Source organism: Mycobacterium sp. HM-7 (genome assembly GCF_053852335.1).
In genome coordinates, this window is the sequence record NZ_CM132657.1 from 1,695,303 (window position 1) to 1,752,973 (window position 57,671).

Below are 57,671 nucleotides of genomic sequence, written 5' to 3' on the forward strand. Positions count from 1 at the left end.
CGGACCGTGTTGGTGATCGCACACCGGCTGGGGTCGATCGTCGGCGCGGACAACATCGTCGTCCTGGGCGACGGACGGATTGTCGAACAGGGTCGACACGGCGAATTGCTCTCTCGGGAAGGCAATTTCGCGCGCATGTGGCAGACGTACACGGCGTCCGGTGAGTTGGAGGCGGCGCGATGACGATGATCGGGGGATTCCTGCGGATCCTGGGCCCCGAGCGGGGCCGGATGTACAGCTTCCTGGCGTGGGCCGTCGGTTACGGTCTGCTGCACGGTCTTTCGATGACGCTGCTGGTGCCGATCTCGCTTGCGCTGTTCGACGGTGACTTCGGGGCGGCGGGCGGTTGGCTCGTCGGCTTGGCGGTGGTGGTGCTGCTCAGCGCCGTCGCGCACTACGTACAGGCGGCGCAGTCGATGCGGATGGCGCTGACCACCATGCGGCTGCTGCACCACCGGCTCGGCGACCACATGGTCACGCTGCCGCTGGGCTGGTTCACCCGTGAGCGGGTGGGCCAGGTATCTCAGATCGCGGTCAAGGGCACGACTTTCGTCGGGACGAGTAGTGCGCACCTGGTGACGCCGCTGGTGGTCAACACCACCAGTGCGCTGACCGTGGTGGCCGGCCTGTTCGTCTTCGACTGGCGCATCGGCGTCGCCGCAGTGGCCGGTGGGGTGGTGCTGATCCTCGCGACCCGGGCCTCCGCCGCGCTGCTCGCGTCGGCCGAGGCGCGCACCCACGCCGCCGAGATCGAGGTCAACACCCGGGTCATCGAATTCGCACGCTGCCAGCCGGTGCTGCGGGCGTTCGGACGCACCGGGGCCGAGTTCGATCCGCTGACCGGGGCGCTGGCCGAACAGGAGCACGTCGGCAAACGGGCACTGTGGGCGTCGGTGGCGGGCATGATGCTGAGCGGCATCGGTGTGCAGGCGGTGCTGGGCGGACTGATCACGGTGGGCGTCTGGCTGGCCGTCGGCGGCGAGATCAACCCGGTGACCCTGGTGGCGATCCTCGGACTGGCCGCGCGATTCACCTCGCCGCTGTCGGAACTGGCCGAGTACGGCTCCGCGATGCGGATGGCCGGCGCTGAACTGGACCGCATCACGTCGGTGCTGGACACCCCGGCGCTGCCGGAACCTGTTGCGCCGCAAGCAGTGTCGAAGCCCGGACAGGTCGAGCTGGACCATGTCGGGTTCAGCTATCCGGGGCGTCCGGTACTGGCGGACGTCAGCTTCGTCGCCGCGCCGGGCACCATGACGGCGCTGGTCGGCCCGTCGGGCTCGGGCAAGACCACCATCACCCGCCTACTGGCGCGCTTCTACGACGTGGACGCGGGCGTGGTCCGGGTCGGCGGCGTGGACGTCCGCGATCAGGGCGCGGCGGAGCTGATGGCCCAGTTGTCCCTGGTGTTCCAGGATGTGTACCTGTTCGACGACACCCTGTGGGAGAACGTGCGGATCGGTGCGCCGACCGCGTCCGACGACGACATCCGGGAGGCGGCCCGCACCGCGGGTCTGCAGTCCGTCGTGGACCGGCTGCCGGGCGGCTGGGAGACGCGGGTCGGTGAAGGTGGTTCAGCGCTGTCCGGCGGTGAACGGCAACGCGTTTCGATCGCACGCGCGTTGCTGAAAAACGCTCCGGTCGTGCTGTTCGACGAGGCCACCAGCGCGCTGGACCCCGAGAACGAACGGCACGTCGCCGCCTCCATCCGAGCGCTGGCGGACCGCAGCACCGTCATCGTGATCGCACACAAGCTCTCCACGGTCACCGCGGCCGACAACATCGTCGTGCTGTCCGACTGCGGCACGGTCGACGACAGCGGCAGCCATGACCAGCTGATGGCGCGCGGTGGCCGCTATGCCGATTTCTGGGCGCAACGGACGTCCGCCAGTGGGTGGACCGTCGCGAAACGCGAGGCGCAAACCGGCGCTGGGGTCTGAATCACAGGGGCGGGCAGTGTTTTTTGGGTGAGGTTAGGCTAAATTAACTTTCGTGACTGCTGAAGCTATAGACGCGGCGTCGGTGACGCGCATTTCTTTGCCCGCCGACGTCGCCCCGGCCGATCTGATCGCGCAACTGGCAGCTGAACTACCGGAGCGCTCCGGCGCCGACTACGTCGGCTACGAGCATTCGGGCGAGTGGGTGCTGGCCATCGGAGTGCGCACCGCCATCGAGTTCGACAGCGACGAATTGCGGATCGTCGACGCCGGCGGCGCGATCGCCCGCCGGCCGTGGAGCGGCCGGCCCGGAGAGGTGCTCGGCGACGCGGTCGACCGGCTGCTCCTGGAGACGGACCGGCTGTTCGGTTGGGTCGCTTTCGAATTCGGCGCCTACCGGTTCGGGCTGCAGCAGCGCCTGCCGGCGGGGACCCCGCTGGCGCGGGTCTTCAGCGCGCAAACGCAGGTGGTCGTCACCGACGGCGAGGTGCGGGTTTCGGGGGACGGGGACGCGGTCTCCGAGACGCTGAATCGTCTGCTGCAGTCGGGTATCCCGGCGGCCGGCGCCCCCCGCGCCGTCGACGTGAGTGTCGACGGCAGCGACTATCCGGCGCGGGTGGCCGCCGCCGTCGCCGAGATCGTTGCCGGCGATTATCAGAAGGTGATCCTGTCGCGCCGGTTCGAGGTGCCGTTCGCGGTCGACTTCCCGGCGACGTACCGCGTGGGCCGGGCGAACAACACCCCGGTGCGGTCATTCGTGTTGCGGCTGGGCGGGATTCGCGCCCTGGGCTTCAGTCCGGAGTTGGTCGCCGCGGTGCGCGCCGACGGCACCGTGATCACCGAGCCGCTGGCCGGCACCCGCGCGTTCGGCCGCGGCGCGGATCACGACCGGGCCGCCCGTGAGGACCTCGAGTCGAACTCGAAAGAGATCGTCGAGCATGCGATTTCGGTGCGCAGCTCGCAGGAGGAGATCGCCGAGGTGGCCAAGCCGGGCACCACGGTCGTCAGCGATTTCATGACGGTGCGGGAGCGCGGCAGCGTCCAGCACCTGGGTTCGACGGTGTCCGGGGAGCTGTCGGACCAGATGGACCGGATGCATGCGCTGGAGGCATTGTTCCCCGCGGTGACGGCCTCCGGTATTCCCAAGGCCGAGAGCGTGGACGCCATCATGCGGCTCGACGAGTCGCCGCGCGGGCTGTATTCCGGCGCGGTCGTGATGTTCAGCGCCGACGGCGGCATGGACGCCGCATTGACGCTGCGATCGGCCTACGAGGCCGACGGCCAGACCTGGCTGCGGGCCGGCGCCGGGATCATCGCCGAGTCGACGCCGGAGCGCGAGTTCGAGGAGACCTGCGAGAAGCTGACGACGCTCGCGCCGTACCTGGTGCCCCGCAGCTGAACTAGAAGTCGAGACCGGCCGGGGCGTCGGCAGGCGGCTCGCCACCGGCCGCGGCGAAGGTGTGCAGTACGCGGACCATGCCCCTGCGCTCGCGCACCGGCATGAGCTCGACGATCCGGGTGATCTCGGCGCGGCGCCGAGCGGCCACGGTGTCCACGACGGCGCGTCCGCGGCGGGTCAGCTCGATCACGATCTCGCGGCCGGAATCCGGGTGTTTGTGCCGGTCTACCAGCCCGGCGGTGGCCAGGCGCTCGGCCATCCGGCCGATGGTCGACGGCTGTACATCGAGTTGGCCGGCCAGTGTGGTCAGGTTGGTCGCGCCGCGTGCGGACAGGATCGCCAGAACCCGCAGCTGGGGGACCGTCAGCGTGTCGTCGACGACGGCGATCGAACGCGCCGTGATGTCCAGGAGCAGGCGCGATGCGGTGACGAGAGCATCGGCGATGGCATCGACCGACGGCTCGGTGGCGGTTCTCGGACTGGCTGTCACCTCGGCACCTCCCTCGGCCGAGTATAAATTTACTCGTTTGTCAATTTAGAAGCCGTTACCAAACGGTGACCTGCGGGGTATGGTGCACCGGTGGACAGGCCCGAATTAGCTACCGGCACGCGCGCCCGGCGCCGCTGGTCGGTGGCTCTGGCTGCGCTGGTGATGCCGGCCGCAGCGTTCGTGTCCGCGGGCACCGCGACCCACCCGGTCACCACCGCCACTGAGGTGGATATCTGCTGCGCGCAGGTGGTCTTGGCCGAGCCGCCAGCGCCGCACCCGAGTTCGCTGATCGTGGCCGAGGCGGCCGAGAGTTCGCGCGCCATGGCGCGCACGATCGCTTTGCCGGTGGGGGTCGCCGCCGAGCGTGGGTTGCAGGTCGACACCATCCTCGCCGAGCGGGCCGTCAGCGCGACGTTCCCGGAGATTCACACGATGACCGGGGTCCGCCCGGACTCCCTGCGCTGGCATCCTGAGGGCCTGGCGCTGGACGTGATGGTGCCCGACTACGGGTCGTCCGCCGGCAAGGCGCTCGGGGACCGCATCCTGGCGTACGTGCTGGCCAACGCTGGGAAGTTCGATCTGAACCACGTGATCTGGCGACAGGCGATCTATTTCCCGGACGGCACCGCGCACCGGATGCCGGACTACGGCGGCCCCGACGCCAATCACTACACGCACGTGCACATCTCGACCAACGGCGGCGGCTACCCGAGGGGCAACGAGGCCTACGTCTTGTCCGCTTCGGGGCCGACGCTGGTCACGGACTCACCGACGCCGACCGTGACGTTCGTCAGCGCACACTGAGTTCGTCCCGCGCTGAGCCGGGCCCCGGCGAGCGCACCGATGAAGAGCGCCGACAGTATCCACCCGGCGCCCGTGCCCAGCCCGTTCTTGGCCATCAGCAGTAGCGCCACCCCGGCCGCGCAGACCAGCACACCTGCCACGGTCGAGGCGGGTCCCGTCGCCCGCACGCGTGCGTCCCACCACCGCAGCGGGTTGTGCTCGAGCGGGGACAGCAGCAGGAACATGACCGCCATCACCACCGCGAAGACGAGCGCCCGGATCGCGATGTTGCGCCAGAAGTACGGGGCTGCAGGGTTGTAGGCATCCAGGCCCACCGCGTGCAGACCGAACGTCGCGATGGCGATGGCGGCAATGTGCCACAGGTACAACGTCATCGCCCCGCTGTTGCCCACCACGATCAGGTACCAGATGCGGGGGCGCTGGGCCCACCGGCGGACCGCGCCGGCGCCCGCGACGAACAGACTGGACATCCAGACGCACTGCAGGGCAAGCAGAAGCGTCGGCGGGGTGACGTTCGACATCCGTTCCGTGCCGGTGACCACCAGTGATACGTCGTACGGCCCGAATTTGGCCAGGACCACCTGGACGGCCAGGGTGCCGGCGGCCACGGCCAGCGCCGTGCCCGGCGTGATGAACCGGTGCGCATAGGCGGCGCCGATGACCATCGGGATCAGCCAGACCACAACCAGATTCGCGGCGCCCGCCTCCATCGTGTGGGTGCTGATCCGGGCCCAGTCGCCGAGCGTCGCAGCCGCCATGAGCGCCATGACCACCAGCGCGGCCGAGCGGCCCGATCGCAACCGGGCCAGTGCGGGGACGAACGCCAGCACGATCAGATAGGTGCCGAGGAACCAGAGCAGCGCGACCGCCTCGTTGCCCAGGGCCGCGGCCGACTCGGCGCCCATGGTGAACCGCACCCCGATCAGGGCGGCCGTCCAGGCGCCCAAGTACCACAACGCCGGCCTGCACAAGCGTTGGGCCCGGGTGAAAAGCCAAGTCCCCCAGGGGGTCCCGTCCCGCCAGCTATGGATGCCCGCCGCGGCTCCGGCGAAGAAGAACAACGGCATGACCTGGAGTACCCAGGTGGCCGGCTGCAGGCTGGGGACGGCACCCAACGTGTTGCCGATGTGGACGCCGTCGGGCTTGATGGTGGCCAGCAGCAGCGCGCAGTGGCCGAACATCACCACCAGCAACGCACCCAGGCGCGCCACATCGATGCTGCGGTCGCGGTCGGGCGCGGTGCCGTCGATCACGCTGTGAAAGTCGGGCAGGAGTCTCGGCATGCGCTCATGATGCCCGAGCACCGGGCGCGGCGGGATGAGTGTGACTACTCAGAATCGGCGGGTTTCTCCGACCCTGTCCGGCGGGGTTTCGGTGTAACCGGCCGCGCGGAAAAGGTCCTGGACCCAGGGACTCCTCGTCGATTCACGCCGAGGCGGACGCGAGATCGTGCTGCCCCACGAACCGGCGAATCCGGGCCACCGCGAACACGATGCAGAGCACCACGAGGGTGGGGCCGGTCGCGACGATGACGAACTGCGAGATGTCGACGGGGTACTTGAAGATCATGTACAGGGCGAAGACGGGATAGAAACCGCACAGGAGCCCGAGCCCGACGCACAGTTGGGTGTGCAACCGGTGCCAGTCCTGCAGGCTCTGCTCGGTCCAGCCTCGATCGGGCAGAGCCTCTTCGGCGAGGGCGGGGGAGATGACACCGGCCATCTTCTTCGAATTCGGCTTGCGCAGCAGCCCGCTGATCGCGAACGACCAGACCAGCAATGACATCGGGACGAGTTCCAGGGCCTGGACTATGCGCGGGTTCCTGGTGGTGACTGCGATGATCAGCGAGCACGCCGCGCCGACGATCACCACGACGTTCGCGGGCTCGACCTTGCGCTTGCGCACCATGGTCAGCGCGCCCTGCACGGCCGCGGTGATGATCGCCCCGACCAGCGCCAGATACGGCTCGAAGTCGAACACGCGCAGCACGTAGTACGCGACCAGCGGCGGAATGGTGTTGATCGCGGTATTGACGATGTACTCGCGCAGGGTCTTTGGTGTCTCAGACATGGGGGCTTGGCTCCTTGTTGGGGAAGTCTTGTTCCGCGAGCAGACGTAAAACTGTCGATATCAATCGAAAATCGACAGTTTTACGTCTGCTCGCGAGAGTTGGTGATGGCTCGGGTGATGGCTTTTTTGTCGACCTTGCCGACCGCCGTCACCGGCAGCGACGTCTGGGCGATCAGGGTGTCGGGCCGGCTGTGCACCGCGACACCGCGGCCGTCGAGATAACGGTTGAGATCGCTGAGGCCGATAGCCGGTCCACTGAAAACGACCACCGCACAGATCTTTTCGCCGAGGTACGGGTCGGGCACCGGGACGGCGGCCGCGGCCCGGATCGACGGGTGCGTGAGCAGATGCTCCTCGAGATCGAGCGCCGAGATGGTCTCCCCACCGCGGTGGATGACGTCCTTGATGCGGCCGGTGACCTCGAGGTAGCCGTCGGCCCGGCGACGCACCCGGTCACCGCTTCGATAGAAGCCATCGGGGCTGAACGACCGCTCGTTGTCGGACGGGGCCCGGTAGTAGCCGCTCAGGGTGTACGGCCCGCGCACCAGGAGTTCGCCTTCGGTGCCGACCGGTACCTCGGCACCCTCGTCGTCGACGACGCGCACTTCGTCGTCAGGGCACAGGGGTGCTCCCTGGGTGTGGTCCAGCAGTTCGGGATCGTCGCCCGGGCGGGTGTAGTTGATCAGCCCTTCGGCCATGCCGAAAACCTGTTGGAGACCGGGGGTCAGCGCGGCGCGGGCGGCTGCGGCATCGGGGGCGGACAGCTTGGCGCCGCCGACCTGCAGTAGTCGTAACGTGTTGGGGCGCTGCGGTTCCCAATCGCAGGCCTGGGTCCACAGGGTGGCCAGCGCGGGCACCAGTGCGCAGACGGTGACGCGGTGCCGTGCGATGGTGGCGAACGCGGACTCGGGGCTGGGATCGGTGGTGAAGACGGTGGTGGCGCCCACCGACATCGCACCGAGCAGTCCCGGGCAGGACAGCGGGAAGTTGTGTGCCGCAGGCAAGACCGTCAGATACACGTCGTCACCGGTCATTTCGCACAGCGCGGCGCTGGCGGTGGCGTTGTAGTAGTAGTCGTCATGGGTGCGGGGGATGAGTTTCGGTGCGCCGGTGGTGCCGCCGGAGACCAGGAGCAGCGCGGGTTCGGCTGTGTTGATGGTCGGTGCTGACCTCGGATCCTGCCCGAAAAGGGAAGTCCAGCTGGTGAATTCGGCGGCCTCGCCGTCGACGATCACGTGCCGGAGGCCCGGGTGCTCGGCTACCAGCTCACGAGCCAGGTCCCGGTAGTCGAAACCGCCGAACCGGTCGGCGATGACGAGGGCGACAGCGCCGCTGACAGTCGCGAAGTGACTGAGCTCGGCGCGGCGATGGGCGGGCAGGCACATGACGGGCACCGCGCCAGCGCGCAGCAGCCCGAACAGGGCGACGGCGAAGTTGGCGGTGTTGGGTACCTGCAGCAGAACGCGATCACCGATTCCGATGCCAAGGGCGGCGAACCCGGCGGCCGCCTCTGACGCCAGTTGGTCGAGTGTGGCAAACGTATATGACGTGGACGGATCGACGACGGCGACGCGGCTCGGCCACTGTTGCGCGGCGTCAGTCAGGAGGCTGTCCAGCGATTTACCGACCCAGTAGCCCGCCCGTCGGTATCGCTCGGCACGATCGTGCGGAATTGGAACGAATCCGTTCAGCAAATGCTGGTCGGCCTCGGCGGCGGCAGTGGTGCGCGTCACGGCAGATCCCTCGGGGTAGGCATGGGGGTGGCAGCAATATAGGGTAGCCTAATCAAAATTAGGACAGCCTGTCTTTAACGTGTTCGGGAGGGTTTTGTGGGCGTCGTGGCAGTGAATTCGCAGGCCATCCGCGAGGAGGTTGCCGAACTGCTGGGTGCCCGTGCTGACACCCTCGACCCAGGCGCCGACCTGATCGGTCAGGGGCTGGACTCGATCCGCATGATGTCGCTCGCCGGTCGCTGGCGGAAGCAGGGCATCGATATCGACTTCGCCGCACTGGCTGCGGAGCCGACCATCACGGCCTGGTCGGAACTGCTGGCCGCGGCAGGTGGCGTGCAACGCGCGGAAGCATCAGTGCCGCAGGACGATTCGGAAGGCGACCAGCCGTTCGGGCTGGCGCCGATGCAGCATGCCATGTGGATCGGCCGGGAAGACGACCAGCAGCTGGGTGGCGTCGCCGGACACCTCTATGTCGAATTCGACGGCCATGGGGTCGACGCGGAGCGATTGACCGCTGCGGCAACGGCATTGGCGGTGCGGCACCCCATGCTGCGCGTGCAGTTCCTGGCCGACGGCACGCAGCGCATCAACGAACTCGACGGCGACTTCCCGGTGGCGGTCATCGATCTGCGGGCCCTGCCGGCCGAGCAGATCGCCGAGCAGTTGGCGGCCATTCAACGCCGCAAGGCGCATCAGCAGTTGACCGGCCAGGTCTTCGAGCTGAGCCTGACGCTGCTCCCGGACGGTGCCACCCGCCTGCACGTCGACCTGGACATGCAGGCCGCCGATGCCATGAGCTACCGCACCCTGATGGCCGATCTCGCGGCCCTGTACCGCGGTGTCGAGCTGGCTCCGTTGGCCTACACCTACCGCGAGTACCGCATGGCCACAATGCGATCAGCGCAAGAGCCCGATCCCCGGGCCGATGCCGATCGGCAGTGGTGGAGCGACCGGCTCCCGGAACTGCCCGATCCGCCTCGCCTGCCACTGGTCCCGGTCGCTGAGCAGAACGACCCACGGCACACCACCCGCCGCTGGCACTGGCTGGCCCCCGACGTGCGGGACGCGCTGTACGCCGCCGCGCGGCGGCGCGGCATCACGCCCGCGATGGCCCTGGCCGCGTCGTTCTCGGACGCCCTGGCGTGCTGGTCGGCCGGGCAGCGCTTCCTGTTGAACGTGCCGCTGTTCGGGCGCGAACAGCGCCACGCCGATGTCGACCGCCTGGTGGGTGACTTCACGTCGTCGCTGCTGCTCGACGTCGACCTCACCGGCGCGGCCACGGCGACGGCGCGCTGCGGTGTCCTGCAGGACGCATTCCGCAGCGCCGCAGCGCATTCCGGCTACTCCGGCCTCGAGGTGCTGCGGGACCTGAGCCGGCACCGCGGAACCCAGGTGCTCGCGCCCGTGGTGTTCACCAGCGCCCTCGGCCTCGGCGAACTGTTCGGCTCGGCGGTGATCGAGACGTTCGGCACGCCGGGATGGATCAATTCGCAAGGGCCGCAGGTGATGCTGGACGCCCAGGTGACCGAATTCAATGGTGGCGTGCTGGTGAACTGGGATGTGCGCGAGGAGGCGTTTCCGGAGGGCGTCATCGACGCCATGTTCGCCCGCCACATCGCCGAATTGGAGCGGCTGGCCGTCGAGGACACCGCATGGGAGGCACCCACGCCGGAGCCGATGTCGGCGGCACAGCGCGCGGTCCGCGACGAAGTCAACAGCCGCACCGCGGCGCCCGGCGGCGCGGCACTGCACACCGGTTTCTTCGCCTCGGCGGCCGCCCGGCCGACCGCCACGGCGATGATCGGCGAGAGCCGGCAATGGACGTATGCCGAACTGGCCGAAGAAGTTTCGGCTGTCGCTTCGGCGTTGCGGGTCGCCGGCATCACGCCGGGGGACACCGTTGCCGTCCTCGGACCCAAAGGCGCGGAACAGATCATCGCGCTGCTGGCCATCCTGGCCGCCGGCGGGGTCTACCTGCCGATCGGGGTGGATCAGCCGGCCGACCGCACCGAGAAGATCTTGGCGACCGGCGGGGTCCGGATGGCCTTGTATTGCAGCGGGGGCGAGCGCAGCGACGGGTATTGCAGCGGGGGCGAGCGCAGCGACGGGAAGACGGATGACCTCGCGCCGTCCTGGAAACCGTCGCTCACTGTGACCGAGGCGATGCGGATCGGGCGCCGCGCCGAAGGACCGTTCGTCCCCGCCGCCACCGATCCGCATGAGCTGGCGTACGTGCTGTTCACGTCCGGTTCGACCGGCGAGCCCAAGGGTGTCGAGGTCACCCACGACGCGGCCATGAACACCGCGGAATTCCTCTACGGACACTTCGACATCGGGCCGGCTGATCGCTGCCTCGCGCTGGCCACACTCGAATGTGACCTGTCGGTGCTCGACATGTTCGCCACCCTCGACACCGGCGGCAGCATCGTGGTGGTCGAGGAGCGGTACCGGCGCGACCCGGACCGCTGGGCCGCGCTCATCGCCGAGCACGGCGTGACGGTGCTCAATTTCCTACCGGGCTGGCTGGAGATGCTGGTGGAGGTCGGTGCCGGGCGTCTGGACACCGTGCGGGTGGTGCTCACCGGCGGCGACTGGGTCCGGACCGCCATGGTCCGCCACCTGCAGGCGCAGGCGCCGGGTGTTCGCGTCGCGGGGCTCGGCGGCGCCACCGAAACCGCCATCCACGCCACCATTTTCGAGGCCGGTGAGCTGCCGGGCACGTGGTCGGCGGTGCCCTATGGTGTGCCGTTCAGCAACAACGCGTGCCGCGTGGTCAACGAGGCCGGCCAGGACTGCCCCGACTGGGTGGCCGGCGAACTGTGGTTCACCGGACGCGGTATCGCCTCGGGTTACCGTGGCCGACCGGACCTGACCGCCGACCGCTTCGTGCGCTACGCGGGCCGAACCTGGTACCGCTCAGGGGATTTGGCGCGTTACCGGCCGGACGGCATCCTCGAGTTCGTCGGGCGTGCCGACCACCGCGTGAAGATCAGCGGCTACCGCATCGAGCTGGGTGACGTCGAAGCCGCGCTGCAGCGGGTACCCGGCGTGCGTGCCGCGGTGGCCGGTGTGGTCTCCGGCGGGGAGCGCGGGCACGACGTGTTGGCGGCCCTCGTCTCGGTTGACGATCCGGATCTGACCGCCGAGCGAATCTCCGCGGCGGTGGCCGAACTCGTACCGCCACACATGATCCCGCGGCAGCTGCAGGTGGTTGCCTCGATTCCGTTCACCGTCGGCGGCAAGACCGACCGCCGGGCCGCGGCCGGTCAACTCGCGGCGCTGGTTCAGGCGGCCGACGGCACCGGGCGCGCGCTGCCGGACACCACGCTGGAGCGGGCGTTGGTCGCGATCGTCTCAGAGCTGCTCTCGGTCGATGCCGGTGTGGAGGACGACTTCTTCGAGCTCGGTGGTGACTCCGTCCTGGCGACCGCCACGGTGGCGCGGGTCCGGAAATGGCTCGACACCCCGACGGTCGGCGTGCCGGACATCTTCGCCGCCCGGACCGTACGGGCCCTGGCTCAGCGGCTCGCCGCCCGCGAGGACGGCAGCGACAGACTGGAACTGGTCGCCGAGCTCTACCTGGAGATTGCCGAGATGAACCACGACGACGTTCTCACCGCACTGGACACGGCGGCTGCTTCGTGACCGAGCCGAATGCCGCCTTCGCGACCGAGCGCCACGGCGCTTTTGCGCCGTGGATCAAGCACTACCCGGGCTCCGGTGACGGTGGGGCGGTCGTGATCTTCCCGCACGCCGGTGGCGCCGCGGTGGCCTACCGGGATCTCGCGACCGCGCTGTCGGGCAAGGGGATCGACGCGTACGTCGTGCAGTACCCGCGCCGCGCCGACCGGCTGGCGCATCCGGCGCATCCGACGGTGGAGCAGCTGGCTGCCGACCTGTTCGCCGCGGGTGACTGGGCGGCTGCCGGTCCGCTGCGGCTCGTCGGGCACTGCATGGGTGCGGTGGTGGCATTCGAGTTCGCGCGGGTCGCCGAACAGAGCGGGGCCGCCGTGCACAGCCTGTGGGCATCCGCCGGCCAGGCGCCGTGCGACGTGGTCGATGCGCCGCCGCTGCCCACCGGACCGCGCGAAATGCTCGCCGAGATGGTCGATCTCGGCGGCACCGACCCCCGGCTGCTCGCCGACGTGGATTTCGTGGAGATGCTGTTGATGGCGGTTGGTGCGGACTACGAAGCCCTCAACCGCTACCTGGGTGGCGGCCGCATCGCCGCGGACATCCATGCTCTCGGCGGCCGCGCCGACCATCGCATCGACCAGGACATGCTGCGTCGCTGGGAGAACCACACGTCGGGTGCCTTCACCCTGACCGAGTTCGACGGTGGTCACTTCTACCTCAACGACCAGCTGGACACGATCGCGGACGTGATCAGTGCGCGCTGAATCGATGGGCGCGGACTCGAGAACCGACGATCCTGTCGTCATCGTCGGGATGGCGGTCGAAGCTCCCGGCGACGTCGACGACACGGAAAGTTATTGGCAGTTGCTGTCTTCCGGACGCGAGGCACTCGGCGTGTTCCCGGAGGACCGGGGCTGGGCCGTGCGCGACCTGCTGGCGGGCTCACGCCGCGACGGGTTCAAGCGCATCCACAACCGCGGCGGATTCCTCACCGGCGCGGCGCTTTTCGACCCCACGTTCTTCGGAATCTCGCCGCGCGAGGCGGTGGCGATGGACCCGCAGCAGCGGGTTGCGCTGCGGGTGACGTGGCGGGCACTGGAGAACGCCGGGATCAACCCGGACGATCTGGCCGGACACGACGTCGGCTGCTACATCGGTGCCTCGGGCACCGGATATGGGCCCGATCTGGCCGAGTACTCCGACCTCAGTGGACATCTGATCACCGGGACGTCGCTGGGTGTGATCTCCGGACGGATCGGCTACCTGCTGGGCCTCGATGGTCCGGCGCTCACGGTCGACACGTCGTGCTCATCGGCGCTGACCGCGTTCCACACCGCGGTGCAGGCACTGCGCGCGGGCGACTGCAGCATGGCGCTCGCCGGTGGAGTATGCGTGATGGGTTCACCGGGCTACTTCGTCGAATTCGCCAAGCAGCACGCGCTTTCGGACGACGGGCACTGCCGGCCGTACAGCGCGCAGGCCAGCGGCACGGTGTGGGCCGAAGGCGCCGGCATGTTCGTGCTGGAACGAAAGTCGGTGGCGCAGCGCAACGGCCACCGCGTGCTCGCGGAGGTGCGGGCCAGCTGCCTCAACCAGGACGGCCGCAGCACCGGCCTGACCGCGCCGAGTGGGCCGGCCCAGGCGCGGCTGTTCGGCCGCGCGCTCGACCTTGCCGGCGCCCGGCCCGACCAGATCGGCATGATCGAAGGGCATGGCACCGGAACCAAACTCGGTGACCGCACCGAACTGAACTCGCTGGCCCAGACCTACGGTGCCACCGCGCCCGGCCGGGGAGCGGTCCTGGGTTCGGTGAAATCCAATGTCGGACACAGCCAGGCCGCCGCCGGCGCGCTCGGACTGGCGAAGGTGCTGGTCTCGGCCGAGTACGCCACCATCCCGGCGAGCCTGCACACCGCGCAGGCGAGCATCGAAATCGACTGGAGCGCCCAGGGCCTGAGGCTTGCCACCGATCGGATGCCGTGGCCTGCCGCGAACGGTGAGCGCCTCGCCGCGGTTTCGGCTTTCGGCATGAGCGGCACCAACGCGCACGTCGTCGTCGCGATGCCCGAGGTGACAGATGGATTGGCCGCGTGATGAGCCTTTCGCACTTTCCCGACGGCCGGGTGCCGGTCCTGCTCAGCGCCCACACCGAAGAGCTGCTGGCGGCCGAGGCGACCGGTGTCGCCGACTACCTGGACCGGCGTGGTGCCGTGGGGATCGGCGCGGTGGCCGCGATGCTGTTGCGGCTGCGCCGTCGTCGGCGCTTCCGGGCCGTGGTCAGGGCGCACGACGCCGCGGAGCTCGCCGTTGCCCTGCGCGCGCTGGCGGCGGGGGAGGAGCACCCGCTGGTGGCGGTCTCCGCGCGGACCGCGGCGCCCCGGACGGCCTTCGTGTTCCCGGGTAACGGCGGCCAGTGGCCGTCGATGGGCACCGACGCGTACCGGCAGCTGCCGGTGTACCGCGCGGCGGTCGACCGCTGCGCGGCCGCGTTCGTCGCCGCGGGAATCGATTCTCCGCTGGCCTTCCTGGTCGACCCCGTCGATCGGGAATGGACCCAAATCCACAGTCAGAGCGCACAGTTCACGCACGCCGTGGGGTTCACGGCGGTCTGGCAGGCACTGGGCATCGAACCCGGCGTCACGCTGGGGCACAGCCTCGGTGAGATCGCCGCGGCGTATGTCGCAGGGGCCATGACGTTGGCCGAGGCGGTCGCCGTGGTCATCGCCCGGGCGGGCGCATTGGACAGCCTGGCGGGCGACTTCGGCGCCGCGAGCCTGGGTGTGAGTGCCGACGAAGCGCGGCAGGCGGTTTCGGATGCGTCCGGGTGGATGGAACTGTCCGTGGTCAACTCGTCGGCCTCGGTCGTGGTGTCCGGAGACCGGTCCGCCGTCGCCGACCTGGTGTCCAGCATGCAGTCCCGCGGCCGCTTCGCCCGCGTCATCGCCATGAGTTTCCCGGCCCACACCAGCGCGCTGGAACCGCTGCGGGCGCAACTGCTTGCCGGTGTGCCGAACGCACGGTTCGCCGAGCCGACGGTGCCGTTCATCGGATCGGTGACCGGCGAGGTCGTCGGCGCGGGTACCGAATTCGGCGAGTACTGGTACCGAAACCTGCGGAATACCGTGCGGTTCGACCGGGCGGCCGTCGCGGCGCGGGACAACGGCGTCGAGGCGTTCGTCGAGATGTCGGCACACCCCGCGTTGTTGCACGCACTCGCCGATACCGCTGCGAGCGGTGCGAGTGATCGGGTCGGCGAGCCGCTCATCGTCGGGTCGGGCCGCCGCGACGAAACCCTCGTCGACGTACTGTCCGACAACATCGCGACAGTGGCCGTGTCCGACCCCGATTACGACTGGGCCGGGCATATTGAGACGAATCAGCCTATGCTGCAAGCATTTCCGCATGCGCCGATGGCGGCGATGCACCTCTGGGCCACGCCCGAACCACTGCCCCCGGTGCCCGGCCTGACGGTCAGCGCCGAGCAGTGGCTGCCGCAGCAGGACGAGACCGTCCCGTTGATCATCCGGCGTGCCGCGGTGCTCGATCTCGGCCAGCCCGGCGAACTCGCCGACCGGCTCCGCGACGGTGTGCGGGCCAACCTCGGCACGGTGCCGGTTGAGCCGGCAGAGGCAGACCTCCTCATCGTCGTGGCGCCGATGCTCGACCACCCCGATACCGAAGCGGCGATCACGGACCTCGCTGAGCTGATCCGCGGCGGGTTGTGTGACTACCCGAATGCGATCGGGCCACAATGCACCGATGTCTGGCTGGTGACCGTCGGCGGTGAGCACGTGCGCGACGACGAGCCGGTGGCGCTGCCGGCGCAAGCGGCCCTCGCTGCCATGCACCGAAGCATCGGCTTCGACCATCCGGATCAGTCGTTCCGCCACCTCGACCTGGCGTCCTGGGAACTTGAGGTACCGGCGGCGACCACCGTCATCGAAACCATGCTGGGCACGGGCACCGAAGCGGCGCTACGTGATTCACAGCAATACCGGCGCGGACTCCACACCCTGCCGGACGCCGACGCACCGGCACCGGGGCTGCTGGACAACGTGGTGATCACCGGCGGCAACGGTGCGGTCGGCCGGCATTTCGCACGCACCCTCGCCGCCGCGGGCGCCCGGCGCATCGTGTTGCTGAGCCGCAGCGGCGCCGGCGCGGAGCAGCTGGCCGAGTTCGACGGTGTCGACGTGCTGTCGGTCCGATGCGACATCACCTCGCCCGAACAGGTTTCGGCCGCCGCGGCTGCCCATGCCGGCGACGGCGCGACGCTCGTGGTCCACGCCGCCGGTGCCGCAGCGTTCGGCACCACAGTCGGTGCGGACGATTTTATCGCCACCGCGGCCGCCAAGGTGACCGGGCTGGCCCGGCTGGCCGAGTACTGGCCGCTGCGTCCCACCGCCCGAATCCTGGTGTGTTCGTCGGTGTCCGGACTGTGGGGCGGGCTCGGTCATGTCGCCTACGCTGCCGTGAACCGTATGCAGGACGTGCTGGCCGGCCAGTTCCGCGCCAAAGGGCTGGACTGCGTGGCCGTGCGGTGGGGACTGTGGCCGGGCGCCGGCATCGTCGGTGCCGACGAGGTGGCCCGGATCGAGCGTGCCGGGCTGCGCGAAATGGATCCCGATGTCGCCATCGAGGCGGCCCTGGGCACCGGTGCGCCCGCGCCGCTGATCTTCAGCGCCGACACCGAGCGGCTGGCGACGCTGCTCGGTGCTGCCCCGCCGGCCTCGGAACCGGCTGTCCCGCAGCAGGTTCCGGTATCTGTCAGTGACGGTGCCGACACCGAGGACGTCGTCCGTCATGAACTGTCGGCGGTGCTCAAACTGGGCGACCCCGCCGCCATCGACCTGACCGCGGCCCTGTTCGACCTGGGCCTGGATTCGCTGCTGGCACTGGACCTGCGCAAGCGACTGCGCCGGGGCACCGGCCGGGCCGTTTCGCTGGCCGGACTGCTCAGCGGCATCACCGGTATCGAACTGGTGGATTTGCTAACCGATAGATCAGAAAAGGTGGAGAGCTAGCGTGACAGAGACCGACATCCGGGCCCCGCGCACGCAAGGAGCAAATGCGGACGAAGCGCGCCTGGAACTGTTGCGGCGCAAGCTGGCCGAGCGCGGCCTGCAGTCCCAGAACCAACCGCAGTCGAACGAAGGTGCGCCGGTGGTGCCGGCGCTGTCCGACGGCCAGCGCCGGATGTGGTTCGTGCAGACCGCCGAACCTGCGGGTGCACTACTCAATGTCTGCGTGTCCTTTGCGATCACCGGCGAGCTGGACCCCCAGCGCCTGCACGCTGCCGTGAACGCGGTGGCCGGCCGCCACGCGATTCTGCGCACCACCTACCGGGCGGACGCGACGGGCGAACCCGGCTCGACGGTGCACGAGCAGTTGTCGCCGGGCTGGAGCACCCACGACCTCAGCGAGCTCTCCGAAGCCTCCCGCGCCTTGCGACTCGAGGTGTTGGCGCAGCGGGAATTCGGTACCCCGTTTCAGCTCGACAGCGAATCACCCTTGCGGATCAGCCTGATTCGTACCACGGCGGACGAGCACATCATGCTGCTCACCGCGCACCATATCGCCTGGGACGACGCGTCCTGGCAGGTGTTCTTCGCCGATCTCACGCGGGCCTACGAGGGCGAATTGGCCGGCGAGCCATTGGCCGAGGTGATTCCGGCGGCCGTGCCCGCCGAGGATCACACCGAGGCGCTGGAGTACTGGCGCTCCGTGCTCGCGGATCCGCCTGAGCCGCTGGAGCTTCCGGGTCCGCACGGCTCTCTCGTGCCCACCGGCCACCGCTCGCAGCGCGTCACCCGGCGCATCGATGCCGGCACTGTGGCCCGGATCGCCGAGCTGGCGCGCCAAACCGGTGCCACCCCATACACCGTGCTGCTGGCGGCTTTCGGCACCTTGTTGCACCGTTACACCCACGCCGACGACATCCTGGTCGCGACCCCGGTCCTCAACCGCAGCGGCGGCACCGAGGAAGCGCTCGGCTACTACGGCAACACCGTGGCACTGCGACTGCGCCCCGAAGCACGACAGAGTTTCGGCGACTTCGTCACGCAGGCCAAGGACACCACCCACGGCGCCTTTGCGCATCAGCAGATCAACCTGGACCGCGTGGTGCGCGAGCTCAACCCGGACCGCCGCCACGGCGTGGAGCGGCTGGCGCGGGTCTCGTTCGGCGCGCGCGAGGCCGATGGCCGGGGCTTCTGCCCGTCGGGAATCACCTGCCGCCGGGCCGAGTACCGCGGCCACCAGACGCAGCTGCCGTTGGGCTTCATGGTCGAATTCGACGACGACGGGGCAATCGTCGAGGCGGAGTACCTGACCGAAATCCTCGACGCCGCACTGGCCGACCAACTGCTGCGCCACTATGTCGTGCTGCTGGAGTCCGCGCTGGCCGACCCGAGCCGGGCGCTGGCCGAGCTGGCCTTGATGGACGATGCCGACGCCGACTGGCTACGCCGCATGGCCACCGGTGAGCAGTTCAGCACCCCGGACACCACGCTGGCCGCGTTGATCGAAGCGCAGGCCGAGCGCACCCCGGATTCGGTCGCCGTCGCGTATGAGGGCCGGTACTTCACTTACCGCGAACTCAACGCCGAGGCGAACCGGTTGGCACACTGGCTGATCGGCCAGGGCATCGGTACCGAGGATCGCGTCGCGGTCCTGCTGGAGAAGTCGCCCCAATTGGTGATCACCGCGCTGGCGATCGTGAAGGCCGGCGGCGTGTACCTGCCGGTCGACCCGACCTATCCCGAGGACCGGCTGTCCTTCATCCTGGGTGACTGCGACCCGAAACTCGTGATTCGCGAACCGATCACGGATGTGTCGGGGCAGCGGGACGACAACCCCACCGACGCCGATCGGCTGCGTCCGCTCACCGCGGGCAACACCGCCTACCTGATCTACACCTCGGGCTCGACCGGGTTGCCCAAGGGCGTTCCGGTACCGCACCGTCCGGTCGCCGAGTACTTCGTGTGGTTCGTCGACGAGTACCAGATCGACGCCGACGAGCGACTGCTGCAAGTGGCCTCGCCGAGCTTCGACGTGTCCATCGCCGAGGTGTTCGGCATGCTGGCCTGCGGTGCCCGCCTGGTCATTCCGCGCCCGGGCGGCCTCAACGACATCGGGTACCTCACCGAGCTGCTGCGCAGTGAGGGCATCACGTCCATGCACTTCGTGCCTTCTCTGCTTGGGCTGTTCCTGTCCCTGCCGGGCGTCAACGAATGGCGCAGCCTCAAGCGCGTGCCGATCGGTGGTGAAGCGCTCCCGGGCGAGGTGGCGGACAAGTTCCACGCCACGTTCGACGCACTGCTGCACAACTTCTACGGGCCGACCGAGACCGTCATCAACGCCAGTCGGTACCGCGTCGAGGGCAAGCAGGGTACGCGCATCGTGCCGATCGGCAACCCGAAGATCAACACGCAGATGCATCTGCTGGACGACGCCTTGCAGCCGGTACCGGCCGGCGTCATCGGCGAGATCTACATCGGTGGAACACATGTCGCGCACGGTTACCACCGGCGACCCGGCCTGACCGCCGAGCGTTTCGTCGCCGACCCGTTCACCGCGGGCGGCCGGCTGTACCGCTCCGGCGACCTGGCCCGGCTCAACGTGGACGGTGACATCGAATTCGTCGGCCGCGCCGACGAGCAGGTCAAGATCCGCGGCTTCCGCATCGAACTCGGCGAGATCGCGGCGGCCATCGCGGTGGACCCCAGCGTCGGGCAGGCCGTCGTCGTGGCCAGCGACCTCCCCGGGCTGGGCAAGAGCCTGGTCGGCTACCTCACCCCGGCCGCGCGTGGCGACCTGGAATCGGTTGACGTGCAACGGATCAAGGCCCGGGTGGCGGCAGCGCTGCCCGAATACATGGTGCCGGCCGGTTACGTCGTGCTCGACGAAATCCCGATCACCGCACACGGCAAGATCGACCGTCGCGCGCTGCCCGATCCGGACATCCAGTCCCGCACCGCATTCCGTGAACTGACCACCGATACCGAGCGTGCGGTCGCCGAGCTGTTCGCCGACCTGCTCGGGGTGGACCAGGTCGGCGCCGACGACTCCTTCTTCGAACTCGGCGGCCACTCGCTGCTGGCCACCAAACTGGTCGCCGCGATCCGGGCGCGGTGCAACGCCGACATCGGCGTGCGTGAGGTTTTCGAGCTGGGCACCGTCGCCGAGATTGCCGCCCGCGTCGACACCGGCGCGCCGCACAACCGGCCGCCGCTGTTGGCGATCGAGCACACCGGGCCGCGGCAGATGTCGGCGTCGCAGTTTCGGCAATGGTTCCAGTACCGCATCGACGGTCCCGGCCCGGTCAACAACATCCCGTTCGCGGCCCGGATCACCGGCCCGTGCGACGTCGACGCCTTCGTGGCCGCGCTCGGCGATCTGGTCGAGCGGCACGAGGTGCTGCGCACCACGTACACCGAAATCGACGGGGTGCCATACCAGGTCGTGAACGACCCGGCGCCGCTGCCGGTGCGCCGCGCCCGCGGCGCCGACGAAGACTGGTTGCAGGCCGAACTCGACCAGGAACGCCGATACGTCTTCGATCTGGAAGCACAGTGGCCGATCCGGGCCGCGGTGCTGTCGATTCCGGGGCAGCATGTGCTGTCGATCATGGTGCACCACATCGCCGCCGACCACTGGTCTGCCGGTGTGCTGTTCACCGACCTGGTCACCGCCTACCGGGCCCGCCTCGAGCAGCGCGCACCTGAATTCGCGCCGCTTCCGGTGCAGTACTCGGACTACGCCGCCTGGCAGGCCACCCTGCTGTCCGACGAGTCGGGAATGCTTGCCGCGCAACGTGACTACTGGCGTAGCCAACTGGCCGCGCCGGCCGCGGACCCAGGGCTGCGCCCAGACTTCGCCCGGCCGCCGGTGCTCTCGGGCGAAGGCGCGTCGGTGCCGTTCGTGGTCGACCCAGAGGTTCGGACCAAGCTGACCGCGCTGACCCGCGAGCTCGGCATCACCGATTTCATGCTGCTGCAGTCCGCGGTGGCGGTGGCGCTCGCGAAATCGGGGGAGGGCCTGGACATTCCGCTCGGTACCCCGGTGGCCGGGCGCACCGAAGCCGAACTCGATGCGCTGGTGGGCTTCTTCATCAACATCCTGGTCCTGCGCAACGACCTGAGCGGGGATCCGACGCTGCGCGAGATTCTGGTCCGGTCGCGGGATACCGCACTGGCCGCCTACGCACATCAGGACCTGCCGTTCGATCATGTCGTCGATGCGGTCAGCCCGGCCCGGTCGCTGTCGCGCAACCCGCTGTTCGGCGTCGTCGTGCACGTGCGCGAGGACCTGCCCACCGACCATGTCATCGACTCCCGGGCCGACGGCGACACGACGTTCACCGCGCTGGAGCCGACGTTCGACGTGGCGCATGCCGACCTGTCGGTGAATTTCTTTGCCACCCAGGACGGTTACCGCGGGCACCTGATCTTCCGCACCGATCTGTACACGCCGCAGACCGCTCAGCGTCTCGCCGATCGGCTGGTTCGGGTGATCACTGGTCTCGCCGAGAACGCCGATCAGCGGCTGCGGGATCTGCGCGTCGATGAAGCCGTCGAAAGCATCGATGGGGTGCTGGTGCTCGACGAATGGCGGCAGCCGGTGGGCGTCGGTGTGGTGGGTGACATCTACCACGCCACGCAGGATGCGGAGCCGATGCCGACCGGCGAACGCGGCAGGTGGCTGGCCACCGGACAGCTCGAGCGCATCAAGGCCGTCCAGTTGCGTGCCGCCGGAACCGGGTCGACGGTGGTGGAACCCGCCCGCACCGACTCCGAACGCGCTCTCATTGCATTGCTCGCCGAGGTGCTCGACGCAGAAGCCGAAATCGGCCGGGGCGACGACTACTTCAGCCTGGGCGGCGACAGCATCAAGGCGGTGCAGCTGGCGGCCCGCGGCCGGGACGCGGGCATGAAACTGACCGCCCGGATGGTCTTCGAGTATCCGACGGTGCACGAATTGGCCGCCGCGATCGACGCCCGATCCGCGGCGGAAACCCAAGGGGCGCAGGGGCAGGATCGCGAGCACGCGCCGATGACAGTGTCAGGATTGTCGGCCGAAGAGCTGGCCGAGTTGACCGCCTCGTGGACCACCTCGCAGGGGCCGCAGTGACCGCACTGCAACCCGCGCCGGTCATCGAGGACGTCCTGGCCCTCAGCCCGCTGCAGCAGGGGCTGTACTCGATGGCCCAACTCGATCAAGCGGATGACCCGTATCTGATCGCGATGTCGGCCGACATCGACGGCGCCGTGGATGCGGCCCTGCTGCGGGACTGCGCGGCGGCACTCCTGGTGCGGCACCCGAACCTGCGGGCCAGCTTCGTGCAGGCCGGAACCCGTACGGTGCAGTTGATTCCGAGCGCCGTCGACCTGCCGTGGCGGCAGGTCACCGCCGAGTCGTCCGACGATGCCGACGACCTCGAAGCGCGCGAGCGGCGTCGGGCGTTCAGCCTGGAGCGCGGCCCGGCCATCCGATTCCTGCTCATCGAAATGCCCGAACAGCGTTGGCGGTTCGCGGTCGTCGCGCACCACATCGTGATCGACGGATGGTCATTGCCGTTGTTCGTCGGCGAACTGCTCGCGCTGTATGCCGCGGGCGGTGAACTCTCCGTGCTGCCTGCCGCGCCGCGCCCGTACCGCGATTACATCGGGTGGCTCGCGGCCCGCGACCCGGAGGCCGGCCGGCGGCTGTGGCAGCGGCACCTGGCCGGGCTCGACGGTCCGACGATGCTGGCTCCGGCGCTCGGCTCCGGTGAACTCGGCGACGAGTTGCCCAGGTGCACCGAGATCAAGGCATCCGCGGGCGAGACGCATCGGCTGGTCGAGGCCGCGCGGGCCCGCGGGGTCACCCTCAACACCCTCACCCAAATGGCCTGGGCGGCAATCCTGTCGGTGCTCACCGACCGGCGTGACGTCGTCTTCGGCGTGACGGTCTCCGGCCGTCCGGGGGAACTGGCCGGCGTCGAATCGATGGTCGGTCTCTTCATCAACACCGTGCCGTTGCGGGTGCAACTGGACCCGCTGCGCCGCGTCGGTGAGCAGTGCGTGGCCCTGCAGCGCGATGCCGTCGAGTTGCGGGAGCACAGCTACCTGTCGCACACCGAGCTGCGCTCGCTCGGCGGCGTGGGGGAATTGTTCGACAGTCTCCTGGTCTACGAGAACTTCCCGCCGGGCGGCCTGGTCGGCAGCGGCGAATTCGACGTCCGCGGAGCCACTTTCCGGCCCCGGGCACTGCAGAGCCTGGCCCACTTCCCGGTCACCGTCGCGGCGCACCTGACCGATGGTGAACTGACCATCCTGGTCGAGACAAAGGACGGTGCGACCGGGTTGCTCTCACCGGAGAGTCTCGGGCGGCAGGTGCTCGCGGTGATGCAGCGCCTCGTCGATGGCTGGGACCATCCGCTGCGCGACGTCGGTATCCACCTGACGGCACCCGACGTGGCGGATACGCCGGACACCACCGAAACCGGTGGTATCCATGAGAAATTCACCGCCACCGCGCGTAGCAAGCCGGGCTCGGTGGCGCTGAGCTATGACGGCGGCGCACTGACGTTCCGTGGCCTCGACGAGGCATCCGACCGCGTCGCGGCCGAACTGCGGCGCCGCGGCATCGAGACGGAGACACCGGTGCCGGTGCTGTTGCGTCGCGGCCCCGACTATGTGGTCGCGATGCTCGGTGTGCTCAAGGCCGGCGGCCTGATCGTGCCGCTGGACCCGTCGATGCCCGCCGACCGGATCGCGGAGATCCTGGGCCAGACCGACGCGTCGATCGTCGTGGACGACGCGCTGCTGGCCGCGGCGGGCAACAGCCCGGCCGCCGAATTCGAGCCGGCACCGACACATCCCGGCCAGGGCGCCTACATCGTGTTCACCTCCGGTACCACCGGCAAGCCCAAGGGCGTGGTCGGTACCCATGCCGCGGTGCTGGCGTACGCCGCCGACCACGCCGCTCGCGTGCTGCATCCTGCGGTGGCGAGAGCCGGTCGGCCACTTCGGGTTGCGCACGCCTGGTCGTTCACCTTCGACGCGGCCTGGCAGCCACTCGCCGCACTGCTCGACGGCCACGGTCTGCACATCGTCGGTGACGACGTACAGCGCGATGCCGAGGCGCTGGTGGCGACCATCGGGCAGTACGGCGTCGACCTGATCGACACGACCCCGTCGATGTTCACCCAGCTGCAAGCCGAAGGACTCCTGACGACGGTGCCGCTGACTGCGCTGGCGCTGGGCGGCGAAGCCGTCGACCCGAACGCGTGGGCGGCCATCCGTGACGAATGCGACCGCACCGGTATGTCGGCGTACAACTGTTACGGCCCGACCGAAACCACGGTGGAAGCCGTCGTCGCCGCGTTCACCGAGCACGAGACGCCGTCCATCGGGCACCCGACCACCTCGACCCGCGCCTATGTGCTGGACGCGTGGCTACGGCCCGTGCCGGATGGTGTCACCGGTGAGCTGTACCTGTCCGGTGGCCAACTCACGCGCGGCTATCTGGGTCGCGCCGGCGAGACCGCCGCGCGATTCGTCGCCGACCCGTTCGTGCCCGGCGCCCGGATGTACCGCACCGGCGACGTGGTGCGCCGCGATCCCGCCACCGGCGGTCTGCAATTCCAGGGGCGTTCCGACGATCAGGTGAAGATCCGGGGATTCCGCGTCGAGCCCGGCGAGGTCGCCGCGGTGTTGCACGCCCACCCCGGCGTGCGGCACGCGCACGTCACCGTCCGCCGGCACGGCAGCGGGCCACGGCTGGTCGCGTACGTCGCTGGAGCGGCATCTGCCACCGAGTTGCGGCGCATGCTCGCGTCCCGGCTGCCGAGATACCTGGTGCCACACCACATCATCGCGGTGGACGAGATTCCGCTGACCGTCAACGGCAAAGTGGACGACGCCGCGTTGGCCGCGATCGACGCTGCCGCCGGCACCGAGCGGGCGGCCGCTCCGGCCACGGTCACCGAACAGGCGGTGGCGGAGCTCTTTGCCGAGGTCCTCGGAGCGGCCGATCCGTCCGGACTCGACGTCACCGCCGATTTCCTCGATCTCGGGCTCGACAGCATCGTCGCGCTGTCGGTGGTACAGGCCGCGCGCCGTCGCGGGTTGGCGTTGCGTGCGCGAATGATGCTGGACTGCATGAGCATTCGGGAACTGGCCGACGAACTCGACGCGGAGAACGAATTGGCCGCGACGGCCGCCGAGGAGTCGGGCCCGGTACCGGTGTTGCCCAACGTGCATTGGCTGTATCAATACGGCGACGGCCGGCGGCTGGCCCAGACCCAGGCGGTGCGTCTGCCGGACACCATCACCGCCGAGCAGCTGACCACGTTGCTGCACAACGTCATCGCCGCGCACCCCGCGCTGCGCAGCCGCTTGGATCGGGCGACCATGACCCTGGTCGACCATCCGGTGGGAACCGTCTTATCCGAGGTCACCGTCGACGGCGACCTCGTGGCCGCGGTCGCCGAGCAGACCGATCTCGCGGTCGAACGGTTGGATCCGGAGCAGGGCCGCCTCCTGCAGGCGGTGCTGCTGCACGCACCAGGCAGCGCCGGGGAGCCCGGTGGCAAGGTGCTGGTCCTCAGCGCTCACGTGCTGGCCGTCGACCCGGCGTCCTGGCGAATTGTGCTCGGCGAACTGGAAAACGGCTGGCACGCACTGAACTCCGGTGCCGAACCGGCAAGCATCCGCGAACACACGAGCTATCGGGCGTGGTCCCGCCTGCTCGCCGAGCGCGCGCAGCACCTCGACACGGGGGACTTCTGGGAGGCGCAGGTCTCCGGGCCCGATCCACTGCTCGGCAGCCGCCGGGTGCGGCCCGAAACCGATTGCGCCGCAGACGTCGTGGTGGCCATGGCGGTCATCGACCCGGACCTGACGGCGACTCTGCTCGGGGCAGGCCAACCGGTCACCGATCTGTTGGCTGCCGCGACCGCGCGCACCGTCACCCGCTGGCGGCAGAGTCGCGGACAGGACACCCCGGCGCCGCTGGTGGCGCTGGAGACCCACGGTCGTGCAGACGCCGTGGTGTCGGATCAGGCCGACACCGGAGACACCGTCGGACTGTTCAGCGCCATCTACCCGCTGCGACTCAATTCCGAAGCGCCGCACCAGGTCGTTGCCGAAATTGCCGCGGTCCCCGGCCACGGCATCGACTTCGGGCTGCTGCGGTACCTGCGTGCGGACACCGCCGAGCGGTTGTCGGCCTACCCGGAACCTCAGGTGCTGCTGAATTATCTGGGCCGGGTACACCTCGGGGCGAGCGGTGCCGCTTTGCAGCTCGACGGTGCGCTGCTGGCCGGCGCATCGCCGGTACCCGAACCGAACTACGCGGTGCACCACGAGCTGACCCTCATGGCGGGGATCATCGACCACGACGGCACCACGCTGCTCGGTGTCCAATGGCGCACGGTGCCAGACATTCTCAGCGCAGACGACATTGCCGAATTGCAACAGCTGTGGGAATCGCAGCTCAGGGAAGTGGTGAAATGAGCGAGACCCGAAATACCTTGGCCGTCATCGGCGCCGGCGCCAAAGCGGTCGCCGTGGCCGCCAAGGCCGCGGAACTGCGGGCCATGGGCGTGGACGCGCCCGAGGTCATCGCGGTGGAACGCCTCGGCGTCGGCGCCAACTGGCAGGCCGCCGGTGGCTGGACGGACGGCCGGCACCGGCTGGGCACCGGCCCGGAGAAGGACGTCGGGTTCCCGTACCGGTCCGCGCTGGTGCCGCGCCGCAACGTCGAACTCGACGAACGGATGATGCGGCACAGCTGGCAGTCGTACCTCATCTCGACGGGACAGTTCGCCGAATGGATCGACCGCGGGCGGCCCGCACCCACCCATCGACGCTGGAGCCAGTACCTGAGATGGGTAGCGGAAAGCGTTGCCATGCAGGTGATTACGGGCGAGGTCGCGAAGCTGTCGGTGGACGGCGACCAGTGGGTGTTGCACACGCACGAGCAGCAGGTCCGCGCCGATGGCGTGATGATCACCGGGCCCGGACAGGCCCAGCGATCCATCCTGCCGGGGCACCCGCGCGTGCTGTCGATCGCCCAGTTCTGGCATCGCGTCGCCCAGGACGAGCGCATCAACGCCGAGCGGGTCGCCGTCATCGGCGGTGGTGAGACCGCCGCCACCATGCTCGATGAGCTGTTCTCGCACCGGGTTTCGACCATCACGGTGATCTCGCCGGGGGTCACCCTGTTCACCCGGGGCGAGGGCTACTTCGAGAACACCCTGTTCTCCGACCCGACGGGCTGGGCCGGGCTCAGCGTCTCCGAGCGCCGAGATGCCATGGCCCGCACCGACCGGGGCGTGTTCTCCGCCCGCGTGCAGGACTCGCTCCTGGCCGACGACCGGATCCGGCACCTGCGCGGCCGGGTCGCCCATGCCGTGCCTCAGCAGGACCGAATCCGGTTGACCCTGCAGACCGAACGCGACTCCGGCTGCCTGGAGACGGTGCACGGATTCGACCTGGTGATCGACGGTTCCGGCGCCGATTCCATGTGGTTCGCGCCGCTGCTGAGCCAGGATGCGTTGGACGTGTTGGAGCTCGGTATCGGTGCTCCGTTGTCCGCCGACTCGCTGCAGCGGTCCATCGGCTACGACCTCGCCGTCAGCGGCGTCACGCCGAAGTTGTTCCTGCCCAGCCTGTCCTGGCTCACCCAAGGCCCGGGATTCCCCAACCTCAGCTGCCTCGGTCTGCTCAGCGACCGCGTGCTGGGTGCCGAATATTCCACACCATCCGCGAGGAGAAGCGATGAGCAGCAATCCGTTCGATGACGACAACGGTGCGTTCTACGTCCTGATCAACGACGAAGAGCAGCACAGCCTGTGGCCGGTGTTCGCCGACGTGCCCGCCGGTTGGCGGGTCGTGTTCGGCGAGGGCACGCGCGCCGACTGCCTGGCCTACGTCGAGGAGACCTGGACCGACATCCGGCCGAAGACGTTGCGCGATTCTCTGGTCGGCTGAGGCAGTCCGTCGAGTCATGCCACTTGATCCTGCGCTCACGGTCTCGCCCACTCGGGCTTCTGCGCTGTAGCCGCGGAATCAGTGTCGGCCTCACGTTGATCCTGCGCCCAGGGTCTTCGCTACTCGGGCGATTTCAAGGGATCGATGCAACACCCCGTCTGATCGAGGAGTGTTGTGGGTTCCAATCGTGTGTTGCGGTCGCGGATGCCGGCGTTTTGGACGTTCATCCGGCAGGGCATGACTGCCGGTGATGCGGGGCTCGCGGTGGGTGTGTCGGTCGGATGCGGGCAGAGGTGGTTCCGTGATGCTGGTGGCGTGAAACCCCGTGCACACCAGCCGAAGTCGACAGGCCCCCGGCCCCGCCTGACACTCGAGGAACGCATCGAGATTCAGGCCGGGGTGCATGCCGGTGAGTCGATCCGGTCGATCGCCGGTCGGTTGGGGCGAGCGCCCTCGACGATCAAACGCGAGATCGACAACAACAGTGAGCTGCGTAACCGCTACACCGGATGCAAATCGGGGTATCGGCGCAAGCACGCGTTCGGGGCCCGCCAAAGCGGTATCAGCTCCACCGTGCACTACCGGGCTATGAGCGCTCATGACCGCAGCGCCGAGTCCGCCCGCCGACCCAAGCCCCGCCGGTTGGCCCTCAATGACAGGCTGCACAACGAGGTGCAGACTCGGTTGCAGCTGCGGCACAGCCCGCGGCAGATCGCGCGGCGGCTGCGCGAGGATTTCCCCGACGACCTGGAGATGCGGGTGTCACACAAGGCCATCTACCAGTCCATCTACGTGCAAGGACGGGGTTCGTTGCGTCGGGAACTGCACCAGTGCCTGCGCACCGGACGGGCAGTGCGCCGCCCGCAGCGCGACGGCGAGGAACGACGCGGCCGCATCCCGGACAAAGTCATGATCAGCGACCGTCCCGCCGAGTTCTCCGACCGTGCGATACCGGGCAGCTGGGAAGGGGACCTGATCATCGGGACCGTCGCCTCGGGGTCGGCGATCGGCACCCTGGTCGAGCGCACCACCCGGTTCGTGATGCTGCTGCACCTGCCCGATGGTCACGGCGCGTTGGCGGTGCAGGAAGCCATCATCGCCAAAATGACTGAATTGCCGGAGCATTTGTGTCGTGCACTGACCTGGGATCAGGGCATGGAGATGGCCAACCACGCCAACATCGCCAAGGCCACGGGACTCAAGATCTTCTTCTGTGATCCGCACTCGCCCTGGCAGCGCGGCACCAACGAGAACACCAATGGGCTGCTGCGCCAGTACTTCCCCAAAGGCACCGACCTGTCGTTGCACGGCCCGGGCATCCTGGACAACGTCGCCGCCGAACTCAACGGCCGGCCCCGCGAAACCTTGAACTGGCGAACACCAGCCGAAGCACTCAACGAACTACTGTCGAATCCGCCAGCTGTTGCATCGATCCCTTGAAATCGCCTCGAACTTTCTGGACCTCAGCGCAGGGTCACCACCAGAAGGTATTTGCTAGTCAAGTGCCCAGCGCGTGCACGCGCGCGAATGTGCAGCCAGAGCGTCTCCGCCGCGGATCCGGCGATCTGTCCGCACCCTCGACACAAGAGATTTCCGCGTGATGCCCTGGGTGGCCCGAGTAGAGTCGCGAGAGCCAACGCTGGCCAGGGGGAGTGCAGCAATGACGTATCCGGATCCGCGGTATCCGCAACAACAGCCACCGCAATGGCCGTATCCGCCGGGCGGGTATCCGAATCCGCAGCAGCAGTACCCCTACGCACAGCCGGGCTACCCACAGCCCTACCCACAGCAGGCCCAATCCGAGCAGCAGAGGAACTCCCCGCGCTGGCGGGCGGCGAGCATCGCGATGTCGGTGTTGTTCCGCGGCACCTACCGGCTGGGCGGCAGCGCCCGTAGCCGCGTCATCACGGCACTGATGTGTCTGGGTATCGGACTCGTCGCACTCGTCATCGTCGTGCTGGTCGGCACGTACCTGCGCTAGCGCGTTACTCGCCGGCAGGCGAAATCTGCTGCGACAGCGGCACATCCATGTCGTACACCCGGGCATGCAGCACCACCCGGTTCCGCAGTGCCGACCGCACCGCGCGATGCAGGCCGTCTTCCAGATAGATGGTGCCCTGCCAGCGCACGGCATGCGGAAACAGATCGCCGTAGAACGTCGAATCCTCGGACAGCAGCCGGTCCAGGGCCAGCACGGTGGTGGTCGTGACGATCTCGTCGAGACGCAGCTGACGCGGCGGAATCTGGGCCCATTCGCGGTAGCTCAGCCCGTGTTCCGGGTAGGGCTTCCCGTCGCGTACCCCTCTGAAAATCATGAATAGATCACGTCCTGCGCTCCCCGTGAGCCGAGCGGGTCCGCGGTGACAGCGTCGGCATACACCTGACCCTAGCCGGTCGGCTCGGCGTTTGCCGAGACATCCAACCACCCAGCTGGCCCCGAATGGCGTCTGTCGCCCGTCCGAATCCATCGTCACCGTAAAATGGCGGTGAAACCGGAGGTGACGCATGGGTAGTGCCGACGACCGTCGATTCGAGGTGCTGCGCGCCATCGTTGCCGACTTCGTCTCCACCAAGGAGCCCATCGGCTCCAAGACGCTCGTGGAGCGTCACAACCTCGGTGTTTCGAGTGCGACGGTGCGCAACGACATGGCCGTGCTGGAGGCCGAGGGCTACATCACCCAGCCGCACACCAGCTCGGGCCGGGTGCCCACGGAGAAGGGCTACCGCGAGTTCGTCGACCGGATCGATGACGTCAAGCCGCTGTCGTCCGGCGAGCGCCGCGCCATCCTGACTTTCCTGGAGTCCGGGGTCGACCTGGACGACGTGCTGCGCCGCGCGGTGCGGCTGCTGGCGCAGCTGACCCGGCAGGTCGCCATCGTGCAGTACCCGACCTTGTCGCGGTCCACGGTGCGTCACCTCGAGGTCGTCGCACTCACCCCGGCGCGCCTGTTGCTCGTCGTCATCACCGACACCGGCCGGGTTGACCAGCGGGTTGTCGAGCTCGGCGACTCCATCGGCGAGCATGAGCTGGCGCAGTTGCGTGAGCGGCTCGGCGCGGCACTGGAGGGCAAGCTGCTGTCGGCCGCATCGATCGCGGTGGCCGACCTGGCGTCACAGCTGGACGGTCACGGCGGTCTTGGCGACGCCGTGGGCCGCGCGGCGACGGTACTGGTCGAGACCCTGGTCGAGCACCAGGAGGAGCGGTTGTTGCTCGGCGGCACGGCCAACCTGACGCGCAACACGGCCGATTTCGGCGGGTCCCTGCGGTCGGTGCTGGAGGCACTGGAGGAGCAGGTCGTGGTGCTGCGGTTGCTGGCCGCCCAACAGGAGGCAGGTAAAGTCACGGTACGCATCGGCCACGAAACCGAGGCCGAGCAGATGGCAGGGACGTCCGTCGTGAGCACCGCCTATGGCAGCTTGGGCAAGGTTTACGGCGGCATGGGCGTGGTGGGCCCAACTCGGATGGACTATCCGGGCACCATCGCGAACGTCGCAGCCGTCGCCCGGTACATAGGCGAGGTACTGGGCACCCGATGAGGGTGCCCAGCAGTTCGAGAGATTAGGCAAGGTTCTTAGGCGTGGCACGCGATTACTACGACCTGCTCGGCGTGAGCAAGGGCGCCAGCGACTCGGAGATCAAGAAGGCCTACCGCAGGCTGGCCCGTGAGCTGCACCCCGACGTCAATCCCGACGAGGGCGCACAGCAGCGGTTCGCCGAGATCAGCACCGCCTACGAGGTCCTCAGCGACCCGGAGAAGCGGCGCATCGTCGACCTCGGTGGTGATCCGATGGGGAGCGGGGGAGGCGGCCCGAGCGGCGCCGGCTTCTCAGGTTTCGGCGGCCTCGGCGATGTGTTCGAGGCGTTCTTCGGTGGCGGCGCGTCGTCGCGCGGTCCGATCGGCCGGGTGCGGCCGGGCTCGGACTCTCTGCTGCGTCTGCGGCTGAACCTCGAGGAGTGCGCGACGGGCGTCACCAAGCAGGTCACCGTCGACACCGCGGTGCTGTGCGACGTGTGCCAGGGGAAGGGCACGCACGGCAATTCCCAGCCTGCCCGCTGTGATACCTGCCACGGTCAGGGCGAGGTGCAGACGGTCCAGCGTTCGCTGCTCGGCAACGTCATGACGTCACGTCCGTGCCCGGTGTGCGGCGGTGTCGGTGAGGTCATTCCCGACCCGTGTCACCGCTGCGGTGGCGATGGCCGGGTGCGCGCGCGGCGCGACGTCAGCGTGAAGATTCCGGCCGGTGTCGGCGAGGGCATGCGAGTGCGTCTGGCCGCGCAGGGCGAGGTCGGCCCGGGCGGTGGACCCGCCGGCGACCTGTACGTCGAGGTGCACGAGCAGGTGCACGAGCTCTTCCTCCGCGACGGCGACGACCTGCATTGCACTGTCTCGGTGCCGATGGTCGACGCCGCACTCGGCACCACGGTCACCGTCGACGCCATTCTCGACGGGCCCACCGAGATCACCATCGCCCCGGGTACCCAGCCCGGCTCGATCACCACACTTCGCGGCCACGGCATGCCGCACCTGCGGTCCGGGGTCCGCGGCAATCTGCACGCGCACATCGACGTGGTGGTGCCGTCGCGGCTCGACAACCGGGATCTTGACCTGCTGCGCAAGTTCAAGGAGCAGCGGACGCGCGACGTCACGGAGGTGCGGTCCACCCAGGCGGTGGCCGGTGGCGGTGGCGGCCTGTTCAGCCGCCTGCGTGAAACCTTCAGCGGCCGTTAGCCTTCGGGGCTGCTGGTGAGCCGGGCGCTGTTCTATGTCGACGCCGTGCCGGAGGTCGGCGGGCTCGCCGTCGTCGACGGCGACGAGGGATTCCACGCGGCGACGGTGCGACGTATCCGTCCGGGCGAGGAACTCGACCTGTCAGACGGGGCAGGGATGCTGGCGCACTGCGTGATCGAGGACGCGGTGAAGGGCCGGTTGACGGCGCGCGTCCTGTCGGTCACCGAGGTTCCGGCCGCGGTGCCGACAGTGACGGTGGTCCAGGCCCTGCCCAAATCCGACCGCTCCGAGCTGGCCATCGAATTGGCCACCGAGGCGGGCGCCGACGCATTCGTGGCATGGCAGTCCGAGCGCTGCGTCGCGCGCTGGGATGGTGCGGCCAAGGTGGAGAAGGGCTTACGACGCTGGAGCGCGGTCGCCCGGTCGGCGGCGAGGCAGTCCCGGCGGCCGTACGTGCCGTCGGTCAGTGGCCCGGTCTCGACCGCCGAGGTGGTCGCGTCGATCGGGAACGGTGTCACCCTGGTGTTGCACGAATCAGCGGAAGTGGCGCTGCGCGATGTGATTTCGCCGTCGACGGAGGCCGTGACGCTGATCGTCGGACCGGAAGGCGGTATCACCGACGGTGAGGTCGCGGCACTGGTGGCCGCCGGCGCGATCGCGGTTCGGCTGGGACCGTCGGTGCTGCGGACGTCGACCGCGGCCGCGGTCGCGTTGGGCGCCGTGGGTGTGCTGACGCCGCGCTGGCAGGTCTAGCACCACCGCGACCGGCATCGGTGGGTCCGCCGAACAGCCAAGTCCCAGGCATGTTCGGGCGTGGCCCGCATCTCGGCTAGCGGTGCTCACCGCGGAGGTATGCCGCCTCTGCCTCGGCTACCGCGTCGTCGGCCTGTCGCGGTGTCGGCAGGTCGGGTGCGTTCATCTCGATGATGGCTTCGACCCGCTCGTCGTCCAGGCCTTCGGCCGCGAGGACGCCCTCGATGAGCGCCCGTTGCACCGCGCGCCCCTTCATGTTCGCGAGCTTCGCGGTCGCCAGGATGCTACGCGAGAGATCGGCCTCGGTCATCGAGGTGGCCTTGGGTGCCAGCTTGATCCGCTGGATGGATCCGGCGATCGACGCCTCGGCAGTGACGTTCCCGGCGGGATCGGACACCGCGAACACCACCACGCGCGGCGCTTCGTCGTCCTGCGTCTCGCCGTCGTCGAATGAGGTGTCGGCTTCCGGCGCGATCGCGTCCGCGTAGGAGCCCGCCGTATCGACGTCGGATGTCTCGCTATCCGATGTCACCAGCAGGTCGAGATCCGAGTCCTCGGGGTCTGCGTCAGAGCTGCTGTTCGTGGCGAAGTAGTCGAGTGCGCCCTCGGGTTCGGCGAGATGGTCGTCGTCGTGGTCGTCCCAGGAATGGTCTGACATCGATCAGATCTGCATCTGCTTGCTGAGGCTGGCGCCTTCCTGCGCGTCCGTCTGATCGTATTGCGATGCGGCCTTGGTCAGGTTGTCGGCCAGGTTGCGCGACTTGTTCATCATCTGCTCGCAGGCAGCCTTGCGCGCGTTGTTCGCGGCACTCAGCGCGGATTGCGTCGACATGCACAGCGGCCCGTGGGTCGCGAGCACCTTGACCTCGACGTAAGACGTCGTGTCGCCGGCAGCGCTGAAGGTGGCGGCGGCATCGTCTTGTTTGGTGGAGAGCGATTGCAACTCCGAGGTCTCGACGGTGAGTCTGCTGCTCATGTGTTGCTCCTTTCGGAAAAGCTAGATGTCGGTCGTGATGCGCGGGGGTGCAGTGGGATTCGACGGGTCGAGGCTCACGTGCACCGGGCCTTTGGCGGTGTCGGGGTCGACGGCCACCTCGACGTGGTGGGCGCCGTCGTCGAACGACACCTGGATGGGCGCGCGGCCCGCAGGGGACTCGGCCCCGGGCGCCGCGCCCGATGGATTCTCCGGTGCGGGTTGGGCATTGGGATCGGCGGCCGGGTCGTCCGGCTTGCCGTCACCGTCTTTGTCCGCGCCGAGCGCGTCGGGATCCTGCGCGTTCGGATCCTGCTTGCCCTGCTGGGCGGCCTGAGCCGCCTGCGTCGCGGTTTGTGCCGCCTGACCGGCCAGGCCGGCGAGGGTGCCGAGCAGGCCGCCGCCCCCGCTGCCGGAGCCACCGCCGCCCATCTGTGGCAGCGACGGCATACCGCCCATGCCGGCGCCTGCGCCGGTGCCCGCACCCGATGCCGCCGGCGTGGAGGGCATTTCGGGCACCTTCGGCATGCTGGGTGCGCTCGGTGTACCGCCGCCACCCGAACCTGAACCGCCACCCGAGCCCGAACCGCCACCGGAACCACTGCCGCCACCTCCGGTGCCCGTGGGCGAGCCCGTCGGGCTGCCGGTGCCGGGCGGGTTGCTCGTGGGCGGACCGTACGGCGTGCCCGGTCCCGGCGTCCCGGGCTGGTTGGGGTTGCCCGGCGCGTTGGGGTCGGCGTTGCCGAAATCTGGTCCGTCGCCCGGCTTTTTCGCGGGCGGCGGCATGGTGCTCAGCGGCGGCGCGTGCGACGCGCTCTGGTACATGCTCGTCGCCTGGCTCAATTGCGCGGCGTTGCTCGATGATTGGGCCATCATGTTGTTCATCGCCACGGCGGACGCCGCGGCGGCGACGGCGACTGATGCGGCCTGCAGCGCGAGCGACTCGGGGGCGCCGATGACCGTCGCCTCGAGTGCGAGGCAGACGGGGATCATCGCGCCGAGGCAGGTGGCGATGTTGTCCATCTGCTGGCGTCCGGCGTCCACCTGCTGGGCCTCGGCGCTCAGGATTTGCACGACGAGATTGTCGGCCTGCAGCAGTTGTTCGGCGCTGCCGATCTGCTCGGCGTTGCGGTTGGAGTAGGCCGTGGAGGCGGTGCCTTTCCACACGGCCGGATAGGCATTGCTGAGCCCGTCGCCGGCGGCCTGAAAGAGTCCGGCGCCCTCGGAGAACGATTCGCCGGTGTCCGGATCGCCAATGCCGAAGCCGAGCCCCGCGAGGTCCAGGGCCCACAAACCGCCCTCGATGATGGGTGTGCCCGCGGCCGCGGGCATCAGCATCTTGGCGATGTCGCCGGCATCGCTGAGCAATCCGACGGCGCCCATCGGGTCGCCCTCCATCAGCTTCTTGACGTTGTCCGCGATGTCCGAGGCGGTGTCCAGGACGTCGTTGGCCTTGTCGAGGATGTCGTTGATCTTCTCGCCGAGGCTCGGGCTGTCACCGCCGTCGTGATCGCGCCGGTGTGAGTTGCCGTCGTGATCGTCGCCGCGGCGGTGCCGGGGGTCGTCGCGGTGCGGGCGGGGGATGACCTGGGTTGGTTCGTCGTCGCCGTGCCGGTTGCGACGGGAGCTCGGCGATGGATGGCTGGTGCCGCCGTGGTGACTGCCGCCATGACTATGACGCGGACCCATGCAGAACCCTCCCCGATTCCTCATCGCACCGGCGGACCCTCGCCGGTGAATTCGAGCCTAACAGCGGCCGATGCCCCTGCATTGCGCTAATTCGGAACTCTCAGCGGCGGCCGGGAGGGCCGACCCTGTGGCCTGGGTTACAGCAATTCCTGCCAGTAAACATCAATTTCCTGCCAGCGGAATTAATCCCTTGACCTGCCTGTTTACATGAATGTCACAGCGGCTCGGGCCGCCAGGGGACAAAGACGGACAGAAGACGTGAAGGGGAACTCACCATGAAGAATTTCGGAATTGCAGCAGTTATCGCCGGTGGATTGGCCGCCGGTGCCATGGGGTTCGCCGTTCCCGCCGTGGCCGCCACCGGCCCGGCTCCGACAGGGGTGCAGGCCACAGTGGTGCCCACGGGGGTTGATCACCTGAACTGGCTGGACGACGTCCACCAGGGCGCCAAGTCGCCCAAGGTCGACACCAACGTCCACCAGAGTCGGTAATCGGCGACAACAACTACGTAACCCGCGGGCGGTACCGGATCGGTACCGCCCGCGGCTTGCGTGACCAGCCAACTCATTGGGCGTGACATCGGCCCGGCGGTAGAATGTGCTCCTCAGCTCGACCCAAGAAAGCAGGCATCGAAAACCACGTGACGCCCCGCGATACGAACGCCGCCGCGTCGCGCTCCTCGGAGCTCGACCCGTCGGTTCGAAGCAGCATCACTGTTCCGCCTGATCTTGTGGTGGGCCTGCTCGGCTCGGCCGACGAGAATCTGCGTGCCCTCGAGAATCTGCTGGCGGCCGACATCCACGTCCGCGGTAACTCGCTGTCGATATCCGGCCGGCCGGCTGATGTGGCGATGGCCGAGCGTGTGGTCAGTGAGCTGATCGCTATCGCCGCCGGCGGCCAGTCGCTGACCCCCGACATCGTCCGCCGCAGCGTCGGCATGCTCGACGGCGCCGACACCGAGTCGCCGGCGCAGGTGCTGACGCTCGACATCTTGTCGCGGCGCGGCAAGACGATTCGGCCCAAGACGCTCAATCAGAAGCGCTACGTCGATGCGATCGACACCCACACCATCGTCTTCGGCATCGGCCCCGCCGGTACCGGCAAGACCTACCTGGCAATGGCCAAGGCCGTCAGCGCATTACAGACCAAGCAGGTCAGCCGGATCATCCTGACGCGTCCCGCTGTCGAAGCGGGAGAGCGCCTCGGCTTCCTGCCGGGCACCCTGAACGAGAAGATCGACCCGTATCTGCGGCCGCTGTACGACGCGCTGCACGACATGATGGACGCCGAGATGATTCCGAAGCTGATGGCAGCCGGGGTCATCGAGGTTGCGCCGCTGGCCTACATGCGCGGCCGGACGTTGAACGACGCCTTCATCATCCTCGACGAGGCGCAGAACACCACCGCCGAGCAGATGAAGATGTTCCTGACCCGCTTGGGTTTTGGTTCTAAGATCGTCGTCACCGGTGACGTCACCCAGGTCGACCTGCCGGGCGGATCGAAGTCGGGTTTGCGGTCGGCTGTCGAGGTGCTCGACGGTATCGACGACATCCACATCGCCGAACTCACCAGTGCGGATGTGGTGCGCCACAAGCTGGTTTCGGAAATCGTCGACGCGTATGAAGCAGCGGAAGCCAAAGTGAGCGAGCACGGGCTGGCCAACCGTTCGCAGCGCCGAGCAACCGGCCGGACGAGGCGGTGACGGTGTGACGGTCGAGGTTTCCAACGAGTCGGGGATCGACGTATCCGAAGACGAGCTGATCAGCGTGGCGCGGTTCGTCATCTCCAAGATGGACGTGAACCCCGCCGCTGAACTCTCGATGGTGCTGGTGGACCAGTCGGCGATGGCCGACCTGCACATGCGCTGGATGGACCTGCCCGGCCCCACTGATGTGATGAGCTTTCCGATGGACGAGCTCGAGCCCGGCGGCCGCCCCGATGCGCCCGAGCCCGGCCCCTCGATGCTCGGCGACATCGTGCTGTGTCCCGAGTTCGCCGCGAATCAGGCTGAGACCGCGGGACATTCGCTGGGGCACGAGTTGGCGCTGCTGACCGTCCACGGCGTGCTGCACCTGCTCGGCTACGACCACGCCGAGCCCGACGAAGAAAAAGAGATGTTCGACCTGCAGCGTCAGCTGCTCGAAGAGTGGGTCGCCGACCAGGTGCACACCTACCACAAGGATCGGCAGACCGAGAAAGACCGCAGGCTGCTCGACAAGTCGCGGTACTTCGACGAACCGTGACCGGGCTGACGCCGTTGATCGGCGCCATCGTGCTCGTCGTGTTCGGCGGGCTGTTCGCGGCGATCGATGCCGCCATCAACACCGTCTCCATCGCCCGCGTCGATGAGCTGATCCGTGATGAGCGGCCCGGTGCGGTGCGGCTGGCGAAGATCATCCGGAATCGGCCGCAGTACGTCAATCTCGTTGTGCTGCTTCGTGTCGTCTGCGAAGCGTCGGCGACGGTCCTGCTGGTCGACTACCTCGACGAGTTGATGACACGGGGCTGGGCACTGGTGTCCGCCGCCGCCATCATGGTGGTCGTCAGCTTCGTGGCCATCGGGGTCGGCCCACGCACCGTGGGACGGCAGAACGCCTACTCGATCTCGCTGCTGTCGGCGCTTCCGCTGCAGGTGATCGCGGTGCTGCTGACCCCGATCAGCCGGCTGCTGGTGCTGATCGGTAACGCCCTGACCCCGGGCCGGGGCTTCCGCAACGGACCGTTCGCTTCGGAAATCGAGTTGCTCGAGGTCGTCGATCTCGCGCAGCAGCGCGGTGTCGTGGCCGCCGAAGAGCGACGAATGATCAAGTCCGTCTTCGAACTCGGCGACACCCCCGCGCGCGAGGTCATGGTGCCCCGCACCGAGATGGTGTGGATCGAGAGCGACAAGTCGGCCGGCCAGGCCACCTCGCTGGCGGTGCGCAGCGGGCACTCCCGCATCCCGGTGATCGGGGAGAACGTCGACGACGTCGTCGGCGTCGTCTATCTCAAAGATCTGGTGGAGCAGACATACAACTCCACCAACGGCGGCCGCGAGACCAAGGTGGCTGACGTGATGCGCCCGGCGGTGTTCGTGCCGGACTCGAAGCCACTCGACGCCCTGCTCAGCGAGATGCAGCGCACCCGCAACCACATGGCGTTGCTGGTCGACGAATATGGCGCGATCGCCGGCCTGGTGTCCATCGAGGACGTGCTCGAAGAGATCGTCGGCGAGATCGCCGACGAGTACGACACCGACGAAGTGCTGCCGGTAGAAGAACTGGGCGACAACCGGTTTCGGGTGTCGGCCCGGCTGCCGCTGGAGGACCTGGCCGAGCTGTGCGGCTTCGATGTCGACGACGACCTGGACGTGGACACCGTCGGCGGGCTCCTGGCGCATGAGCTGGGACGTGTGCCGCTGCCGGGCGCCGAGGTCCGGATGTCCTTCCCGTCACATCGATCGCAGCATCCGGCGACCCTGCAGTTGCGGGCCGAAGGCGGTCGGGACCATCGCGGCCGGGTCCGGATCGGCACCGTGCTGGTGATCCCGGTCGAGCCGCAACGTACTGAGGCTGCCGATGCGGCAGCAGAAGGAGAACCCGATGAGTGACGAATTCCATTCCGGCTTCGTCTGTTTGGTCGGCCGGCCGAACACCGGCAAGTCGACGCTGACCAACGCGCTCGTCGGCACCAAGGTCGCGATCACGTCGAATCGGCCGCAGACCACCCGGCACACCATTCGCGGCATCGTGCACCGCGAGGCCTTCCAGATCATCCTGGTGGACACGCCGGGTCTGCACCGGCCGCGGACGCTGCTCGGCCAGCGGCTCAACGAACTGGTCAAGGACACCTATTCCGAGGTCGACATCATCTGCCTGTGCATCCCGGCGGACGAGGCCATCGGGCCCGGCGACCGCTGGATCTATCAGCAGATCCGTACTGTCGCACCGAGAACCACGCTGCTGGTCGTCGTCACGAAGACCGACAAGGTGCCGCGTGACAAGGTGGCGGCGCAGCTGATGGCAGTCAGTGAGCTCACCGAGGGGTCAGCCGAGATCGTGCCGGTCTCCGCGGTGGCCGGAGAGCAGGTCGACGTGCTGATCGACGTGCTGGCGAGCAAGCTGCCGCCCGGTCCGGCCTTCTACCCGGACGGCGAGCTCACCGACGAGCCCGAGGAAGTGCTCATCGCCGAGCTCATCCGCGAAGCCGCGCTGGAAGGCGTCCGCGACGAGCTGCCGCACTCGCTGGCGGTCGTCATCGACGAGTTCACCGAGCGTGACGGCCGCACCCCGGAACAGGGCGAGATGTGCGACATCCACGCCATCATCTACGTCGAGCGCGACAGTCAGAAGGGCATCGTGATCGGCAAGGGCGGCTCGCGGCTGCGCGAGGTCGGTACCGCGGCGCGCACGCAGATCGAGAAGCTGCTCGGCACCAAGGTGTATCTCAACCTGCGGGTGAAGATCGCCAAGAACTGGCAGCGCGACCCGAAACAGCTTGGCAAGCTTGGTTTTTAGCTTCTTACCCATCCCGCGAGCGGCCGTGTTTGTGCAGCGACACACCGGTTTAGGCGTACACAATGCGCACGCTCACCGTCCGCGAGCGGCCGCAGATTGCACAGCGGGACCCGCGTGTCGGCGTACAAACACGGCCGCTCGCTGGAGATGTGGCTGAGCCGCGGGAGATGCGGCTAAGTAGCCCACCAGTTGTCGGGCTGCTTGCTGGCCCAGCCGCTGATGGCCTCGAGGCTGGCGGCCAGCGAGATCAGTAGTGGCTCGCTGCCCTCCGGGCCCATCAGCTGCACGCCGATGGGCAGCCCGTCGGCGGTGAAGCCGGCCGGAATGCTGATCGACGGCCAGCCGAGCGCGTTCCACGGCCAGCACACCGGGCAGGCCGCGATGATGGCGCGGTCGGTGGCGGTGCTGCCGAGCCGGTCGAAGGCATCGATCAGGGGTGGCGGCTGCGCGGTGGTCGGGGCCAGCACCACGTCGTACAGGTTGAAAATCCAGCCGATCCGGCGCTGAAGGGACTTTTCCCGCTGCCGTGCCTGCCGGAGTGCGTACTCCGACAACAGCCATCCGGTTCGGATGTTGCCGCGGGTACGACGGTCCAATGTCACGTCGGGACCGACGCGGTCGCGCCATTCGGCGAGCCCGGACGTGGAGCGCGCCAGGAAGTCCACGGACAGTTGCAGCCCGTACTCGGGATCGTCCGGCCGCACGGTGTGCCCGAGCTCTTCCAATTGTCCCGCAACGGTGTTCAGTGCTGACCGGATCTCCGGGTGCAACCGGGCCGGGAACAGCGTGAACGGGAACTTGGTCGACAACGCGACACGCAGGGGCCCCGGCGCCCGTCCCACCGACTCGGCCGCCGCGATGGGCTCCGGCTTGTGGAGATCACCCTCGACGTTGCCGGACGCCGCGTCGAGCACCAGTGCGGCGTCGGCCACGGTGCGGGCCAGTACCCCGTTGACGGTGATGCCGTTGAAGGCTTCGGGCAGCGGCCAGGTGGAGATGCGTCCGCGCTGCGGTTTGATGCCGACCAGATGGGTCCATGCGGCGGGGATGCGGACGCTGCCCGCGCCGTCGGATCCGATTGCGGCGGTGACCAATCCGGCCGCGACGGCCGCGGCGCTACCGCCCGACGACCCACCTGGGGTGTGCCCGCGCGACCAGGGGTTGCGGGTGTGCCCGAAACCGGGGCCGCTGGTGAACGGCCACTGCCCGAGTTCGCAGGTGTTGGTCTTGCCGACGATCACCGCGCCGGCCGCTTTCAGTCGTCGCACCACCTCGGCGTCCTCGGTGGCCGGACGCACTTCGCCGTCGGTGCCGAACCGGGTGGGCACCCCCGCGACGTCGACGTCGTCCTTGATGGCGATGGGCACCCCGAGCAGTGGAAGCTGTTGTCCGGCAGCGCGTTTGCGGTCCGCTTCGGCGGCGTCGGCCAGCGCCTGTGCGGTGAAGACCACCCGGAAGGCGTTCAGCTCGAGCTGGCTGGCCGCGATGGCGTCCAGTGACTGCCGCACGATCTCCTGCGACGTCACCGCGCCGCTCGCGAGCCGATACAACTGCTGGGTCAGAGTCGGGAATCGGGGCTGCGCGGATGGTTTTGGAAAGCTGGCCATGTCGATTCCGAGAATAGATTGGGCGTTCGCCCGGCGCTGCCTAACGGAAGTTGTCGGTCCGCGATGGGACAATCGCCCGATGCGGTTGTACCGGGATCGAGCGGTCGTGCTGCGCCAGCACAAGCTCGGCGAGGCCGACCGGATCGTCACGCTGCTCACCCGCGACCACGGGCTGGTCCGCGCGGTGGCCAAAGGTGTGCGGCGGACCCGCAGCAAGTTCGGCTCGCGGCTGGAGCCGTTCGCCCACATCGACGTGCAGTTGCATCCCGGCCGCAACCTCGACATCGTCACCCAGGTGGTGTCGCTCGACGCGTTCGCCGCCGACATCGTCAACGACTACGGCCGGTACACCTGCGGCTGCGCCATTCTGGAGACCGCCGAGCGGCTGGCCGGTGAGGAACGCAACCCGCTGCCGGCGCTGCAACGGCTCACCGTCGGCGCGCTGCGGGCCGTCGCGGACGGCAGCCGGCCCCGGGAACTCGTGCTCGACGCTTATCTGCTGCGGGCCATGGGGATCGCCGGCTGGGCGCCGGCCATCACCGAGTGCGCCCGCTGCGCCGCACCCGGTCCGCACCGGGCGTTCCATGTCGCGGCCGGCGGCAGCGTGTGCGTGCATTGCCGCCCGTCGGGGTCGGTCACCCCGCCGCAGGGTGTGCTGGAACTGATGGCCGCGCTGCACGACGGCGACTGGGAGTTTGCGCAGGGCTCACCGGCGGGGCATCGCAGCCAGGCCAGCGGCCTGGTGGCCGCGCACCTGCAGTGGCATCTGGAGCGCCAGCTGCGGACATTGCCTCTGGTCGAGCGCGTTTACCGCCCAGATACCACGGTCATTGAACAGCGCGTAACCCTACTCAGGCAGGATATTGCCCATGGCACTCAACCGGGCGCGCAAGACCAGCTATCCGCAGCTGCCTCAGGCGCCTGACGACTATCCGGTTTTCCCGGACGTTTCGACCTGGCCAGTGGTCTTTCCGGAGCTCCCCCCGAACTCCAACGGCCGCTTCGCCCGGCCGCCGCAGCACCCGTCCAAGGCCGTGGCCCCGCAGATTCCGGCCAACCAGGTGCCAAACCACGTCGCTGTCGTCATGGACGGCAACGGCCGGTGGGCGACCCAGCGTGGGCTCGGGCGCACCGAGGGGCACAAGATGGGCGAGGCGGTGCTGATCGACATCACCTGCGGAGCCATTGAACTGGGCATCAAGCACCTGTCGGTGTACGCGTTCTCCACCGAGAACTGGAAGCGCAGCACCGAAGAGGTGCGGTTCCTGATGGGCTTCAACCGCGAGGTGGTGCGCCGCCGCCGGGAGAATCTCAACGCGATGGGCGTCAACATGCGCTGGGTCGGGTCCCGGCCGCGCATGTGGAGCAGCGTCATCAAGGAATTCGACATCGCTGAGCAGATGACGGTCGGCAACGACGTCATCACCGTCAACTACTGCGTGAATTACGGCGGCCGCACCGAGATCGTCGAAGCGGCACGCGAACTCGCCGAGGAGGCCGCCGCGGGCAAGATCAACCCGAGCCGGATCTCCGAGGCGTCGATTGCCAAGCACCTGCACCGCCCCGACATTCCTGACGTCGACCTGTTCATCCGTACCTCGGGGGAGCAGCGCGCCAGCAACTTCATGCTGTGGCAGGCGGCCTACGCGGAGTACGTCTTCCAGGACAAGCTCTGGCCCGACTATGACCGCCGCGACCTGTGGGCCGCGTGCGAGGAATACGTCAATCGCAATCGTCGGTTCGGGAGGGCCTGATGTCGAACTTGTTGCAGCGGTTGGCATCTGTGCTCGCCGATTCGGTGACCATCGTCGAAGAGACCGACGGCGCACTGACCGTCGCGCATGACGGCACGGTGGCGTCGCTGCGGGTGGTGAACATCGGCGAGGGGCTGGAACTCGTCTCGCTGACCCAACCGCTGGCGTGGGACATCAAGCTGGACAACAACGTTCGTGACCGCGTGTCCGATCACGCGGGGCGCACGATGCTCGGCTCGGTGGTGCTGGTGGAGCGTGCCGGTGATCCGCGGTCCAACGGCGCGAAGAAGTTCGGCGACGTGATGCTGCGGTACAACTTCCCGGCCGCCGGACTCACTGACGACGCGTTGTCCACGCTGGTCATGCTGGTGCTGTCCACCGGCGTCGACGTGCGGGCCGACCTGACCAAGTGAGGCCGAAGTGACCGTCATCCGGATCGTCGCCGCGGTGGTCGTCGACGAGCGCGGGCGGCTGCTGCTGGTCCGTAAACGTGGGACGACGGCGTTCATGCAGCCCGGCGGCAAGCTCGAGCCGGGGGAGTCACCGGTCGACGCGCTGGTTCGCGAGGTCCGTGAGGAGCTCGGGGTCGGGGTGACCGACGTGCGGGAATTGGGTCACCACACCGCGATTGCGGCCAACGAGCCCGGGCACAGTGTCGCGGCTGACCTGTTCTTCGTTCGGCTCGACGGCGTCCCGCAGATTGCCGCCGAGATCGAGGAGATGGCCTGGATCGATCCGCATGCGCCTGGCGATATCGAGTTGGCGCCGCTGACCCGGGACACCGTGCTGCAGTTGGCGCGGGTCAGCTGACCGGCCCGGACCCGGTGCAGGCCGCGCACACCCCGAAAATCTCGATGGTGTGACTGACGTCGGAAAAGCCATGGGCTGCAGCGGTTTCGGTGGCCCAGGCCTCGACCTCGGTGCCGGCCACCTCGACCGTCGCACCGCATTGCCGGCACACCAGGTGGTGGTGATGGTGGGCCTGCGAGCAGCGCCGGTAGAGCGCCTCGCCACTGTCGTTGCGCAGGCTGTCGACCTGCCCGGCCGCCGCCATGGACTGCAGGGTGCGGTAGACGGTCGTCAGGCCGATGCCTTCACCGCGGCGGCGCAGTTCGTCGTGCAGCTCCTGCGCGGACCGGAACTCTTCGACGTTGGTGAGCAGCGCGGCGATCGCGGTGCGCTGTTTGGTCGACCGGGTGGGAGCGCTCACGATCGGTCCTCTTCGACGTGGGCGATGGCGTCGACGACGATGTGTGCGAGGTGATGGTCCACCAGGCGGTACATCACCTCGCGGCCGGCGCGTTCACCGGCGACGACCCCGGCCGACTTGAGGATGCGCAGGTGCTGGCTGACCAGTGGCTGCGGCACACCCAGGGCGTCGACGAGTTCGTGCACGCAGCGTTGCGACTCCTGCAGCTGCATCACGATGGCGATCCGGATGGGGGCGGCGAGGGCGCGCAGCAGGTCGCCTGCGGCGTCGAGCGTCTCCCGCGGCAGGGACGACGGAAACGGCGCACCACTGTGCTGGTGGTCGAGCTCGTCATGCGTGGTGGTGGGTGGCACCCGGCAACTCCCGGCTATTGGAAATAGTTTTCATTTAGCTTTCCATGCGCGCATACGCATGTCAAAGATCCGGCGGCGCCGACGGATACCGTCGTGGCATGACAGCACTGGAACTCGTGGTCCGCGGGCAGGCCCGACGCAGGTATGCCGCCGAGCGCGCGACCGTCACGGTGGCGGCGAGCTTGAACGACGCCGAGCGTGCCGACGTGTACCGCCGCGCGGTCGTGCTCCAGGATCGACTGCTCACCGATCTGCGCCGATTGACGGACTCCGGCGCGGTGAACAAATGGACCAGCGACCAGATCCGGGTGTTCAGCTACCGGCCCTACTCGCAGGACGGGACGGCCGAGCCGCGGTACCGCGTCGACATCCGGGTCGAAGCGGAATTCGCTGATTTCGAACAGCTTTCGACCTTCCTGGACCGGTGGGCCGTCGAGGACGGTGCCGAGATCGGCTCGATCGACTGGGACGTCACCGAAGAGAACCGGGAGGCCTACGAGGCCGAACTGCGCCAGGAAGCCGTGCGCAACGCGGCGGCGAAGGCGCGGGCGTTCGCCGAGGCCGCGGGCCGTGGTGAGGTGACGGCGGTGCAACTGGCTGACCCGGGCATGCTCCAGGCGCAGCCCGACTACGGCAGTCCGCGAGCGGCGGCCATGGCGGCCCCGGCCGGGATGCCCGGTGGCGGCCCCACCCTCGACCTGAGTCCCGATGACATCACGATCTGGGCCCGGGTGGACGCGAAGTTCGTCGCCGACTAGCCCGCCACTAGTCTGAACAGGTTGCATCCCACCTGACACAGGAGTGCTCGAACATCGTGGCGTCCATCATCGACACCGTTGCCAACCTGGCCAAACGTCGCGGACTGGTCTTCCAGTCCGGCGAAATCTACGGCGGCACAAAGTCTGCGTGGGATTACGGGCCACTGGGTGTCGAGCTCAAGGAGAACATCAAGCGCCAGTGGTGGAAGTCCGTCGTCACCTCCCGCGACGACGTCGTCGGTCTGGACAGCGCGATCATCCTGCCGCGGCAGGTGTGGGTGGCCTCGGGCCACGTCGCGGTGTTCAACGACCCGCTGGTCGAGTGCCTGAACTGCCACAAGCGGCACCGTCAGGACCACATGCAGGAGGCCTACGCCCTGAAGAAGGGGCTCGACGATCCGGACGCCGTGTCGATGGACGAGATCGTCTGCCCGGACTGTGGCACCAAGGGCCAGTGGACCGAGCCGCGTGACTTCAACATGATGCTCAAGACCTACCTCGGCCCGATCGAGTCCGAAGAAGGCATGCACTACCTGCGCCCCGAGACCGCGCAGGGCATCTTCGTGAACTTCGCCAACGTGGTGACCACCGCGCGCAAGAAGCCGCCGTTCGGCATCGGCCAGATCGGCAAGAGCTTCCGCAACGAGATCACCCCGGGCAACTTCATCTTCCGCACCCGCGAGTTCGAGCAGATGGAGATGGAGTTCTTCGTCGAGCCCTCGACCGCGCCGGAGTGGCACAAGTACTGGATCGAAACCCGCTTCCAGTGGTACACCGACCTCGGCATCAACCCGGAGAATCTGCGGCTGTACGAACACCCGCTGGAGAAGCTGTCCCACTACAGCGCCGGCACCACCGACATCGAGTACAAGTTCGGCTTCGCCGGCAACCCGTGGGGTGAACTCGAAGGCATCGCCAACCGCACCAACTTCGACCTGAGCACGCACGGCGAGCACTCGGGCGTCGACCTGTCGTTCTACGACCAGGGCACCGACACCCGCTTCGTGCCGTACGTCATCGAGCCCGCAGCCGGCCTGACCCGCTCGCTGATGGCGTTCCTGGTCGACTCGTACCACGAGGACGAGGCCCCCAACGCCAAGGGCGGCGTCGACAAGCGCACCGTGCTCAAGCTCGACCCGCGCCTCGCGCCCGTCAAGGCCGCGGTGCTGCCGTTGTCGCGCAATGCCGACCTGTCGCCGAAGGCCCGCGACCTGGCGGCCGAGCTGCGCAAGAGCTGGAACGTCGAGTTCGACGACGCCGGCGCCATCGGCCGCCGCTACCGTCGCCAGGACGAGATCGGTACGCCGTACTGCATCACGGTCGACTTCGATTCGCTCGAAGACCACGCCGTGACCATCCGTGAGCGCGACGCCATGACACAGGAGCGTGTCGCCATCGACGCCGTCAGCGACTACCTCGCGGTGCGCCTCAAGGGCTGCTGAGTTCCCTGCCGAGCCAAAAATTGGCGCCGAAGACCCGCCCCGGGCGTGAATAGGATGTAAGCCAAGGGGATTGGAGGAGCCGCGGTGGGGGTTCTCGGCGCATTTCTTTCGACTTGGGACGACGCGCGCGCGGCGTTCGGGTCCGGCACGCCGGTCGGCGGTGCCGACTTCGACATGAGTGGCCAGTTCCAGGAACTGCGCCGAACCGTTCTGTCGGTGGCCCCAGGCGGGGAGTGGACGGGCACCGCCGCCGAGAAGTACGACGGTCGCAATCGCGAGCACGCCGGGATGATCGGCAAGCTCGCCGAACTCGACCGGCGCCTCGGTGCCGAGGTCGATCGGTCCGCGGCCGTGGTGACGGCAGGTCGACGGGACCTCGACGTCGTCAGGCAATGGGTGGTCGACGCGGCCGCCAGCGCGCCGACCACCGCTGCGGGTGAGCGTGCGTTGCTTCCGGTGGTGGCCAAGGGGACCGCCGACATCACCGAGATTCTCAGTCGGTCGAATGCCGATCTGGACACCATCGCGGTGCGGATTCGCGAGATCGGCGCGGGCTATGACGAACTCAGTGGGCAAGGTGCGCCGCGATGAGGCGGTACCTCGGCGCGCTGACCGGAATCCTCATCTTGTGCACCCTGTCGGCGTGCTCCACCGAGGTGACCAGGGAGCAGAAGGCGCCGGTTTCCGCGGAGGCGGCGGCGGCGTTCGGCGACGTGACGTTGCCGCAGGGTGCGCAGGTTCTCGCCACCGTCACCGACTCGGGCCGCGACACCCGGTATCGCGTGGCATTGCGGCTGACCGACGGTCAACTGCGGGACTTCCTGGGCCAGTTCCCGACAGAGCCGCGGCCGTCTGACATTCCGAAAACCATGACGGGGCTCGCCGGCCCGTCGTTGTCCGGTGCTCCCAGACCGCTGTTCCTGCAGGAAAAGGTCACCACCAAGGACCACAAGCTGGTCAACCGCGAGGTCGTCGTCGACGAGCGCGGACCCGACGAGGTGTACGTCCACCTGTCGCTGTTCACCACCTGAGCGCGGTTGCTGAGCAGTTTGTCAGCACCCTGCCGCCGATCCCGTTGGGCTTTCGGTATAGCGTGCCGGTATGACGCGAGTTTCGGTGATCACCGGCGGCGCCGGTGGAATGGGTGTGGCGACGGCGAAGATCGTCGGGCGGGACCATACGGTCGTGCTGGCCGACGTGCGTCACGACCGCCTCGATGCGGCCGCGGCCGAACTGGCCAACCTCGGTATCGCCGCGACCGTCGTCGACGCCGACGTCACCGACCGCGCCGCAGTGGACCAGTTGTTCACCACCGCAACGAGTCTCGGCTCGATCGCGTCGGTGATCCATGCCGCCGGGGTGAGCCCGAGCATGGGGGCGGCGGACTACGTGGCGCGCACCAACGCGGTCGGCACCGTGAACGTCAACGAGGCCTTCTACGGTGTCGCGGAGGCGGGCGCGGCGATCGTCAACGTCGCCTCGATGGCGGCCCATCTGCTGCCCGAAGAGATCATCCCGACGACGAAGTTCCCGCTGGCGCTCACCGACGAAGACGCGTTCCTGGCCGAGATGACGGCGGCCTGTGCCTTCGCGCCCGAGGAACTGCGCTCGGGTATGGCCTACGGCGTGAGCAAGAACTTCGTCAAGTGGTACAGCAGTTCACAGGCCGAGCGCTTCAACGCCAAGGGGTTGCGCATCGTCTCGGTGTCCCCGGGTTCGGTCGACACCGAGATGGGGCTGCTCGAGGCCGACGCCGGTGCCGGCGCGATGGTCATGAACGCGGCGGTGCCGCGCTGGGGCAAGGCCGAAGAGATGGCCGCGCTGTTCGCGTTCTGCGCCAGCGACAAGGCCGGGTACCTCACCGGCACCGACATCCTCAACGACGGTGGGGTGGTCGCCTCGATGCGGGAACGGGCGCGTCTGGCGGCCGCCCCGCACTAGAACCGCCCGCCGCCACCGGAGAAGCCGCCGCCGGAGCCGCCGAAACTCGTTGAGCTCCAACCGCCGCTGTGGCTGCCACCGCCGCTGCCGCCGCCGCGGATCATCCCCGACAGGATGCCGCCGATGATGATGCCGCCGATGTCCCCGGCAGTGCTCGACCCGGTCCCGGCGTAGGACTGCCGCGCGGCGGCGACGTCGTTCGCAGCCAGCGTCTGGGATTGCTTGAGCAGATCGGCCGCCGAGTTGGCCTGCTCGATGCCGGCGGGAAGGTCGGTGCGCGACGTCGATCGGGCGGACTCGATCCGGCGCTGAGCCTCGGCCAGCCGGGTCCGGGCTTCGGGGCCGACACTCCCGCGGTGAGTGTCGATGAAATCCGACACGCCACGCACCTGGGAGGTGGCGGCGAGCAGTGCCTGGTCGAACGACTGTTGCAGCCGTTGCCGAGCGGCAGCCTCGTCGGCGATGATCGCCAACAGCTTGTCCAACTGGGCATCGGCAGCCGTCAGTTGGGTGAACGCGCTGAACGGATCGGCCGCGCCCGACGCCTGGGCGTTCGAAACCGCTTGTACCGCAGCGGTACGCGCCGCCGTCAGCTCCGTGTAGTGCGCTCCGGGCGGGACCGCCTCGGCCGCGGCGATCCCGTGCTGGATGTCGGTGATCGCGGCCGGCAGGGCACTGATCGCGTGCGTGATGTCGTCCGCGGCGCTGTCGATCGCGTCCAACATGCGCTGCGCCTGACCCAGCGCAGACTCCGCGCCATGGATCGCATTGACCAGGGCGGCCTGGCTGTCGCCGGGCTTGCTGACCAACCCCCGCGCGGCGGTGATGTTCTGGTCGGCGAACGCCAGGCGCTGTTCGGCGCCGTCCACATTGCCGGCCACCGACGCCAGCGCGGTCTCGGTGAACTGGCCGTGCAGCCCGGTCAGGGTCTGGCGGGCCGACTCGACGCGCGCCGTCAGGGCCACCAGCTGTTGGGTCAGCGCGTCCAGCCGGGTCGGCGCGTTGATGACCAGATCGCGCATCTGATGGAACGCGGTGCGCTGGTTCTCCAGCTCCTGATCGGCGCGGGCGGCCGAGACGACCACCTGCGTCAGTAGGTCGCGCCGCTGCTGCGGGGTCTCGGGCACCGCGTCGTCGAGCGTCTGGCGCACGCGGAATGCCTGTGCCATCGCGGCTTTCGCGTTCTGCACCGCGGTGATGAAGGGCGCGGTGTCGTGCTCGCCGAACTCGCCGACGGCCAGGGACAGCTCGTTGTCGCTGGTACGCACCGCGTTGTCGACCTCGACGAGGATCGACTTGGACAGGTCCTCCAAGGTCTCCAGCGACATCTTCGCGAGCGCCGCGACGTCGGTCGGGTCGACCTGCTGGGCCGCGTTCAGGTCCGCCTGCCGGCGCTGCCGGCGGCTACGCCGGACCCACCAGATGAGCCCGGCCAGCGCGACGCCGATCACGGCAAGCGCAACGACCAACCCCGCCCAGTTGAACGGTGGGGCGGGCGCCCGGAGTCCGTCGGCGGCAGCAACGGCCGCGCCCGCCCAGTCTCCGTCGTGCAACTTCGGTTCGACGGCATCCCGGCGCAGGCGGTCGACGTCCACACCGCCCGTCGCGGCCTCCGGGACCAGAAGCGCGTAGGCGCGATCCTTGATCGCCACGGCGAGGATGGCGTCGCTGTTGCCCAGAAAGCTCTGGCGCCAGGTGTTTTCCGCCCAGTCACGGGGATTGGCGCCGGAGAAGGTGTCGACGTAGACGACCCACAGCCGGGTACCGCGTTTGTCGTACAGCTGTTGCACCGCGCCGGTGACCGCGCTGCGCTGTTGCGAATTCAGCGCCCCGGCCTGGTCGGTGACGTAGTCGGGCAGCCGCATGGGCGGCTCAGCAGACGAGGTCGGGGCCAGCAGCGTCCCCACCATCAGGACCGAGATCATCAGCCAGACCAGCCGCACGATGCGCATGCCGTCAATCTAGTTAAGGCGCCCAAGCTTGAGGGTGTCTGGCCAGCGGGCGCGCCCGGGCTGGCAGACTTCCGCCGTGGGCATTGCACGCGATGGATACAGCGACTTCGACCGGCAGCGGCTGGTCGGGGAGGGCGTCAAGAGCGCCACGCTGCCCGGTACCGATGCCGGACACCGCACGGATTTCGCGCGGGACCGGGCCCGCGTGCTGCACAGCGCCGCGCTCCGGCGGCTCGCCGACAAGACCCAGGTGGTCGGGCCACGCCAGGGAGAGACGCCGCGAACCCGGCTCACCCACTCGCTCGAAGTCGCCCAGATCGGGCGCCACATGGCCGTCGGGCTGGGGTGTGATCCCGACCTGGTCGACCTCGCCGGTCTGGCCCACGACATCGGCCACCCGCCCTACGGCCACAACGGCGAACGTGCGCTCGACGAGATCGCCAAACCGTTCGGCGGATTCGAGGGCAACGCCCAGAATTTCCGGATCCTGACCCGCCTCGAACCGAAAGCGCTTGACAGTGCGGGCCGTTCGGCCGGGCTGAACCTGACCCGGGCGGCGCTGGACGCCGTGATCAAGTACCCGTGGTTCCGTGAGGACCGTGTCAAATTCGGTTTTTACGACGACGACGCGGCCGCCGCGGCCTGGGTGCGTGAGGGCGCGCCCGCCGAACGGCTGTGCCTGGAGGCCCAGGTCATGGACTGGGCCGACGACGTCGCGTATTCCGTGCACGACGTCGAGGACGGCATCATCTCCGGCCGCATCGATCTGCGTGTCCTCGCCGACGCGGACGCCGCCGACACCCTGGCCCGACTCGGCGCGCGGTCCCAGCCGACGGTGACGCACGACGACATGCTGGCGGCCGCTGCGCGGTTGTCGCAGCTGCCGGTGGTCACGGGCGTCGGCAAGTACGACGGTTCGGTCGCGACGTCGGTGGCGCTCAAGCGGCTCACCAGCGAGCTGGTCGGCCGGTTCGCCAACGCGGCGGTCACCGAGACCAAGAAGCAGGCGGGGCGCGCGACCATGCGCCGTTTCGAAGCCGAGCTCGCGGTGCCGGCCCTGGTTCGGGCCGAGGTGGCAGTGCTCAAGATGCTGGCCCTGCAGTTCATCATGTCCGACCACCAGCACCTGCAGATTCAGGCCGATCAGCGCACCATGGTCCGTGAAGTGGCGCTGTCGCTGTGGGGCCAGGCCCCGGCGAGCCTCGACCCGCAGTTCGCCGCCGAGTTCGCCCTCGCGGACGACGACGGCGCCAGGCTGCGGGTGGTCGTCGACCAGATCGCGTCGTACACCGAGACCCGGCTGGAACGCGTCCACGAGGCGCGCTCGCCGCGGCCCTTGGATTAGCGGGCAACGGGCCGCGGCCAAACCCGGTCAACCTCCGGAAAAGCGCCGCCTACACTGGGCGCGTGGCCGGCCGGATTCCTGATCGCGATATCGCGGCCATTCGTGAACGCACCCGTATCGAGGACATCGTCGGCGAGCACGTGCAGCTGCGACGTGCGGGCGCCGACTCGCTCAAGGGCCTGTGCCCGTTCCACGACGAGAAGTCGCCGTCGTTCCATGTGCGGCCGAACCACGGCCTGTTCCACTGCTTCGGCTGTGCCGAGGGCGGCGACGTCTACGCGTTCGTGCAGAAGATCGAGCACGTCACCTTCGTCGAGGCCGTGGAGCTGCTCGCAGACCGGCTGAACTACCCGATCAGCTACGAGGGATCCTCGACCACCAACGTGCAGCGGGACAAGGGCAGCCGCAGCCGCCTGCTCGCCGCCAACACCGCCGCGCAGGAGTTCTACGCCGAGGCGCTGCAGTCGGCGGAAGCCGCCGCTGCCCGCCAGTACCTGATCGACCGGAACTTCGACGCCGACGCGGCCAAACGTTTCGGCTGCGGATTCGCACCGTCGGGCTGGGACACCCTGACAAAACACTTGCTGCGCAAGGGATTCACCTTCAAGGAGCTGGAGGCCGCCGGGCTGTCCCGCGAGGGTCGCCGCGGCCCGATGGACCGGTTCCACCGCCGGCTGCTGTGGCCCATCCGGGGCGCGACGAGTGAGGTGATCGGGTTCGGTGCCCGCCGCCTGTTCGACGACGACCACATGGAAGCCAAGTACGTCAACACGCCGGAAACGGTGTTGTACAAGAAATCCAACGTGCTGTTCGGTCTCGACCTGGCCAAGCGTGACATCGCCAAGGGGCATCAGGCCGTCGTCGTCGAGGGCTACACCGACGTCATGGCGATGCACCTTTCCGGCGTGACCACCGCGGTCGCGTCCTGCGGCACGGCCTTCGGCGACGAGCACCTGTCGATGCTGCGGCGGCTGATGATGGACGACAACTTCTTTCGCGGCGAACTGATCTACGTGTTCGACGGTGACGCCGCCGGACGCGCCGCCGCCGTGAAAGCGTTTGAGGGCGAACAGAATCTGACCGGCCAGTCGTTCGTCGCGGTGGCCTCCGACGGGATGGACCCGTGCGATCTGCGGCTCAAGTCCGGCGATGGTGCGCTGCGTGATCTGGTGGCGCGCCGAACCCCGTTGTTCGAGTTCGTGATTCGCACCGCGCTCGAAGAGCATGACCTGGACAGCGCCGAGGGCCGGGTCGCGGCGCTGCGCCGCTGTGTGCCGCTGGCCGCGCGGATCAAGGACCCCACGCTGCGTGACGAATACGCCCGTCAGCTCGCCGGCTGGGTGGGTTGGGACGATGTGGCGCAGGTGATTTCGCGGGTGCGCGAGACCGCCAAGGCGGGCCCCGCCACGTCGAAGCGGGACAGCCGGCGCCCGTCGGCACCCGCGGCCCCGGCCGCGACGGTGGGGCGTCCGAACCCGAAGGACCCGACGTTGTGGCCGCAGCGCGAAGCGCTCAAGTCCGCGCTGCAATATCCGGCGATGGCCGGCCCGGTGTTCGACGGGCTGCCGGTCGACAGCTTCACCCATCCGGGCTACGCCGCGGTTCGGCAGGCGATCGCGAAAGCAGGCGGCACGGCGTCCGGTATGGGCGGCGCGGACTGGATCGAGGCGCTCCGGGAAGCCGACCCGACGGCGACGAGCCTGATGAACGAACTGTCGGTCGAGGCGTTCCAGGTCGAAGAGGACAAGCTGCCGCGATACATCGCGAGCGTGCTGGCCCGGTTGCAGGAGGTCTGGGTCGGTCGCGAGATCGCGGAGTTGAAGTCGAAACTGCAGCGCATGTCACCGGTCGAGCAGAGCACCGAGTACCACGCGTTGTTCGGCGATCTCGTCGCCATGGAGCAGTACCGGCGCAGTCTGTTGCAGCAGGCCAGCGGCGACGACCTCAGCTGAGCCTTTGTCGGTGTAACGCGGAGAGCCACCGTCCGCGATATGGTGGGGCAGAACCGACCCCAGCGGAGAGGCCCAGCATGACCATCGGAGCAACCCGGCTTTTCGCCGCTGCAGCGCTCGTGGCCACCGCAGTGGCTGCCCCGGTAATCGTCGCGCTGAGCAGCGCTCCGTCCTCGCAGTCAACAGCTGACGGCGGCTGCCTCGCCTGGTTCGGCAACAAGGAAGACGGAAACTGCATGGGCCGGTCCAACGGCCAGCCCGTGAACGTGGGCACCCCGTGGGGCGTCTGGGGCCCGCAAGGCGGCGTCAGCAGCGGCCCGCTCCTGCCCGGCCAGACCTGGCACCAGCCGCTCGGCTGAGTTTCGCACCCCTGATGTGCCGATCAGGGGTCAGTCGTGAATCGACTCCGGTTGCAGCACCGTGGTCTGGGAATCGATCGCGGTCAACCGCACCATGTTCGGGTCCGGTGACACCTTGTCGGCCAGCTTGCGCCGGCCGGCGTCCAGCATCGCCTTGGTCTTCGGGCTCTCGGTGATGGCGCGGTATGTGCCGGCGATCTGCTCGTAACGGCGACGGCCTGCCTTGGCTCCCAGAACATAGCCAACGGCCATGACGGCGACGGCTCGGATCACTGGACCCCTCCCTGATGACGGTGCGTGGCTCCATCCTGCCTCACGATCGCCGATGCGTCTGGCCCGACCGGCAGCTACCAGCCGATTCAAAGATCCGCGCAGTCATGCGCTAGAGTCATGCCTCGGTTCAGGGACACGCGCCCGGAGCCTGAGCACAATCCCCTGTAGCTCAATTGGCAGAGCTCCCGACTGTTAATCGGGCGGTTATTGGTTCGAGTCCAATCGGGGGAGCAACGGTGACCAGCACGAAAGTGCTGGTCATTTTGCATTCCGGGGTGGGTGCTGCCCCCGACTGCAGTCCCCGCGCCGGGCTCGGCCCGCGCCCGGCGGTTTGGTGACCACGCACGCGGGTACCCGTACTACATGAATGAATCGCCTACCCCGGTCGGTGCCATGGTGCCGGGCTTGGTGACCATCGCCATCAGTTTTGTGGCGCTCGTCGTCGGCGCCGTGGCGATGGTGGCCGGGTACCTCACATTCGGCGCGGTCGCGATGATCGTGTCCCTGGCCACTGCGACGTTCGGCGCGGTCTGGTTGCTATCGGGCATGTTGCTCAACGAACACCACCATTCACACGGCTGGCACGCCTGACCCCCGCGGGGTGGCGTGGCGCGGTCGAGGAACAAGGGACAAATCGATGTCGGATGTCGATCAATTGGTTGGCGCGACTGCTTATGACCTGTCGGGAGCCAAGATCGGCAAGATTCACCAGGTTTACCTCGATCAGAGCGGACAGCCGAGCTGGGTGACAGTTCACCTCGGGTTGTTGGGCATCGCGGAGCCGCTGGTCCCGTTGGCCGGCGTGCGCCATGACGAGGACGGTTCGGTGCGATTGGCCGTCGCGAAGGACATCATCAAGACTGCGCCGCCGATCGACAGTGCGGATCACGTCACGGCTGCCGAAGAAGGCGGGTTGCTCGAGCATTACGGTATGTCTGCCGAGCAGGCGACGGGGTTGGAAGCGGTCCAGTCGCTGTCGTCGACCTCGGGCAGACGCCTGCTGGGCGCGGCCGCCGCGGCAGCCGGAATCGGCGGCACCGCCGCGAACACCGCCGCGCGCACTGCTGAGCCGGAGCCCTCGGCTGACGATTAGGACGAGTGGCCGGGCACCCCAGCGGATTCGGCGGGTCCCAGGTGCAGGATCGGAAAGGGACGTCCGTCGCCATCGGTCTCCGAGCGGCTCAGGGTGACGAAGCCGTGGCGGTGATAGAAGCCCACGGCTTGCGGGTTTTGCTCGTTCACGTCGACCAGCAGGCCCGGATTCTTCGCCATCGCATCGGCCAGCAAGACCGATCCCGCGCCGCGGCCCCGATGCTGGTGGTCGATGAACAGCATCTCGAGATTCCCACCGGCGACGCCCGAGAATCCAACGGGCACACCATCGGAGTCCGCCACGGTCACGTCGACCATTTTCAGGTACTCCTCGGCGAGCCGACGTTCGTAGAAGTCGATGTCCGCGACGGTCAGGAAGTCGTGCGTCGCTTCCACCGCGCTCCGCCAGATGCGCACCAGCGCAGGCCACTCCACGGGTCCGTGGCACGGGCGGAGTAGGAAGTCATGCGTTGCAGTCACATTCACAGGGTAGTGACCGACCCTGCGGCCTCACCAAACCAGAGCGGAGTGGGGGTCCTGGTCCTCGGAAGTCTCCGGAACGGGATTCAGTAAGTGGCCCCAGTGTTCCCGCGCCGTCCGAACCGCGTCGGCGCGGGATTGGCCCGCCAGTCGCAGGGAATGGCCGCCCGACAGCTCGACCAATGCCTCGGCGAGTACATAGGGCGACATATCCGAATCGTGGGCGACGCCGATCAATTCCACCGCGGCATCTTGCCAACGTCGACGCTGGAGCCCGACGAGGACGCCGACCGCAAGGGCCAGCACGCGACGCTGTGCCTTGTTGCCCGTGACCGGCCATGACCCGCTGCCGTACAGCCCAGCGACTCCTCCGGGCAAACCATCGTCGTACTCCGGCGGTCCGCCGCCGACCGTGATCGACATGGCGATTGGTTACCCCGGCCAGTACACCGCGAAACACACA

General features: G+C 68.4%; 51 protein-coding genes and 1 tRNA gene (1 of these 52 only partly in view). 37 read left to right on the forward strand and 15 right to left on the reverse strand.

Annotated elements, in window-relative coordinates; genetic code table 11:
* The 3 genes in view from ACWW1C_RS08120 to ACWW1C_RS08130 are tightly spaced (at most 52 nt apart) and all read left to right on the forward strand, a layout consistent with a single transcriptional unit that may run on beyond the window.
* Positions 1-183, forward strand: the final stretch of a protein-coding gene (locus ACWW1C_RS08120) for an ABC transporter ATP-binding protein (protein WP_455982952.1). Its footprint begins 1,620 nt before the window's first position; only the last 183 of its 1,803 coding nucleotides appear in the window; its start codon lies off the left edge, out of view; the stop codon is at positions 181-183.
* 2 nt (positions 184-185) lie between these two features.
* Positions 186-1,940: an ABC transporter ATP-binding protein gene (locus ACWW1C_RS08125; RefSeq protein WP_455984196.1), complete on the forward strand. Its 1,755-nt coding sequence runs from the start codon at positions 186-188 to the stop codon at positions 1,938-1,940.
* A 52-nt stretch (positions 1,941-1,992) separates the two neighbouring features.
* Positions 1,993-3,336 carry a salicylate synthase gene (locus ACWW1C_RS08130; protein ID WP_455982953.1) on the forward strand — a complete coding sequence of 448 codons (1,344 nt, stop codon included), beginning with the start codon at positions 1,993-1,995 and terminating at the stop codon, positions 3,334-3,336.
* Between the two features lies 1 nt (position 3,337).
* Here the strand turns inward: ACWW1C_RS08130 and ACWW1C_RS08135 are convergent, their stop codons facing one another.
* Positions 3,338-3,826 carry a MarR family winged helix-turn-helix transcriptional regulator gene (locus ACWW1C_RS08135; RefSeq protein ID WP_455982954.1) on the reverse strand — a complete coding sequence of 163 codons (489 nt, stop codon included), beginning with the start codon at positions 3,824-3,826 and terminating at the stop codon, positions 3,338-3,340.
* 90 nt (positions 3,827-3,916) lie between these two features.
* Here ACWW1C_RS08135 and ACWW1C_RS08140 point away from each other — a divergent pair, with 90 nt between their 5' ends.
* Positions 3,917-4,630: a hypothetical protein gene (locus ACWW1C_RS08140; protein WP_455982955.1), complete on the forward strand. Its 714-nt coding sequence runs from the start codon at positions 3,917-3,919 to the stop codon at positions 4,628-4,630.
* Here ACWW1C_RS08140 and ACWW1C_RS08145 read toward each other — a convergent pair.
* From ACWW1C_RS08145 to ACWW1C_RS08155, 3 genes are all read right to left on the reverse strand, one after another.
* Positions 4,552-5,913: an acyltransferase family protein gene (locus ACWW1C_RS08145; protein WP_455982956.1), complete on the reverse strand. Its 1,362-nt coding sequence runs from the start codon at positions 5,911-5,913 to the stop codon at positions 4,552-4,554. The two genes, ACWW1C_RS08140 and ACWW1C_RS08145, sit on opposite strands and share 79 nt — an antisense overlap.
* 142 nt (positions 5,914-6,055) lie before the next feature.
* Positions 6,056-6,700: a VC0807 family protein gene (locus ACWW1C_RS08150; RefSeq protein ID WP_455982957.1), complete on the reverse strand. Its 645-nt coding sequence runs from the start codon at positions 6,698-6,700 to the stop codon at positions 6,056-6,058.
* Positions 6,701-6,780: 80 nt separating this feature from the next.
* Positions 6,781-8,433, reverse strand: a complete 1,653-nt coding sequence (locus ACWW1C_RS08155; RefSeq protein WP_455982958.1) for a (2,3-dihydroxybenzoyl)adenylate synthase — start codon at positions 8,431-8,433, stop codon at positions 6,781-6,783.
* Positions 8,434-8,529: 96 nt separating this feature from the next.
* Between ACWW1C_RS08155 and ACWW1C_RS08160 the strand changes: the two genes are divergently transcribed.
* The 10 genes from ACWW1C_RS08160 (at position 8,530) to ACWW1C_RS08205 (ending at position 30,030) form a co-directional block, all read left to right on the forward strand.
* On the forward strand, positions 8,530-12,078 hold the full coding sequence (locus ACWW1C_RS08160) for a non-ribosomal peptide synthetase (protein WP_455982959.1): 3,549 nt from the start codon (positions 8,530-8,532) through the stop codon (positions 12,076-12,078).
* Positions 12,075-12,833 carry a thioesterase II family protein gene (locus tag ACWW1C_RS08165; protein WP_455982960.1) on the forward strand — a complete coding sequence of 253 codons (759 nt, stop codon included), beginning with the start codon at positions 12,075-12,077 and terminating at the stop codon, positions 12,831-12,833. Before ACWW1C_RS08160 ends, ACWW1C_RS08165 begins: the two co-directional genes overlap by 4 nt.
* A gap of 4 nt (positions 12,834-12,837) precedes the next feature.
* Positions 12,838-14,163, forward strand: a complete 1,326-nt coding sequence (locus ACWW1C_RS08170; RefSeq protein WP_455984197.1) for a beta-ketoacyl [acyl carrier protein] synthase domain-containing protein — start codon at positions 12,838-12,840, stop codon at positions 14,161-14,163.
* On the forward strand, positions 14,163-17,093 hold the full coding sequence (mbtD, locus tag ACWW1C_RS08175; protein ID WP_455982961.1) for a mycobactin polyketide synthase MbtD: 2,931 nt from the start codon (positions 14,163-14,165) through the stop codon (positions 17,091-17,093). The genes ACWW1C_RS08170 and mbtD overlap by 1 nt, the downstream gene beginning before the upstream one ends.
* Position 17,094: 1 nt before the next feature.
* Positions 17,095-22,200 (forward strand): amino acid adenylation domain-containing protein, encoded by a 5,106-nt coding sequence (locus tag ACWW1C_RS08180; protein ID WP_455982962.1) that lies wholly within the window; start codon positions 17,095-17,097, stop codon positions 22,198-22,200.
* On the forward strand, positions 22,197-26,570 hold the full coding sequence (locus tag ACWW1C_RS08185; RefSeq protein ID WP_455982963.1) for an amino acid adenylation domain-containing protein: 4,374 nt from the start codon (positions 22,197-22,199) through the stop codon (positions 26,568-26,570). The genes ACWW1C_RS08180 and ACWW1C_RS08185 overlap by 4 nt, the downstream gene beginning before the upstream one ends.
* Positions 26,567-27,859: an NADPH-dependent L-lysine N(6)-monooxygenase MbtG gene (gene mbtG / locus ACWW1C_RS08190; RefSeq protein WP_455982964.1), complete on the forward strand. Its 1,293-nt coding sequence runs from the start codon at positions 26,567-26,569 to the stop codon at positions 27,857-27,859. The genes ACWW1C_RS08185 and mbtG overlap by 4 nt, the downstream gene beginning before the upstream one ends.
* Positions 27,837-28,049 carry an MbtH family protein gene (locus tag ACWW1C_RS08195; RefSeq protein ID WP_455982965.1) on the forward strand — a complete coding sequence of 71 codons (213 nt, stop codon included), beginning with the start codon at positions 27,837-27,839 and terminating at the stop codon, positions 28,047-28,049. The genes mbtG and ACWW1C_RS08195 overlap by 23 nt, the downstream gene beginning before the upstream one ends.
* Before the next feature lie 204 nt (positions 28,050-28,253).
* Positions 28,254-29,489 carry an IS30 family transposase gene (locus ACWW1C_RS08200; protein ID WP_455984198.1) on the forward strand — a complete coding sequence of 412 codons (1,236 nt, stop codon included), beginning with the start codon at positions 28,254-28,256 and terminating at the stop codon, positions 29,487-29,489.
* Between the two features lie 220 nt (positions 29,490-29,709).
* A complete protein-coding gene (locus ACWW1C_RS08205; RefSeq protein WP_455982966.1) occupies positions 29,710-30,030 on the forward strand; it encodes a hypothetical protein in 321 nt (106 codons plus the stop codon).
* Positions 30,031-30,034: 4 nt separating this feature from the next.
* Here the strand turns inward: ACWW1C_RS08205 and ACWW1C_RS08210 are convergent, their stop codons facing one another.
* The gene (locus ACWW1C_RS08210) at positions 30,035-30,364 is read right to left on the reverse strand and encodes a type II toxin-antitoxin system VapB family antitoxin (protein WP_455982967.1); all 330 of its coding nucleotides are present in this window, start codon (positions 30,362-30,364) and stop codon (positions 30,035-30,037) included.
* Positions 30,365-30,554: 190 nt separating this feature from the next.
* Between ACWW1C_RS08210 and hrcA the strand changes: the two genes are divergently transcribed.
* From hrcA to ACWW1C_RS08225, 3 genes are read left to right on the forward strand one after another with little or no spacing between them, the layout of a single operon-like run.
* Positions 30,555-31,586 carry a heat-inducible transcriptional repressor HrcA gene (hrcA, locus tag ACWW1C_RS08215; RefSeq protein ID WP_455982968.1) on the forward strand — a complete coding sequence of 344 codons (1,032 nt, stop codon included), beginning with the start codon at positions 30,555-30,557 and terminating at the stop codon, positions 31,584-31,586.
* Between the two features lie 41 nt (positions 31,587-31,627).
* Positions 31,628-32,779, forward strand: coding sequence for a molecular chaperone DnaJ (gene dnaJ, locus ACWW1C_RS08220; protein WP_455982969.1), 1,152 nt, complete (start codon positions 31,628-31,630; stop codon positions 32,777-32,779).
* 15 nt (positions 32,780-32,794) lie between these two features.
* The gene (locus ACWW1C_RS08225) at positions 32,795-33,532 is read left to right on the forward strand and encodes a 16S rRNA (uracil(1498)-N(3))-methyltransferase (protein ID WP_455982970.1); all 738 of its coding nucleotides are present in this window, start codon (positions 32,795-32,797) and stop codon (positions 33,530-33,532) included.
* Between the two features lie 76 nt (positions 33,533-33,608).
* Here ACWW1C_RS08225 and ACWW1C_RS08230 read toward each other — a convergent pair whose 3' ends face one another.
* From ACWW1C_RS08230 to ACWW1C_RS08240, 3 genes are read right to left on the reverse strand one after another with little or no spacing between them, the layout of a single operon-like run.
* Complete coding sequence (locus tag ACWW1C_RS08230) at positions 33,609-34,190, reverse strand: hypothetical protein (protein ID WP_455982971.1); 582 nt, start codon at positions 34,188-34,190, stop codon at positions 33,609-33,611.
* A 3-nt stretch (positions 34,191-34,193) separates the two neighbouring features.
* Positions 34,194-34,508, reverse strand: coding sequence for an ESX-1 secretion-associated protein (locus tag ACWW1C_RS08235; protein WP_455982972.1), 315 nt, complete (start codon positions 34,506-34,508; stop codon positions 34,194-34,196).
* Between the two features lie 21 nt (positions 34,509-34,529).
* On the reverse strand, positions 34,530-36,194 hold the full coding sequence (locus tag ACWW1C_RS08240; RefSeq protein WP_455982973.1) for an EspA/EspE family type VII secretion system effector: 1,665 nt from the start codon (positions 36,192-36,194) through the stop codon (positions 34,530-34,532).
* A gap of 275 nt (positions 36,195-36,469) precedes the next feature.
* Here ACWW1C_RS08240 and ACWW1C_RS08245 point away from each other — a divergent pair, with 275 nt between their 5' ends.
* From ACWW1C_RS08245 to era, 5 genes are all read left to right on the forward strand, one after another.
* On the forward strand, positions 36,470-36,685 hold the full coding sequence (locus ACWW1C_RS08245; RefSeq protein ID WP_061009718.1) for a hypothetical protein: 216 nt from the start codon (positions 36,470-36,472) through the stop codon (positions 36,683-36,685).
* Positions 36,686-36,834: 149 nt separating this feature from the next.
* Complete coding sequence (locus tag ACWW1C_RS08250; RefSeq protein ID WP_455982974.1) at positions 36,835-37,896, forward strand: PhoH family protein; 1,062 nt, start codon at positions 36,835-36,837, stop codon at positions 37,894-37,896.
* Between the two features lie 4 nt (positions 37,897-37,900).
* Complete coding sequence (gene ybeY, locus ACWW1C_RS08255; RefSeq protein WP_455982975.1) at positions 37,901-38,437, forward strand: rRNA maturation RNase YbeY; 537 nt, start codon at positions 37,901-37,903, stop codon at positions 38,435-38,437.
* Positions 38,434-39,783: a hemolysin family protein gene (locus tag ACWW1C_RS08260; RefSeq protein ID WP_455982976.1), complete on the forward strand. Its 1,350-nt coding sequence runs from the start codon at positions 38,434-38,436 to the stop codon at positions 39,781-39,783. Before ybeY ends, ACWW1C_RS08260 begins: the two co-directional genes overlap by 4 nt.
* Positions 39,776-40,690 (forward strand): GTPase Era, encoded by a 915-nt coding sequence (gene era, locus ACWW1C_RS08265; protein WP_455982977.1) that lies wholly within the window; start codon positions 39,776-39,778, stop codon positions 40,688-40,690. The genes ACWW1C_RS08260 and era overlap by 8 nt, the downstream gene beginning before the upstream one ends.
* Before the next feature lie 173 nt (positions 40,691-40,863).
* Here era and ACWW1C_RS08270 read toward each other — a convergent pair whose 3' ends face one another.
* The gene (locus ACWW1C_RS08270) at positions 40,864-42,297 is read right to left on the reverse strand and encodes an amidase (protein ID WP_455982978.1); all 1,434 of its coding nucleotides are present in this window, start codon (positions 42,295-42,297) and stop codon (positions 40,864-40,866) included.
* A 79-nt stretch (positions 42,298-42,376) separates the two neighbouring features.
* On the opposite strand from ACWW1C_RS08270, the gene recO reads away from it, so the two are divergent.
* Genes recO through ACWW1C_RS08290 form a run of 4 tightly spaced genes read left to right on the forward strand, consistent with a single transcriptional unit; the run spans position 42,377 to position 44,861 of the window.
* Entirely contained in the window at positions 42,377-43,222 is an 846-nt protein-coding gene (gene recO, locus ACWW1C_RS08275) for a DNA repair protein RecO (protein ID WP_455982979.1), read from the forward strand.
* Positions 43,167-44,051, forward strand: coding sequence for a decaprenyl diphosphate synthase (locus ACWW1C_RS08280; RefSeq protein WP_455982980.1), 885 nt, complete (start codon positions 43,167-43,169; stop codon positions 44,049-44,051). Before recO ends, ACWW1C_RS08280 begins: the two co-directional genes overlap by 56 nt.
* Positions 44,051-44,464 (forward strand): hypothetical protein, encoded by a 414-nt coding sequence (locus ACWW1C_RS08285; protein WP_455982981.1) that lies wholly within the window; start codon positions 44,051-44,053, stop codon positions 44,462-44,464. Before ACWW1C_RS08280 ends, ACWW1C_RS08285 begins: the two co-directional genes overlap by 1 nt.
* Positions 44,465-44,471: 7 nt before the next feature.
* Positions 44,472-44,861 carry an NUDIX hydrolase gene (locus tag ACWW1C_RS08290; protein ID WP_455982982.1) on the forward strand — a complete coding sequence of 130 codons (390 nt, stop codon included), beginning with the start codon at positions 44,472-44,474 and terminating at the stop codon, positions 44,859-44,861.
* Here ACWW1C_RS08290 and ACWW1C_RS08295 read toward each other — a convergent pair.
* Together ACWW1C_RS08295 and ACWW1C_RS08300 are read right to left on the reverse strand one after the other, a co-directional pair.
* The gene (locus ACWW1C_RS08295) at positions 44,854-45,261 is read right to left on the reverse strand and encodes a Fur family transcriptional regulator (RefSeq protein ID WP_455982983.1); all 408 of its coding nucleotides are present in this window, start codon (positions 45,259-45,261) and stop codon (positions 44,854-44,856) included. The genes ACWW1C_RS08290 and ACWW1C_RS08295 overlap by 8 nt on opposite strands.
* Positions 45,258-45,614: an ArsR/SmtB family transcription factor gene (locus ACWW1C_RS08300; protein ID WP_455982984.1), complete on the reverse strand. Its 357-nt coding sequence runs from the start codon at positions 45,612-45,614 to the stop codon at positions 45,258-45,260. Before ACWW1C_RS08300 ends, ACWW1C_RS08295 begins: the two co-directional genes overlap by 4 nt.
* A 98-nt stretch (positions 45,615-45,712) precedes the next feature.
* On the opposite strand from ACWW1C_RS08300, the gene ACWW1C_RS08305 reads away from it, so the two are divergent.
* From ACWW1C_RS08305 to ACWW1C_RS08325, 5 genes are all read left to right on the forward strand, one after another.
* Positions 45,713-46,372 (forward strand): SIMPL domain-containing protein, encoded by a 660-nt coding sequence (locus ACWW1C_RS08305; protein ID WP_455982985.1) that lies wholly within the window; start codon positions 45,713-45,715, stop codon positions 46,370-46,372.
* 56 nt (positions 46,373-46,428) lie between these two features.
* The gene (locus tag ACWW1C_RS08310) at positions 46,429-47,814 is read left to right on the forward strand and encodes a glycine--tRNA ligase (protein WP_455982986.1); all 1,386 of its coding nucleotides are present in this window, start codon (positions 46,429-46,431) and stop codon (positions 47,812-47,814) included.
* An 84-nt stretch (positions 47,815-47,898) separates the two neighbouring features.
* Entirely contained in the window at positions 47,899-48,405 is a 507-nt protein-coding gene (locus tag ACWW1C_RS08315; RefSeq protein WP_455982987.1) for an EspA/EspE family type VII secretion system effector, read from the forward strand.
* Positions 48,402-48,845, forward strand: a complete 444-nt coding sequence (locus tag ACWW1C_RS08320; protein WP_455982988.1) for a hypothetical protein — start codon at positions 48,402-48,404, stop codon at positions 48,843-48,845. Before ACWW1C_RS08315 ends, ACWW1C_RS08320 begins: the two co-directional genes overlap by 4 nt.
* A gap of 70 nt (positions 48,846-48,915) precedes the next feature.
* Complete coding sequence (locus tag ACWW1C_RS08325) at positions 48,916-49,755, forward strand: SDR family oxidoreductase (RefSeq protein WP_455982989.1); 840 nt, start codon at positions 48,916-48,918, stop codon at positions 49,753-49,755.
* On the opposite strand, the gene ACWW1C_RS08330 is transcribed toward ACWW1C_RS08325, so the two are convergent.
* Positions 49,752-51,707 (reverse strand): TPM domain-containing protein, encoded by a 1,956-nt coding sequence (locus ACWW1C_RS08330; RefSeq protein WP_455982990.1) that lies wholly within the window; start codon positions 51,705-51,707, stop codon positions 49,752-49,754. The genes ACWW1C_RS08325 and ACWW1C_RS08330 overlap by 4 nt on opposite strands.
* 76 nt (positions 51,708-51,783) lie before the next feature.
* On the opposite strand from ACWW1C_RS08330, the gene ACWW1C_RS08335 reads away from it, so the two are divergent.
* From ACWW1C_RS08335 to ACWW1C_RS08345, 3 genes are all read left to right on the forward strand, one after another.
* On the forward strand, positions 51,784-53,052 hold the full coding sequence (locus tag ACWW1C_RS08335) for a deoxyguanosinetriphosphate triphosphohydrolase (RefSeq protein WP_455982991.1): 1,269 nt from the start codon (positions 51,784-51,786) through the stop codon (positions 53,050-53,052).
* A 62-nt stretch (positions 53,053-53,114) separates the two neighbouring features.
* The gene (gene dnaG, locus ACWW1C_RS08340; RefSeq protein WP_455982992.1) at positions 53,115-55,004 is read left to right on the forward strand and encodes a DNA primase; all 1,890 of its coding nucleotides are present in this window, start codon (positions 53,115-53,117) and stop codon (positions 55,002-55,004) included.
* A 77-nt stretch (positions 55,005-55,081) separates the two neighbouring features.
* Positions 55,082-55,363 carry a DUF7155 family protein gene (locus ACWW1C_RS08345; protein ID WP_455982993.1) on the forward strand — a complete coding sequence of 94 codons (282 nt, stop codon included), beginning with the start codon at positions 55,082-55,084 and terminating at the stop codon, positions 55,361-55,363.
* Between the two features lie 30 nt (positions 55,364-55,393).
* On the opposite strand, the gene ACWW1C_RS08350 is transcribed toward ACWW1C_RS08345, so the two are convergent.
* A complete protein-coding gene (locus ACWW1C_RS08350) occupies positions 55,394-55,636 on the reverse strand; it encodes a hypothetical protein (protein ID WP_455982994.1) in 243 nt (80 codons plus the stop codon).
* Between the two features lie 158 nt (positions 55,637-55,794).
* On the opposite strand from ACWW1C_RS08350, the gene ACWW1C_RS08355 reads away from it, so the two are divergent.
* From ACWW1C_RS08355 to ACWW1C_RS08365, 3 genes are all read left to right on the forward strand, one after another.
* Positions 55,795-55,867, forward strand: a tRNA-Asn gene (locus ACWW1C_RS08355).
* Between the two features lie 132 nt (positions 55,868-55,999).
* Positions 56,000-56,227: a hypothetical protein gene (locus ACWW1C_RS08360; protein WP_455982995.1), complete on the forward strand. Its 228-nt coding sequence runs from the start codon at positions 56,000-56,002 to the stop codon at positions 56,225-56,227.
* Positions 56,228-56,273: 46 nt separating this feature from the next.
* Positions 56,274-56,729, forward strand: coding sequence for a PRC-barrel domain-containing protein (locus ACWW1C_RS08365; protein ID WP_455982996.1), 456 nt, complete (start codon positions 56,274-56,276; stop codon positions 56,727-56,729).
* Here ACWW1C_RS08365 and ACWW1C_RS08370 read toward each other — a convergent pair.
* Both ACWW1C_RS08370 and ACWW1C_RS08375 read right to left on the reverse strand, forming a co-directional pair.
* The gene (locus tag ACWW1C_RS08370; RefSeq protein ID WP_455982997.1) at positions 56,726-57,214 is read right to left on the reverse strand and encodes a GNAT family N-acetyltransferase; all 489 of its coding nucleotides are present in this window, start codon (positions 57,212-57,214) and stop codon (positions 56,726-56,728) included. The genes ACWW1C_RS08365 and ACWW1C_RS08370 overlap by 4 nt on opposite strands.
* Positions 57,215-57,238: 24 nt before the next feature.
* On the reverse strand, positions 57,239-57,631 hold the full coding sequence (locus ACWW1C_RS08375) for a hypothetical protein (RefSeq protein ID WP_455982998.1): 393 nt from the start codon (positions 57,629-57,631) through the stop codon (positions 57,239-57,241).
* Positions 57,632-57,671: the final 40 nt, after the last annotated feature.

Bases quoted from the DNA above. Each gene is read 5' to 3' on its own strand.
- mbtG (WP_455982964.1), top strand. From the start codon at position 26,567: ATGAGCGAGACCCGAAATACCTTGGCCGTCATCGGCGCCGGCGCCAAA.
- ACWW1C_RS08210 (WP_455982967.1), bottom strand. From the start codon at position 30,364: ATGATTTTCAGAGGGGTACGCGACGGGAAGCCCTACCCGGAACACGGG.
- ACWW1C_RS08320 (WP_455982988.1), top strand. From the start codon at position 48,402: ATGAGGCGGTACCTCGGCGCGCTGACCGGAATCCTCATCTTGTGCACC.
- ACWW1C_RS08235 (WP_455982972.1), bottom strand. From the start codon at position 34,508: ATGAGCAGCAGACTCACCGTCGAGACCTCGGAGTTGCAATCGCTCTCC.
- ACWW1C_RS08230 (WP_455982971.1), bottom strand. From the start codon at position 34,190: ATGTCAGACCATTCCTGGGACGACCACGACGACGACCATCTCGCCGAA.
- ACWW1C_RS08170 (WP_455984197.1), top strand. From the start codon at position 12,838: ATGGGCGCGGACTCGAGAACCGACGATCCTGTCGTCATCGTCGGGATG.
- ACWW1C_RS08240 (WP_455982973.1), bottom strand. From the start codon at position 36,194: ATGGGTCCGCGTCATAGTCATGGCGGCAGTCACCACGGCGGCACCAGC.
- ACWW1C_RS08200 (WP_455984198.1), top strand. From the start codon at position 28,254: ATGCCGGCGTTTTGGACGTTCATCCGGCAGGGCATGACTGCCGGTGAT.
- ACWW1C_RS08145 (WP_455982956.1), bottom strand. From the start codon at position 5,913: ATGCCGAGACTCCTGCCCGACTTTCACAGCGTGATCGACGGCACCGCG.
- ACWW1C_RS08245 (WP_061009718.1), top strand. From the start codon at position 36,470: ATGAAGAATTTCGGAATTGCAGCAGTTATCGCCGGTGGATTGGCCGCC.
- ACWW1C_RS08205 (WP_455982966.1), top strand. From the start codon at position 29,710: ATGACGTATCCGGATCCGCGGTATCCGCAACAACAGCCACCGCAATGG.
- era (WP_455982977.1), top strand. From the start codon at position 39,776: ATGAGTGACGAATTCCATTCCGGCTTCGTCTGTTTGGTCGGCCGGCCG.
- ACWW1C_RS08125 (WP_455984196.1), top strand. From the start codon at position 186: ATGATCGGGGGATTCCTGCGGATCCTGGGCCCCGAGCGGGGCCGGATG.
- ACWW1C_RS08360 (WP_455982995.1), top strand. From the start codon at position 56,000: ATGAATGAATCGCCTACCCCGGTCGGTGCCATGGTGCCGGGCTTGGTG.
- ACWW1C_RS08195 (WP_455982965.1), top strand. From the start codon at position 27,837: ATGAGCAGCAATCCGTTCGATGACGACAACGGTGCGTTCTACGTCCTG.
- ACWW1C_RS08285 (WP_455982981.1), top strand. From the start codon at position 44,051: ATGTCGAACTTGTTGCAGCGGTTGGCATCTGTGCTCGCCGATTCGGTG.
- ACWW1C_RS08270 (WP_455982978.1), bottom strand. From the start codon at position 42,297: ATGGCCAGCTTTCCAAAACCATCCGCGCAGCCCCGATTCCCGACTCTG.
- hrcA (WP_455982968.1), top strand. From the start codon at position 30,555: ATGGGTAGTGCCGACGACCGTCGATTCGAGGTGCTGCGCGCCATCGTT.
- ACWW1C_RS08150 (WP_455982957.1), bottom strand. From the start codon at position 6,700: ATGTCTGAGACACCAAAGACCCTGCGCGAGTACATCGTCAATACCGCG.
- ACWW1C_RS08325 (WP_455982989.1), top strand. From the start codon at position 48,916: ATGACGCGAGTTTCGGTGATCACCGGCGGCGCCGGTGGAATGGGTGTG.
- mbtD (WP_455982961.1), top strand. From the start codon at position 14,163: ATGAGCCTTTCGCACTTTCCCGACGGCCGGGTGCCGGTCCTGCTCAGC.
- ACWW1C_RS08330 (WP_455982990.1), bottom strand. From the start codon at position 51,707: ATGCGCATCGTGCGGCTGGTCTGGCTGATGATCTCGGTCCTGATGGTG.
- ACWW1C_RS08280 (WP_455982980.1), top strand. From the start codon at position 43,167: ATGGCACTCAACCGGGCGCGCAAGACCAGCTATCCGCAGCTGCCTCAG.
- ACWW1C_RS08345 (WP_455982993.1), top strand. From the start codon at position 55,082: ATGACCATCGGAGCAACCCGGCTTTTCGCCGCTGCAGCGCTCGTGGCC.
- ACWW1C_RS08375 (WP_455982998.1), bottom strand. From the start codon at position 57,631: ATGTCGATCACGGTCGGCGGCGGACCGCCGGAGTACGACGATGGTTTG.
- ACWW1C_RS08365 (WP_455982996.1), top strand. From the start codon at position 56,274: ATGTCGGATGTCGATCAATTGGTTGGCGCGACTGCTTATGACCTGTCG.
- recO (WP_455982979.1), top strand. From the start codon at position 42,377: ATGCGGTTGTACCGGGATCGAGCGGTCGTGCTGCGCCAGCACAAGCTC.
- ACWW1C_RS08305 (WP_455982985.1), top strand. From the start codon at position 45,713: ATGACAGCACTGGAACTCGTGGTCCGCGGGCAGGCCCGACGCAGGTAT.